The organism is Arthrobacter sorbitolis, assembly GCF_054510995.1.
In genome coordinates, this window is record NZ_JBTNDM010000010.1 from 1 (window position 1) to 54,428 (window position 54,428).

At 70.7% G+C, this 54,428-nt stretch carries 55 protein-coding genes, 1 tRNA gene, 1 pseudogene and 1 riboswitch (1 of these 58 running past the window's edge); of the genes and pseudogenes, 32 read left to right on the forward strand and 25 right to left on the reverse strand.

The window, feature by feature from the left end; translation table 11 throughout:
- The first annotated feature begins 125 nt into the window (after positions 1 to 125).
- From ACX80K_RS14595 to ACX80K_RS14605, 3 genes are all read left to right on the forward strand, one after another.
- Entirely contained in the window at positions 126 to 644 is a 519-nt protein-coding gene (locus ACX80K_RS14595) for an SRPBCC family protein (RefSeq protein WP_459272618.1), read from the forward strand.
- Positions 641 to 2,011, forward strand: coding sequence for an FAD-binding oxidoreductase (locus tag ACX80K_RS14600; protein ID WP_459272619.1), 1,371 nt, complete (start codon positions 641 to 643; stop codon positions 2,009 to 2,011). Before ACX80K_RS14595 ends, ACX80K_RS14600 begins: the two co-directional genes overlap by 4 nt.
- Before the next feature lie 103 nt (positions 2,012 to 2,114).
- Positions 2,115 to 2,651: a DUF4190 domain-containing protein gene (locus tag ACX80K_RS14605; RefSeq protein WP_459272620.1), complete on the forward strand. Its 537-nt coding sequence runs from the start codon at positions 2,115 to 2,117 to the stop codon at positions 2,649 to 2,651.
- A 56-nt stretch (positions 2,652 to 2,707) separates the two neighbouring features.
- Here the strand turns inward: ACX80K_RS14605 and ACX80K_RS14610 are convergent, their stop codons facing one another.
- The 4 genes from ACX80K_RS14610 to ACX80K_RS14625 form a co-directional block, all read right to left on the reverse strand.
- On the reverse strand, positions 2,708 to 4,072 hold the full coding sequence (locus ACX80K_RS14610; protein WP_459272621.1) for a DUF4032 domain-containing protein: 1,365 nt from the start codon (positions 4,070 to 4,072) through the stop codon (positions 2,708 to 2,710).
- A gap of 142 nt (positions 4,073 to 4,214) precedes the next feature.
- Complete coding sequence (locus ACX80K_RS14615; RefSeq protein WP_104181040.1) at positions 4,215 to 5,303, reverse strand: ABC transporter ATP-binding protein; 1,089 nt, start codon at positions 5,301 to 5,303, stop codon at positions 4,215 to 4,217.
- 131 nt (positions 5,304 to 5,434) lie between these two features.
- Positions 5,435 to 6,217 carry a trehalose-phosphatase gene (gene otsB, locus ACX80K_RS14620; RefSeq protein WP_459272622.1) on the reverse strand — a complete coding sequence of 261 codons (783 nt, stop codon included), beginning with the start codon at positions 6,215 to 6,217 and terminating at the stop codon, positions 5,435 to 5,437.
- The gene (locus ACX80K_RS14625) at positions 6,204 to 7,700 is read right to left on the reverse strand and encodes an alpha,alpha-trehalose-phosphate synthase (UDP-forming) (RefSeq protein ID WP_459272623.1); all 1,497 of its coding nucleotides are present in this window, start codon (positions 7,698 to 7,700) and stop codon (positions 6,204 to 6,206) included. The genes otsB and ACX80K_RS14625 overlap by 14 nt, the downstream gene beginning before the upstream one ends.
- Positions 7,701 to 7,919: 219 nt before the next feature.
- Here ACX80K_RS14625 and ACX80K_RS14630 point away from each other — a divergent pair.
- A tRNA-Thr gene (locus ACX80K_RS14630) sits at positions 7,920 to 7,993 on the forward strand.
- 88 nt (positions 7,994 to 8,081) lie between these two features.
- Here the strand turns inward: ACX80K_RS14630 and rsgA are convergent.
- Positions 8,082 to 9,131 carry a ribosome small subunit-dependent GTPase A gene (rsgA, locus tag ACX80K_RS14635; RefSeq protein ID WP_459272624.1) on the reverse strand — a complete coding sequence of 350 codons (1,050 nt, stop codon included), beginning with the start codon at positions 9,129 to 9,131 and terminating at the stop codon, positions 8,082 to 8,084.
- A gap of 217 nt (positions 9,132 to 9,348) precedes the next feature.
- Between rsgA and ACX80K_RS14640 the strand changes: the two genes are divergently transcribed.
- Positions 9,349 to 9,783, forward strand: coding sequence for a tRNA-dihydrouridine synthase (locus tag ACX80K_RS14640; RefSeq protein WP_459272625.1), 435 nt, complete (start codon positions 9,349 to 9,351; stop codon positions 9,781 to 9,783).
- Between the two features lies 1 nt (position 9,784).
- Positions 9,785 to 10,960 carry a glutathionylspermidine synthase family protein gene (locus ACX80K_RS14645; RefSeq protein WP_459272626.1) on the forward strand — a complete coding sequence of 392 codons (1,176 nt, stop codon included), beginning with the start codon at positions 9,785 to 9,787 and terminating at the stop codon, positions 10,958 to 10,960.
- A gap of 12 nt (positions 10,961 to 10,972) precedes the next feature.
- On the opposite strand, the gene ACX80K_RS14650 is transcribed toward ACX80K_RS14645, so the two are convergent.
- Positions 10,973 to 11,761, reverse strand: a complete 789-nt coding sequence (locus tag ACX80K_RS14650; protein ID WP_459272627.1) for a glycoside hydrolase family 16 protein — start codon at positions 11,759 to 11,761, stop codon at positions 10,973 to 10,975.
- 201 nt (positions 11,762 to 11,962) lie between these two features.
- Here ACX80K_RS14650 and ACX80K_RS14655 point away from each other — a divergent pair, with 201 nt between their 5' ends.
- The 3 genes from ACX80K_RS14655 to ACX80K_RS14665 all read left to right on the forward strand — a co-directional run bounded on the left by ACX80K_RS14655 (position 11,963) and on the right by ACX80K_RS14665 (position 14,514).
- Positions 11,963 to 12,232, forward strand: a complete 270-nt coding sequence (locus ACX80K_RS14655) for a hypothetical protein (RefSeq protein WP_459272628.1) — start codon at positions 11,963 to 11,965, stop codon at positions 12,230 to 12,232.
- A 59-nt stretch (positions 12,233 to 12,291) separates the two neighbouring features.
- On the forward strand, positions 12,292 to 12,600 hold the full coding sequence (locus tag ACX80K_RS14660) for a hypothetical protein (RefSeq protein WP_459272629.1): 309 nt from the start codon (positions 12,292 to 12,294) through the stop codon (positions 12,598 to 12,600).
- A gap of 231 nt (positions 12,601 to 12,831) precedes the next feature.
- The gene (locus ACX80K_RS14665; protein ID WP_459272630.1) at positions 12,832 to 14,514 is read left to right on the forward strand and encodes a GAF domain-containing sensor histidine kinase; all 1,683 of its coding nucleotides are present in this window, start codon (positions 12,832 to 12,834) and stop codon (positions 14,512 to 14,514) included.
- Here the strand turns inward: ACX80K_RS14665 and ACX80K_RS14670 are convergent.
- A complete protein-coding gene (locus ACX80K_RS14670) occupies positions 14,480 to 15,151 on the reverse strand; it encodes a response regulator (RefSeq protein WP_459272631.1) in 672 nt (223 codons plus the stop codon). The genes ACX80K_RS14665 and ACX80K_RS14670 overlap by 35 nt on opposite strands.
- A 290-nt stretch (positions 15,152 to 15,441) precedes the next feature.
- Between ACX80K_RS14670 and ACX80K_RS14675 the strand changes: the two genes are divergently transcribed.
- Complete coding sequence (locus ACX80K_RS14675; protein WP_459272632.1) at positions 15,442 to 16,290, forward strand: universal stress protein; 849 nt, start codon at positions 15,442 to 15,444, stop codon at positions 16,288 to 16,290.
- A gap of 31 nt (positions 16,291 to 16,321) precedes the next feature.
- On the opposite strand, the gene ACX80K_RS14680 is transcribed toward ACX80K_RS14675, so the two are convergent.
- Together ACX80K_RS14680 and ACX80K_RS14685 are read right to left on the reverse strand one after the other, a co-directional pair.
- Positions 16,322 to 17,203: an MFS transporter gene (locus tag ACX80K_RS14680; RefSeq protein WP_459272702.1), complete on the reverse strand. Its 882-nt coding sequence runs from the start codon at positions 17,201 to 17,203 to the stop codon at positions 16,322 to 16,324.
- 12 nt (positions 17,204 to 17,215) lie between these two features.
- Positions 17,216 to 17,719 (reverse strand): metallophosphoesterase family protein, encoded by a 504-nt coding sequence (locus ACX80K_RS14685; protein ID WP_459272633.1) that lies wholly within the window; start codon positions 17,717 to 17,719, stop codon positions 17,216 to 17,218.
- 126 nt (positions 17,720 to 17,845) lie between these two features.
- Between ACX80K_RS14685 and ACX80K_RS14690 the strand changes: the two genes are divergently transcribed.
- The 4 genes from ACX80K_RS14690 to ACX80K_RS14705 all read left to right on the forward strand — a co-directional run bounded on the left by ACX80K_RS14690 (position 17,846) and on the right by ACX80K_RS14705 (position 19,887).
- Positions 17,846 to 18,037 carry a hypothetical protein gene (locus tag ACX80K_RS14690; RefSeq protein WP_459272634.1) on the forward strand — a complete coding sequence of 64 codons (192 nt, stop codon included), beginning with the start codon at positions 17,846 to 17,848 and terminating at the stop codon, positions 18,035 to 18,037.
- Positions 18,038 to 18,080: 43 nt separating this feature from the next.
- Positions 18,081 to 18,461 (forward strand): hypothetical protein, encoded by a 381-nt coding sequence (locus ACX80K_RS14695; RefSeq protein WP_459272635.1) that lies wholly within the window; start codon positions 18,081 to 18,083, stop codon positions 18,459 to 18,461.
- Between the two features lie 139 nt (positions 18,462 to 18,600).
- Entirely contained in the window at positions 18,601 to 19,506 is a 906-nt protein-coding gene (locus ACX80K_RS14700) for an SDR family oxidoreductase (RefSeq protein ID WP_459272636.1), read from the forward strand.
- 108 nt (positions 19,507 to 19,614) lie between these two features.
- Positions 19,615 to 19,887 carry a hypothetical protein gene (locus ACX80K_RS14705; protein ID WP_459272637.1) on the forward strand — a complete coding sequence of 91 codons (273 nt, stop codon included), beginning with the start codon at positions 19,615 to 19,617 and terminating at the stop codon, positions 19,885 to 19,887.
- A gap of 64 nt (positions 19,888 to 19,951) precedes the next feature.
- Here the strand turns inward: ACX80K_RS14705 and ACX80K_RS14710 are convergent, their stop codons facing one another.
- Positions 19,952 to 21,754, reverse strand: a complete 1,803-nt coding sequence (locus tag ACX80K_RS14710) for a thiamine pyrophosphate-requiring protein (protein ID WP_459272638.1) — start codon at positions 21,752 to 21,754, stop codon at positions 19,952 to 19,954.
- Positions 21,755 to 21,757: 3 nt separating this feature from the next.
- On the reverse strand, positions 21,758 to 22,912 hold the full coding sequence (locus tag ACX80K_RS14715) for a baeRF2 domain-containing protein (RefSeq protein WP_459272639.1): 1,155 nt from the start codon (positions 22,910 to 22,912) through the stop codon (positions 21,758 to 21,760).
- Positions 22,913 to 23,081: 169 nt separating this feature from the next.
- Between ACX80K_RS14715 and ACX80K_RS14720 the strand changes: the two genes are divergently transcribed.
- On the forward strand, positions 23,082 to 23,291 hold the full coding sequence (locus tag ACX80K_RS14720; protein WP_459272640.1) for a hypothetical protein: 210 nt from the start codon (positions 23,082 to 23,084) through the stop codon (positions 23,289 to 23,291).
- A gap of 101 nt (positions 23,292 to 23,392) precedes the next feature.
- Here the strand turns inward: ACX80K_RS14720 and ACX80K_RS14725 are convergent, their stop codons facing one another.
- Positions 23,393 to 23,539, reverse strand: a complete 147-nt coding sequence (locus ACX80K_RS14725) for a hypothetical protein (protein WP_459272641.1) — start codon at positions 23,537 to 23,539, stop codon at positions 23,393 to 23,395.
- 124 nt (positions 23,540 to 23,663) lie between these two features.
- On the opposite strand from ACX80K_RS14725, the gene ACX80K_RS14730 reads away from it, so the two are divergent.
- Complete coding sequence (locus ACX80K_RS14730; protein ID WP_459272642.1) at positions 23,664 to 24,188, forward strand: hypothetical protein; 525 nt, start codon at positions 23,664 to 23,666, stop codon at positions 24,186 to 24,188.
- A 32-nt stretch (positions 24,189 to 24,220) separates the two neighbouring features.
- Here the strand turns inward: ACX80K_RS14730 and ACX80K_RS14735 are convergent, their stop codons facing one another.
- On the reverse strand, positions 24,221 to 25,312 hold the full coding sequence (locus ACX80K_RS14735; protein WP_459272643.1) for an alkene reductase: 1,092 nt from the start codon (positions 25,310 to 25,312) through the stop codon (positions 24,221 to 24,223).
- Positions 25,313 to 25,613: 301 nt separating this feature from the next.
- Between ACX80K_RS14735 and ACX80K_RS14740 the strand changes: the two genes are divergently transcribed.
- Positions 25,614 to 27,110, forward strand: coding sequence for a DHA2 family efflux MFS transporter permease subunit (locus ACX80K_RS14740; protein ID WP_459272644.1), 1,497 nt, complete (start codon positions 25,614 to 25,616; stop codon positions 27,108 to 27,110).
- Positions 27,111 to 27,162: 52 nt separating this feature from the next.
- Here the strand turns inward: ACX80K_RS14740 and ACX80K_RS14745 are convergent, their stop codons facing one another.
- The 3 genes from ACX80K_RS14745 to ACX80K_RS14755 all read right to left on the reverse strand — a co-directional run bounded on the left by ACX80K_RS14745 (position 27,163) and on the right by ACX80K_RS14755 (position 29,589).
- Positions 27,163 to 27,615, reverse strand: a complete 453-nt coding sequence (locus ACX80K_RS14745; protein WP_459272645.1) for a hypothetical protein — start codon at positions 27,613 to 27,615, stop codon at positions 27,163 to 27,165.
- Between the two features lie 103 nt (positions 27,616 to 27,718).
- Entirely contained in the window at positions 27,719 to 28,564 is an 846-nt protein-coding gene (locus tag ACX80K_RS14750) for an NAD-dependent epimerase/dehydratase family protein (protein WP_459272703.1), read from the reverse strand.
- Between the two features lie 20 nt (positions 28,565 to 28,584).
- Positions 28,585 to 29,589: an aldo/keto reductase family protein gene (locus tag ACX80K_RS14755; protein ID WP_459272646.1), complete on the reverse strand. Its 1,005-nt coding sequence runs from the start codon at positions 29,587 to 29,589 to the stop codon at positions 28,585 to 28,587.
- A gap of 147 nt (positions 29,590 to 29,736) precedes the next feature.
- Here ACX80K_RS14755 and ACX80K_RS14760 point away from each other — a divergent pair, with 147 nt between their 5' ends.
- Positions 29,737 to 30,810, forward strand: a complete 1,074-nt coding sequence (locus ACX80K_RS14760) for a lipid II:glycine glycyltransferase FemX (RefSeq protein ID WP_459272647.1) — start codon at positions 29,737 to 29,739, stop codon at positions 30,808 to 30,810.
- Between the two features lie 118 nt (positions 30,811 to 30,928).
- On the forward strand, positions 30,929 to 32,542 hold the full coding sequence (locus tag ACX80K_RS14765) for a threonine/serine exporter family protein (RefSeq protein ID WP_459272648.1): 1,614 nt from the start codon (positions 30,929 to 30,931) through the stop codon (positions 32,540 to 32,542).
- 115 nt (positions 32,543 to 32,657) lie between these two features.
- Here ACX80K_RS14765 and ACX80K_RS14770 read toward each other — a convergent pair whose 3' ends face one another.
- Positions 32,658 to 33,485, reverse strand: coding sequence for a uracil-DNA glycosylase (locus ACX80K_RS14770; RefSeq protein ID WP_459272649.1), 828 nt, complete (start codon positions 33,483 to 33,485; stop codon positions 32,658 to 32,660).
- Between the two features lie 109 nt (positions 33,486 to 33,594).
- Here ACX80K_RS14770 and ACX80K_RS14775 point away from each other — a divergent pair, with 109 nt between their 5' ends.
- Positions 33,595 to 33,897 (forward strand): DUF3263 domain-containing protein, encoded by a 303-nt coding sequence (locus ACX80K_RS14775; protein ID WP_459272650.1) that lies wholly within the window; start codon positions 33,595 to 33,597, stop codon positions 33,895 to 33,897.
- Between the two features lie 37 nt (positions 33,898 to 33,934).
- Positions 33,935 to 34,564, forward strand: a complete 630-nt coding sequence (locus ACX80K_RS14780) for a LytR C-terminal domain-containing protein (RefSeq protein WP_459272651.1) — start codon at positions 33,935 to 33,937, stop codon at positions 34,562 to 34,564.
- Positions 34,565 to 34,867: 303 nt separating this feature from the next.
- Here ACX80K_RS14780 and ACX80K_RS14785 read toward each other — a convergent pair.
- Positions 34,868 to 34,993 (reverse strand): annotated as a pseudogene (locus tag ACX80K_RS14785) (NINE protein); the annotation flags it as partial.
- A 514-nt stretch (positions 34,994 to 35,507) separates the two neighbouring features.
- Between ACX80K_RS14785 and groL the strand changes: the two are divergent.
- Positions 35,508 to 37,142 carry a chaperonin GroEL gene (gene groL, locus ACX80K_RS14790; RefSeq protein ID WP_104181014.1) on the forward strand — a complete coding sequence of 545 codons (1,635 nt, stop codon included), beginning with the start codon at positions 35,508 to 35,510 and terminating at the stop codon, positions 37,140 to 37,142.
- 170 nt (positions 37,143 to 37,312) lie between these two features.
- Here groL and ACX80K_RS14795 read toward each other — a convergent pair whose 3' ends face one another.
- The 6 genes from ACX80K_RS14795 to ACX80K_RS14820 all read right to left on the reverse strand — a co-directional run bounded on the left by ACX80K_RS14795 (position 37,313) and on the right by ACX80K_RS14820 (position 44,503).
- Positions 37,313 to 37,603: a WXG100 family type VII secretion target gene (locus ACX80K_RS14795; protein ID WP_459272652.1), complete on the reverse strand. Its 291-nt coding sequence runs from the start codon at positions 37,601 to 37,603 to the stop codon at positions 37,313 to 37,315.
- A gap of 64 nt (positions 37,604 to 37,667) precedes the next feature.
- Positions 37,668 to 39,224, reverse strand: a complete 1,557-nt coding sequence (locus ACX80K_RS14800; RefSeq protein ID WP_459272653.1) for a sensor histidine kinase — start codon at positions 39,222 to 39,224, stop codon at positions 37,668 to 37,670.
- Between the two features lie 9 nt (positions 39,225 to 39,233).
- Positions 39,234 to 39,944 carry a response regulator transcription factor gene (locus tag ACX80K_RS14805; protein ID WP_104181012.1) on the reverse strand — a complete coding sequence of 237 codons (711 nt, stop codon included), beginning with the start codon at positions 39,942 to 39,944 and terminating at the stop codon, positions 39,234 to 39,236.
- Positions 39,945 to 40,003: 59 nt separating this feature from the next.
- Entirely contained in the window at positions 40,004 to 41,734 is a 1,731-nt protein-coding gene (locus tag ACX80K_RS14810; RefSeq protein WP_459272654.1) for a DNA repair helicase XPB, read from the reverse strand.
- Entirely contained in the window at positions 41,727 to 44,135 is a 2,409-nt protein-coding gene (locus tag ACX80K_RS14815) for a helicase-associated domain-containing protein (protein ID WP_459272655.1), read from the reverse strand. Before ACX80K_RS14815 ends, ACX80K_RS14810 begins: the two co-directional genes overlap by 8 nt.
- Before the next feature lie 80 nt (positions 44,136 to 44,215).
- The gene (locus tag ACX80K_RS14820) at positions 44,216 to 44,503 is read right to left on the reverse strand and encodes a hypothetical protein (RefSeq protein WP_459272656.1); all 288 of its coding nucleotides are present in this window, start codon (positions 44,501 to 44,503) and stop codon (positions 44,216 to 44,218) included.
- A gap of 181 nt (positions 44,504 to 44,684) precedes the next feature.
- Between ACX80K_RS14820 and ACX80K_RS14825 the strand changes: the two genes are divergently transcribed.
- Genes ACX80K_RS14825 through ACX80K_RS14835 form a run of 3 tightly spaced genes read left to right on the forward strand, consistent with a single transcriptional unit; the run spans position 44,685 to position 47,013 of the window.
- Positions 44,685 to 45,068 (forward strand): cold-shock protein, encoded by a 384-nt coding sequence (locus ACX80K_RS14825; RefSeq protein ID WP_459272657.1) that lies wholly within the window; start codon positions 44,685 to 44,687, stop codon positions 45,066 to 45,068.
- Between the two features lie 9 nt (positions 45,069 to 45,077).
- A complete protein-coding gene (locus tag ACX80K_RS14830; protein WP_459272658.1) occupies positions 45,078 to 45,701 on the forward strand; it encodes a DUF3027 domain-containing protein in 624 nt (207 codons plus the stop codon).
- A 34-nt stretch (positions 45,702 to 45,735) separates the two neighbouring features.
- On the forward strand, positions 45,736 to 47,013 hold the full coding sequence (locus ACX80K_RS14835; protein WP_459272659.1) for an MFS transporter: 1,278 nt from the start codon (positions 45,736 to 45,738) through the stop codon (positions 47,011 to 47,013).
- Positions 47,014 to 47,214: 201 nt separating this feature from the next.
- On the opposite strand, the gene serC is transcribed toward ACX80K_RS14835, so the two are convergent.
- Positions 47,215 to 48,339, reverse strand: a complete 1,125-nt coding sequence (gene serC, locus ACX80K_RS14840; protein ID WP_459272660.1) for a phosphoserine transaminase — start codon at positions 48,337 to 48,339, stop codon at positions 47,215 to 47,217.
- A gap of 253 nt (positions 48,340 to 48,592) precedes the next feature.
- On the opposite strand from serC, the gene ACX80K_RS14845 reads away from it, so the two are divergent.
- From ACX80K_RS14845 to ACX80K_RS14875, 7 genes are all read left to right on the forward strand, one after another.
- Positions 48,593 to 49,291 carry a metal-dependent transcriptional regulator gene (locus ACX80K_RS14845; RefSeq protein ID WP_459272661.1) on the forward strand — a complete coding sequence of 233 codons (699 nt, stop codon included), beginning with the start codon at positions 48,593 to 48,595 and terminating at the stop codon, positions 49,289 to 49,291.
- A 294-nt stretch (positions 49,292 to 49,585) separates the two neighbouring features.
- Positions 49,586 to 49,739, forward strand: a riboswitch (cyclic di-AMP (ydaO/yuaA leader).
- 5 nt (positions 49,740 to 49,744) lie between these two features.
- Entirely contained in the window at positions 49,745 to 50,644 is a 900-nt protein-coding gene (locus tag ACX80K_RS14850; RefSeq protein ID WP_459272662.1) for a hypothetical protein, read from the forward strand.
- A gap of 24 nt (positions 50,645 to 50,668) precedes the next feature.
- Positions 50,669 to 51,598, forward strand: coding sequence for an NlpC/P60 family protein (locus ACX80K_RS14855; RefSeq protein WP_459272663.1), 930 nt, complete (start codon positions 50,669 to 50,671; stop codon positions 51,596 to 51,598).
- 222 nt (positions 51,599 to 51,820) lie between these two features.
- A complete protein-coding gene (locus tag ACX80K_RS14860; RefSeq protein ID WP_459272664.1) occupies positions 51,821 to 52,318 on the forward strand; it encodes an HNH endonuclease in 498 nt (165 codons plus the stop codon).
- Positions 52,315 to 52,926 carry a molybdenum cofactor guanylyltransferase gene (gene mobA, locus ACX80K_RS14865; protein ID WP_459272665.1) on the forward strand — a complete coding sequence of 204 codons (612 nt, stop codon included), beginning with the start codon at positions 52,315 to 52,317 and terminating at the stop codon, positions 52,924 to 52,926. The genes ACX80K_RS14860 and mobA overlap by 4 nt, the downstream gene beginning before the upstream one ends.
- Positions 52,927 to 52,943: 17 nt before the next feature.
- Positions 52,944 to 53,228 (forward strand): DUF6457 domain-containing protein, encoded by a 285-nt coding sequence (locus tag ACX80K_RS14870; protein ID WP_459272666.1) that lies wholly within the window; start codon positions 52,944 to 52,946, stop codon positions 53,226 to 53,228.
- Positions 53,225 to 54,428: the 5' portion of a molybdopterin molybdotransferase MoeA gene (locus ACX80K_RS14875; RefSeq protein WP_459272667.1), read on the forward strand. The gene runs 62 nt beyond the window's last position; the window shows 1,204 of its 1,266 coding nt (coding positions 1-1,204); its start codon is at positions 53,225 to 53,227; its stop codon lies off the right edge, out of view. Before ACX80K_RS14870 ends, ACX80K_RS14875 begins: the two co-directional genes overlap by 4 nt.

A 54,428-nucleotide genomic window follows, 5' to 3' on the forward strand; every position in this document is an offset into this window, starting at 1 on the left:
GTACTGCACCCGAGAGAGTGTGGGAGAGTAGGACACCGCCGGACAACCACTACAGGCAAGAGGCCCCACCACCGGTGGGGCCTCTTCCCCATTAACCACCCACCACCACCCGGTAGGGTCGATGCATGAGTAGCCTGTTCTCCCATCCTTCCGCCGCCGACGTCCCGGAGGTGCGGCCGGAGCTGACCGCCGTCGTGACGGTGCCCGCACCCGTCGACCATGCCTGGGCCGGGCTGACCGAGCACCTGCACCTCTGGTGGCCCGCCGATGAACTGAGCCGCTGGGGTGCTGACAGTTTCTTCGATCTCGAGGACAACGCACTGGTGGAGACATCGGCCGACGAGGACGAGAACGTCTGGGGCGAGGTGATGGACAGCCGGCCCGGACAGTGGCTCGAGCTGCGATGGACACACCTCGGGTCCGCCTCCACGACGGTGGTGCGACTGACGATGACCAGAGGCGGTGTGGCATCCCCGGGATCGGGCGGGGACGATCAGGAGACCGACTCCGGTCGGACCGGCACGACGCTCGCGCTCGTCCATCATGGGTGGTCGACCGTCGATCCGCAGGACCTCTACGAGTTCTACAGGGACTTCTGGCCCGACGCGCTGGCCTGTTACCGACGCTTCATGGGCGGGTCGTGATCGACGGCGCAGCGCTGGAAGAGCTGGTCGCAGCACTTCCAGGGCGCGTCTCGACGACACGTGAGGACCTGACACGATACTCGCGCGACCAGGGGCCGGTGCTGCAGGCAGTCCTGCCTGTCGCCGTCGTCCGTGCACGCTCCGTCGAGGACGTACAGACGCTCCTGCGATGGGCGACACGTCACGTGGTGCCGATCGTGAGTCGGGGTGCGGGATCCGGCGTCTCCGGTGGTGCGCACGCGACGACGGGCAGTGTCATCCTGTCCCTCGAACTGATGGACCGCATTCTCGAGATCAACGCCGATGACGAGACAGCCGTCGTCGAGCCCGGGGTGATCAACGCCGACCTCAACACCGCCGTCGCGCCGCACGGGCTCATGTATGCCCCGGATCCCGCGAGCTACCGGTGGTCCACGCTCGGCGGCAACGTCGCCACCAACGCGGGCGGGCTCCGCTGTGCGAAGTACGGGGTGACGCGCGACTCCGTGCTCGCCCTGGACGTCGTGCTCGCGGACGGCACCCTCATCTCGACCGGCCACAGGACGTTCAAGGGGGTCGCCGGCTACGACCTCACCGCGCTGATGACCGGCTCCGAGGGCACACTCGGCGTGATCGTCGGCATCACGGTGCGCCTTCGCTACCTCCCCCGATCCGTCCATACACTGGCCGCCTTCTTCGACGATTTCCCACGGGCGGCCGCGGGGGTCCTCGCCATCGGAAGGGCACGGGTGCAGCCGGCCATCCTCGAGCTGCTCGACGGACGGACGCTCGAAGCCCTCGATGGCGCCCACGGTTCCGACCTGCGGCGTCGCGGGGGCTCGCTGCTCCTCGTACAGACCGACGGGTACGGGGCCGGGGCGGAGGCGGAGGCGATCCGGAGGGTGCTCGTCGGGGTCGGCGCGACCGTCGACGAGGAGGGGTCGGACGAAGCGGAACGGCTCGTCGACCTGAGGCGTCACAGCAGGGGTGACGAGGTCGACGACCTGTACAGGGTGGGGGAGGACGTCGCGGTCCCGAGATCCCGGCTCGTGTCCTACGTGGCTGCCCTGGAGGACATGGCGCACCGCCACGACGTCAGGCTGAAGGTCGTGGCCCATGCGGGGGACGGCAATCTCCACCCGACCTTCTGGGTCGAGCGGAGCGAGGGGGAGCAAGCGCAGGAACGGCTGGAGAAGGCGCTGGACGAATCGGTGCGGTGCGCCCTCGATCTCGGTGGGACCATCACCGGTGAGCACGGTGTGGGCCAGTACAAGCGCCGGTGGCTCGCCTGGGAGCAGTCGCCGGAGGTCCTCGGGTTGCAGGCCCGGATCAGGGAGGTCTTCGACCCGTTGAACATCCTCAATCCGGGGAAGGCGATCGTCTCCTGATCGTTGCGCTGCCCCTCCCGATACGCGCTGTCGCCCAGTGATACTGTTCAGGAAATTGTCGGAAAATCTCTCCGACACTTCCACGACTTCCTTTGGGGGCACCATGACCGACAACGAGCCGGAATCGCAGGGCAGGACGCCCTACGGCCAACAGAACCAGCCGCAGTACGGCCAGAACCAGCCGCAGTACGGCCAGAACCAGCCGCAGTACGGCCAGAACCAGCCGCAGTCCGGCGAGCAGGGCACCCCCTACGGCCAGGGACAATCGCCCTACGGCCAGCAGGCACAGTACGGCTCCGGACCCGGCTATCCTGGGCAGCAGGGCTACCAGGGCCAGCCCGCGGATAACCCCGGCAGGACGCTCGGAATCGTCGGTTTCATCCTCGCCATCCTGATCGCCCCGGTCGGCCTGGTCATCAGCATCATCGCCTTCGTGCAGTCCCGGAAGGCGAAGATGGGCAACGGTCTCGCCCTCGCCGGCATCATCATCGGTGCACTGTTCACGATCCTCGGTGCGATCCTGATCGCCGTGATCGGCAGTTTCGCGGCGGATCTGACCCAGCAGGTCATCCAGGCGTGCGAAGGACTCCCGACGGGGACGCCCGTCACCGTGCAGGGCAACACGATCGAGTGCCCGTAACCTCACCGACGGAGAGGACCGGCAGCCCGTGGCTGCCGGTCCTTTCTGCTTGACCCCTAGTTGTCGTCGTACTCCGAGTCCTCGTCGATGCCGATCGTCCGGGCATCGGCCGTCAGCATGATCGCGGCCTCGTCGCGTCGGTGCCGCAGCTCGTCGTCGAGGTAGGATTGCACGGCCTCCGCCAGCGGGACGTTCCTGTCCTCGCGCTCCGACATGTACCACCGGTGCTCCAGCACCTCGTGGACCACCTGGGCCGGCTCCAGCTTCCCGCCCAACTCGCGGGGGACGGCCCGTACTATCGGCTCGAACACCTCGTTGACCCAGAGATGGGCGCTGAATTCCTCGTCGAGCTCCGGATCGCTGTCGGCCCTGTAGGCGTCCATGTCGTTCAGGAGACGCCGGGCCTGGTTCTCCTGGGCGTCGAGCCCGGTCAGCCGAAGGAGGCGGCGGCTGTGGTGTCCGGCGTCGACGACCTTGGGCTGCAACTGGATCTGGGTGCCGTTCGCAGCCGACCTGATCGCGTACTCCTCCACGTCGAACCCGAGCTCGTTCAGGCGCCGGATACGCGCACCCACCCGCCACCGCTCGCCGAGCTCGAAGGACTCCTGTTCCGTCAGTTCCGTCCAGAGGCGGCGGTAGCTGTCCATGATCAGCTCGCTCGTGGCGAGGGGATCCACCTTCTCCTCGATGAGTCCGCCCTCGGCGAGGTCCATCAGTTCGCCCGCGATGTTGACCCGGGCGATCTCGAGGTCGTACTCCCGCTGGCCGGTGGAGAGCTCCGGGTACAGTTCCCCCGTCTCGGCGTCGACCAGGTAGGCGGCGAACGACCCGGCGTCGCGCCGGAACAGCGTGTTCGAGAGCGAGACGTCGCCCCAGTAGAACCCGATGAGGTGCAGGCGGACGAGGAGCAGCGCCTGGGCGTCGATGAGCCGTGTCAGCGTGTCCCGCCGAAGGGTCTGCGAGAACAGGGCGCGATAGGGCAGCGAGAACTTGAGGTGACGCGTCACGAGGACGGGATCGAGGGCCTCGCCCTCCGGGGTGGTGCGGCCGGAGATGACGGCGACGGGTTCGACGCAGGGCACGTCGAGGCGCTGCAGCTTCCGCAGCATGTGGTACTCGTGGCGGGCGATGTGCTCGCTGGTCTCCTTCACGGCGATCACGGAGCCGCCGAGGTGGGCGAAGCGCACGATGTGCCGGGAGATACCGCGGGGGAGGGCCGCGAGGGCGCTGGCCGGCCACTGCTCCAGGGCGATGTGCCAGGGGAGGTCGAGGAGTTCAGGGTCCGTGGCCGCTGCGGTGATGTTCAGCGACCCCAGCGAGTCCGGACCGGCGGACGATGCGGGCTTCAGCCGCGGCAGCTTGCCGGTCTGGGCGTAGTCCGTCGGCTCGTCATGCCACTGGGCGTTCGAAGTCTCTGTCATGGTGCTGCCTTCGCGGTCGGGCGGGAAAGGGGATCCGGATCAAGCGTAGTTGCCGTTAAACGAAGCGGTGGCGTCCCCCGGGCTCCCGAGGGAGCCCGGCGGAGCCACCGCCGTCGTACGTGGTGCGCAGTACGCGCAGAAGCTAGACCGTCTCGGCCAGGCGGAGTCCGTTCGTGGTGTCGAACAGGTGCACGTGGCCCTGCTCGGGGCGCACGTAGACGCTGTCGCCCTTCATCGGCGGGCGGCGCCCGTCGACGCGGACGACCATGTCGTGGTCCTTGCCGTCCAGCGTGGTGTGGCCGTAGATGTAGGCGTCGGCACCCAGTTCCTCGACGACGTCGACCTCGACCTGCAGGCCTTCACCGGGATTGCTGAGGACGAGGTCCTCGGGGCGGACGCCGAGCGTGACGGTGTTGCCGGCCGCGGCGTTCAGGATGTCGCTGCGGACGGGGTAGGTGATGCCGCCGAAGACGACGCCCCCGTCGGTCACGGGCAGTTCCAGGAGGTTCATCGCGGGGGAGCCGATGAAGCCCGCCACGAAGACGTTCTTCGGGCGCTCGTAGAGGTTGCGCGGCGTGTCGACCTGCTGGAGGATGCCGTCCTTGAGCACTGCGACACGATCGCCCATCGTCATGGCCTCGACCTGGTCGTGCGTGACGTAGACCGTGGTGACGCCGAGGCGGCGCGTGAGCGAGGCGATCTGGGTGCGGGTCTGCACGCGCAGCTTCGCATCCAGGTTGGAGAGCGGCTCATCCATCAGGAACACCTGCGGGTTCCGCACGATCGCGCGGCCCATGGCGACACGCTGACGCTGGCCGCCGGAGAGGGCCTTCGGCTTGCGGTCCAGGTAGTCCTCGAGGTCGAGGAGCTTCGCGGCCTCACGGACGCGCTCGGCACGCTCCTCCTTGGAGACGCCGGCGATCTTGAGCGCGAAGCCCATGTTGTCGGCGACCGACATGTGCGGGTAAAGAGCATAGTTCTGGAAGACCATCGCGATGTCGCGATCCTTCGGGGGGACGTCCGTGACGTCGCGGTCGCCGATGAGGATGCGTCCGGAGTTGACGTCCTCGAGGCCGGCGAGCATGCGCAGGGAGGTGGACTTTCCGCAACCGGAGGGTCCGACGAGGACGAGGAATTCGCCGTCGGCGATGTCGATGTTGAGCTTGTCGACAGCGGGCTTCTCGGTGCCCGGGTACAGGCGCGTGGCCTGGTCAAACGTTACCGTTGCCATGGTTCTGATTCCTTTTCACGGGCAGGTACGTGCCCGACGATCCGTAGTGAATGGAAATATTCAGTTGTGGTGCGTGGTCGGCCAGCAGTACCGGTGGCTCGAGCCCACGTTTTCGTAGTATGACACGTTCCCTAGCCGCGTGCACCCGGTTCCCGCAGGGCGACCAGCGCCTGCAGCACGTCCGCGAAGTCCTCGGGCGTCGCGACGGTGAACCGCGCGGCGGTCTCGCCGGGGCCGATCCTGATACCGACGTCGTCCGGTCCCAGCGTGCGCTGCGCGTGCTCATCGGTGACGTCGTCGCCCGCGAAGAGGACTCCCGTCGCGCTCGTCGTCTCCCGGAGCAGGGCCAGCCCCTGACCCTTGTCCGCCTTGACGACCGCGATCTCCAGCACGCGCTTGCCGTCGGTGATGCTGAGGTCCCCCAGCCGCTGCAGTTCCGTCCGTGCCGCGGTGACGGCCGCCGTGGCGACGTCGTCAGCGGCGGTCCTGGTGTGGAGGACGACGCCGGCCGGCTTGAACTCGATGCGTGTCCCCTCGTGGGCGGCGACGGTCCGTTCCACGACGTCGACGGCGCGTGCAAGCAGCTCCTCCTGGTCGGCCGTCAGGGCGAGGGGGGCGCGGTCCGGCCCCGTCCAGGTCTCGGCCCCGTGGCTGCCGATCAGCATGGTCCGTGCGGGAGGGTCGGCGACGGCCCGCAGGCTGTCGAGGGCGCGCCCGGAGATCAGCGCCGTCGTCGTCCCGGGGAGGCCGGCCAGTGCGCGGAGGGCCGATGCCGCCGCGGGCAGCGCCCTGGCGTCCTCCGCCCGCTCGACGAGCGGGGCGAGCGTTCCGTCGAAGTCCACCGCCACGAGCAGATGCGGCGTCGACGCCAGGCGGCGGAGGGCGGCGTCGAGCTCCGCGTCACTCACTGTCATGGCTCCCCGACTGAAGGGCGCTGAGGAAGGCCTGCGACCAGCGTTCGACGTCGTTCTGGACCACCTGCCGCCGCATGAGCCGCATGCGGCGCATGGCCTCCGCCTTCGGCATGGTGATGGCCGACACGATGGCGGCCTTGAGGCCGTCGATGTCGTGCGGGTTCACGAGGATGGCCTGCCGGAGCGTGTCGGCGGCGCCTGCGAACTCGCTCAGGACGAGCATGCCCGTGTTGCCGGTGCGGGCCGCGACGTATTCCTTGGCCACGAGGTTCATGCCGTCACGCAGCGCCGTCACGAGCATCACGTCGGCAGCAAGGTAGAGCGCCACCATCTCCTCGACCGGGTAGCTGTGGTGGAGGTAGCGGATGGCGGTGTTCTTCATGGTGTCGTGGGTGCCGTTGATGCGGCCCACGGCTCCCTCGATGTCCTCGCGGAGGAGGCGGTACTGCTCCACGCGCTCGCGGCTCGGGCTGGCCACCTGGATGAGGGCGGCGTCCTCGACCGTGATGGCACCGTCCTCGAGCAGTTCGCCGTAGGCCTTCAGGCGGTGACCGATGCCCTTGGTGTAGTCGAGGCGGTCGACGCCGAGCAGGATGTGCTGCGGATCGCCCAGTTCCCGGCGGATCTCCTTCGAGCGTTCGATGACGTCCGGGCGGTGCGCCAGCTCCGTGATGGACGCGGTGTCGATCGAGATCGGGAACGCCTCGGCCCGCGAGACGTAGGCGGGGATCCCGTCGTCGCCGGCCGGTACGTGCACCTGCTGCGACTTGATGGTGTAGCCCTTGAACCGGCGCACGCAGCGGAGGAAGTTGCTGGCGTCGCTCGGGCGCTGGAAGCCGATGAGGTCGGCGCCGAGGAGTCCTTCGATGACCTGGCGGCGCCAGGGGAGCTGCGCGTAGATCTCGAGCGGCGGGAAGGGGATGTGGTTGAAGAAGCCGATCTTCAGGTCGGGGCGGGCCTGCCGCAGCATCTTGGGGACGAGCTGCAGCTGGTAGTCCTGCACCCAGACCGTCGCGCCCTCGGCCGCGACGGTCGCCGTGGCCGCCGCGAACCGCTCGTTGACCTTCCGGTAGGAATCCCACCAGGTGCGGTGGAACTCCGGGGACGCGATGACGTCGTGGTAGAGGGGCCAGAGGGTGGCGTTCGAGAAGCCCTCGTAGTAGAGCTCCACCTCCTCCGCGCTGAGCGGCACGGGCACGAGGCGCATGGTCGCTTCGTCGAAGGGCTCGAGGGTCTCGTCAGGAGCGCCGGGCCAACCGACCCAGGCGCCGTCGGCCTTCGCCATCACGGGCGCCAGCGCGGTCACGAGGCCCCCCGGGGAGCGCCGCCACGAACTCTCGCCGTGCTCGTCGACGACGCGGTCGACGGCGAGCCGGTTGGACACCACGATGAAGTCGTAGTCGCCGAACAGCCCCTCGGCTGCGGTGGGCGGTGTGACGCCGGGTGTGGTCGAAGGTTGTGGTGCGCTCAAAACTGGCTCCATCGCAGTAGTTTGGTCTCGTCATCGACTCTATCGGTTCGCACCGCCCACGGTCCGGCGTCTTGTGCCGGCGGAGATCCCGGACTGCCCCTCCCGCTGTTGCAGGGCGGTCCGCGGCTGATTTCCCGCGGTGCTGGTGCTGGGCTACCCTTAACGAGCGCTCGGCGTCCCCACCCACCACCGGTCGGGGGAACGACGGCGCCTGTCGGCTCCGGCCGGCTCGCCTCCTTAGCTCAGTTGGCCAGAGCACCGCTCTTGTAAAGCGGGGGTCGTCGGTTCGAATCCGACAGGAGGCTCCGAGAAGTCGGCGCACTCCGCCACCCTCCCCGGGGTCGCCCCGACGCCGGCGGTCGCCACGGTGACCCCGACGACGTGGCGCCGCCCTCACGATCCTGCCCTGAAGCGGTTCCTGTGGTCCTTCGCCAGGACCGCCTCCCGCGCCAGGCGCTGGAACGATCGTGCGTGGCGCCGCTGCTCGGCGGCGTCCTGCCTCCGGTGCAGGCTCGCGAGCTCGCGCTCCATCTTCCGGTAGCTCAGCCAGCGCCGCTCCTCCAGCGTGCCGGCCGCGAGAGCCGCCTGTACGGCGCAGCCCGGCTCGCGGTCGTGGGCGCAGTCGCGGAACCGGCAGTCGTCGAACAGCTCCTCGATGTCGCCGAAGACCTCGGACAGGCCGGTCTCGGCGTCCCACAGGGCGAAGCCGCGCAGCCCCGGGGTGTCCATCACCACGGAACCGTCACCGAGCGGCACCAGTTCGCGCGCCGTCGTCGTGTGCCGGCCCCTGCCGTCCCCGGCCCGCACCTCGCCGGTGTCCTGCCGGTGATCGCCCACCAGGGCGTTGATCAGGCTCGATTTGCCCGCGCCGGAGGGGCCGAGCAGGGCGAGGGTCTGCCCGATGCCGATCCGTGCCCGGAGGTCCTCGAGGCCGTCCAGGTCCTCGGCCGACGTCGTGAGCACCTCCACGCCGCGGGCACGCTCGACGGTCTCGGCGACGACGTCGTCAAACCGGGTACTGAGATCGGCCTTCGTCAGGATGACGAGAGGCATGGATCCCGAATCCCAGGCCGCGACGAGGGTCCGTTCGAGCCGGTTGGCCGACAGCGGCCGGTCGAGGGGGACGACGACGCCCAGCAAATCGATGTTCGCGCCGAGGGCCTGCGCCTCGGACAGCGGATCGTACGCGCGCTTGCGCTGGAGCAGGGATGACCGGGGCAGGCAGCCGAGCACGCTGCCACCGGGCCCGAGCGCTGCCCAGTCACCGGTGACGAGCGGTATCCCGTCGTCGAGGTGGACGATGCCGTGCCGCGACGCGACGAGCACGCGGCCACGATCCGCACGGATGACGCGGGCCGGTTCCGCGGGTGGCGGGTCGGGGAAGTGGAAGGAGAAGAGACCGCCGATGCGATCGGTGAAGCCGTACTGCTCGAGAGTGTTCAACGTGGGTCCTCCGGGGAGGCCTCCCGCGGCGCGCTAGGGCGCGGAAGCAGGGGAGGCGGGGTTCATGGGGGCGGCGCACAGCACAACGACACTGACCTTCATGACTCCACCTCCTTAGGCATCACCCCGGTTCGGGCAGCCGGAGGACACACATACTAGTCGCGTGCGGGACGGCGCGACTAGACCCGGAACGCCGGCAGCATGCGAAAATCGGGACATGGATCCGAACCCCACCGCAGCCGGCCCCGGGACGCCCGCGCCCAGGGCGGAGCACACCCGCCGCGCCCGCCGCAGCTCCGGCGTCGCCCTCGGCGTCACCGCGCTGCTGGCGAGCGCCCTGCTCACCGGATGCTCGCCCGACGGCGAGGTGATCGACGCCGACTACGCCAAGGTATGCCAGGACCGGAGCACCGAGGAGCGGGCCGAGGACGACCGGTGCAGCGAGAAGGGGGTGTCCTCCGGACTGTACGGCTGGTACTTCCTCGCGATGGGATCGGGCAGGAGGAGCATCCCGGCCGTCGGTGCGGGCCTCTCGGGCGGTACGACGTCCGTCCCGTCCGGTGCCACCTCGCGGTCGGGGGTGCGCCCCGACGGGGCGTCGTCGGTGTCGCGGGGCGGCTTCGGCAGCAGCAACGGCACCACGGGCGGCTGACATGAAGCGACGACCATCTCCCCGCCGGCCGGACTGGAGGGAGAAGATCGAGAGCGTGGGCCTCATCTACTCCACGACCATCAAGCCCGACGGCGACGCCATCGAGTACTGGAACGAGGACGCCTACTACGAGCTCGAGATGGACGAGGTGGAGGCCCTCGAGGCGGTCACCGAGGAACTGCACCGGATGTCCATCGAGGCCGCCCGCTATCTGGCCACAGGAGCGATGGGCACCCTCGGCATCGGCGCCGCGGCCATCAAGCTCGCCGCCGGGTCCCTGGCCCGCAGCGAGCCCGCCGTCTACGGCCGCTTCGACTTCGCCTACGACGGCGTCAACCCGCCGAAGATGCTCGAGTACAACGCCGACACCCCGACCGGCCTCGTCGAAGCGTCCATCGCCCAGTGGTACTGGCTGCAGGACGTCAAGCCCGAGAACGACCAGTGGAACGGCATCCATGAGGCCCTGGTCGCGGCATGGGACAAGCAGCGCGGCGGGATCGACGGTCCCCGGCTGCATGTCGCCCACACCGAGGTCGAGACGTCCGGCGAGGACTGGATGACAGCCGCCTACATGCGCGACGTCGCCTCGCAGGCCGGCTGGGAGACCGTCGGCATCAACATGGGCGACATCGGCTGGGATGCCCGTCAGCACCGCTTCGTGGACCTCGACGACAAGGCTGTCAGCACCATCTTCAAGCTGTACCCGTGGGAGCTGATGATGAAGGAGGAGTTCGGGCAGAAGATCCTCGACTGGCCCGTGATGACCCGGTGGTTCGAGCCCGCCTGGAAGATGTTCCTGTCGAACAAGGCGCTCCTGGCCGCCCTCTGGCACCTCTACCCGGACCACCCGAACCTGCTGCCCGCCTATCTCCACGGGCCGAACGGCATGGAGGAGTGGGTCGCGAAGCCGCTGCATGGCCGCGAAGGTGACAACATCCGCATCCACGCCAAGGGCGTCGAGATCGAGCAGCCCGGTGACTACGGCGCCGAGGGCTGGTGCTACCAGGCGTGGAGCCCGCTGCCCGACTTCGACGGCAACCGGCCCGTCCTCGGGTGCTGGGTGGTCGACGGCGAGAGTGTGGGCGTGGGCATCCGGGAGTCCGACGGCTACATCACCGACTACTTCTGCCGCTTCGTCCCCAACATCATCAACGCCCCCGCGCCCGCCGGCGGATAGCGGACCCCGTACTCAGGGGACGACGTCGGAGCCGACGACCTCGCGCACCTGCAGCCTCGGGGTAGCCGCGGAGGCATGGGCCGGAGCAGGCTTGCCGGGGAAGTCGAAGACCCCGAGGATGAGCTGCATCGGGTAGGCGATGCTCTGCCGTACCGTCCGGGTCGGAGTCCCGTCCACCGAGAAGCGGATCGTGTCCTGGTGCCAGTCGACGGCGTAGGTGTGCTTCCGCGCCACGTCGATCGGGGTCGGTGGGGCCGAGAAGTCCTGCCTGAGCCGCGGGTCGTCGAGGGCCTTCACCCCCTGCCCCACGGCCGCCGACCGGGAGCCGTCCGGCAGGGTCTCGACAGTGTCCCCGAAGACCTCCACGATGCAGATCTCACCGCAGTCCTCCGGCTCGCCCTCGAGCCCCACCAGCCACGCCGAGAACATCGCCCGCCGGGTCAGGTCCGCGCGGCACGTGACCTCGATGCGCCCGTAACGGGGGAGGTACCCCCAGAGGGGCTCCTGTTCCTCGCGGACCACGAGGCCGCTCCGGAAGGCCTGCTGACCGTACGCGCTGCCGACGGGGCCGGACCAGTTGGCGCTCTGCACGGCCGAGACGCGCAACGGCTCCCGATGCAGGTCGGGGCACCACAGGGCCTGGTGCGGAGGGATCGACAGGACCAGTCCCTCGTCGAGCTCGAAGGTCGCCGCCGACTCCGCCCGGGAGCTCCAGGCAGGCAGGTAGGCCGGCAGCCAGACGTCCTCGTCCAGGGTCCCACCGTCGAAACGTTCGCGGAAGTCGCTGTCCCGGTGTGCCATCCACCCCTCCTGGTGCGCTCTGCGGCATCCTACTGATCCGGGCCCGTCCCCGGCAGGGCGGTCCGTCGGGACGGGACTTTCGGCCCTAGCCGCCCCGCACTCCCTGACGTGGGATGGGGGGCAACGACGTCGCACCGCACGTAGCGCGCGGAGAGCGGGACCAACCGGCGGCGTCCCTGAGGTTCGAGGAGGATCCCCATCATGACCATGAGCACACTCTGGACCAGTATCGACCCCACCGTGCAGCAGTGGCTCCTGGACAACCCCGGCTGCGTCGTCCTGCCCCGGACGCTCGTCAACCGGGTGGAAGCCGCGACCGGTACGTCCATGACGGCCGACCGCCATGGGGAATACCTCCTGACCGAGGAGGATCTCCGGTTCCTGAAGGATCGGCGACGCGCCGCCACGGACCACACCTTCACGCCGGCCGGCGTCCGCAGGGACGAGCATGCCGACGCCCTCGACCGATGAGACAGGGCTTCAGGACGTCCCGGCTGGTGCGGCGGGCGGGCTCGCCGAGGGAGCGGGCGATGGATGCGCACCCGTCGGCCGGACGCCAGAAGCTCAAGGTCCTCGTCACCGCCGACCCCGACCTCGACAGCGTGCGGATCATCGTCCACGGATGCGTGTCACCGGTCAACATCCACGGCCTCGACCTGGTCGTCCGGCGGGCTGCGAGCCTGGCACCCAGGACGGATGTCACCCTCGATCTCGGCCACGCCCAGGCATGGGACTCGGTGAACGGTGATCTCGAGGCCGCCTCCTTCACCACGCGACTGGCCGCGGCGATGCCGGCAGGGACCGGCATCAGGCTGCAGGTGATCCCGCCCGGCGACTGAGCCGATCCGGACGCTGCGTCGGCGTCGCACCGAACTCCCGGCCCGCAGGGGGCCGGGAGCATACCCGTGGGTGTAGTCTCGGCTTCCACAGCGCGGGACGACGAAGCGCTGCGTTCCTGCAGGAGGTCCACGGGCCCCGCTGCAGCGATCAGGATGACCGGTCCTAGCGGCCACGGATGGCCGGACCCCTATCAGTCGGGGCGCGCCCCGGGCGACAGGACGGAATGTTCTGTGAACACACAGCCGCAGTACCTGCCACCGGGGACGCCGGCGCACTCCCCGACCGCCACCGGCATCGAGGACCTCCTCTCCGCCTTCGCCGCCATCGCGGACGACCTCGACCTCGACACCGTCCTCGAACGGGTCGTCTCGGCCGCCTGCCAGCTGGTCGACGCCCGGTTCGGGGCGCTGGGCGTCATCGGCCCGGACCGGATGCTGGGCCACTTCATCACCGTGGGCCTCGACGACGACGAGATCGGCAGGATCGGACTCCTCCCGCGAGGCCACGGCGTGCTGGGGCTGCTCATCACCGAGCCGCGGCCGGTCCGCCTCGCCGATCTCCGCCGGCACCCCCTCGCCTACGGCTTCCCGGCCGACCATCCCCAGATGACCTCCTTCCTCGGTGTCCCGATCCGCATCCACGACAGGGTCTTCGGGAATCTCTACCTGACGGAGAAGCGCGGGGGAGCGGACTTCTCCGACGCGGATGAGCAGCTCGTCGTCGCCCTCGCGTCCGCAGCCGGCGTCGCCATCGAGAACTCGCGGCTCTTCGACGAGTCGCACCGCAGGACCCGGTGGCTCGAAGGCGGGATCGATGCCGCCCGTGAACTCCTCGGGCGACACAGCGAAGCGGACAGTGACCACGAGCTGGTCGCCCGGCATGCACTCCACGCCTCCCAGAGCACCCTCGTGGTCGTCCTCCGGGACCTCGGCCACCACCGCGGCCTCATCTGCGAGGCCGCGGACGGCGTCGGAGCCGCGGCCCACCTCGGACGGCGCGCCAGGGGAGGCCCCGTCCTGCACGACCTCACGGCCTCCTCGCCTCCTGCCCTGATCACCGGACCGGACGTCGCGCTGGTGCTCCCCGGAACAGCGGCGGGGACGATCGACGCGGCCCTGTGCAGCAGGCTCCCCGGCGAACGCGAACGGCACTACCTCGTCATCGGGCGCGCCCCGGGCGCCACTGCGTTCTCCGACGTCGACCACGAGATGATGCGGTCCTTCACCTCCCACGTGTCGCTGGCCCTCGAACTGCTCCGGGCACACCGCCGGCGGGAGCAGGAGGCCGTGTTCGGTGACCGGGACCGCATCGCGCGGGATCTCCACGACGTGGTCATCCAGCGCCTGTTCGCGGCGGGCCTCAGCATTCAGACCCTCCGGAAATACACGGCCGACGCCCACGCGCTCGACCGCATCTCAGCGGTCACGACCGAACTCGACGCGACCATCCGGGAGCTGCGCGACACGATCTACTCCCTGCGGTCCGTCCCCCAGTCGGCCCCGAGCTTCACCTCGACCGTGTTCTCCCTCGTCGCCGACGCCTTCGACGGGCACGACCTCGAGCCGGTCCTCCACCTTTCCGGTCCGCTGGACTCCCTCGTGGAGGGGGAGCGGGCGGATCACCTGAGGGCCGTCCTCCGCGAGGGGCTCTCGAACGCGCTCCGGCATGCGGACGCGCAGGCCATCACCATCGCGCTCGGGGTCGCGGGCGGGCAGCTCGACCTGTCGATCGACGACGACGGCCGGGGCTTCTCGGAGCCCACCCGCGCCAGCGGACTCGCCAACATGAGGCGGCGCGCGGAACTCTGCGGAGGAACCATCTCCATCACCAGCACCCCCGGCTGCGGCACGCGCATCCACCTCGTGATGCCCGTCGACGTCAGGAGGACGGAGAGCGCGCAGGGCGGGAGATGAAGACGGCCGCCTGGGTACGGCGCTGGAACCCGAGTTTCGACAGCAGCGAGGACACGTAGTTCTTCACGGTCTTCTCGGCGAGGAAGAGCTCCGTGCCGATCTCCCTGTTCGTCAGTCCGGCTCCGACCAGCGCCAGCACCCGCTTCTCCTGGCTCGTGAGACCGGCCAGGCGCGGGTCCTCGCCGGACGCGTCCGACAGCCCGGCGACGATCCGTTCCCGGACCCCTGCCGCGAAGAGGGATCCGCCCCCGGCGGCCAGGCGTACCTTCTCGACGAGGTCGGATCCGAGGATCTCCTTCAGGATGTATCCCGCCGCCCCGGCCATGATCGCGCCGCGGAGCGCCTGATCGTCGTCATAGCTGGTCAGGATCACGCAGGCCAGCGACGGATCCACCGAACGGACGTCACGGCACACCTCGATCCCCGTGCCGTCCGGCAGCCTCGCATCGAGGATGGACACGTCCGGGCACAGGGCGGGGATCCGCCGCGCGGCTTCCTCCGCGGACCCGGACTCCCCGACGATCACGAAGCCCTCGTCCTCCAGCAGTTCGCGGAGCCCGCGGCGTACCAACTCGTGATCGTCGAGGAGGAACACCGAGACCTGCCGCTGTGCCGTGCTCTTTCCGATGCCGGGCATCTCCACACCTCCACGTCAGCAGGTCCGCGCCTGCGCTAGCAGGCTCCTGCGAACCATCATCACCCCGTCGGCGGTGCCCGGGGAGGGCCGAACGACCCTTCCCACTCCTCTGGGCGGGGTCCGGCCCCCGCGCTCGCGGCCCTGCACTCCGGGCCGTTCGGCCCTACCCCGGAACGGCCGGCGCTGCCACCATGGAGGAAGGAGAATGCTCGAGATTCAGGAGCAACCGTCATGCATTCTGGCCAGCGGGGCCTCGGGACCCCGACCGTCGAGCGGGTGGGCGCTGCGACATGACCGAGGGGATCGCCGGGACCACCCCCCGCAGGCCGGTCCTCGTCGGCTATGACGGGTCCGACGGGGCGAAGCGCGCCGTCCTCTGGGCCTCCCGGTACGCCGTCGCCGCACAGCTGCCCCTCGTGGTCGTGCACTGCTGGGCGTGGCCGTTCTTCACGCGTGATCTCGGTCCGGTGGCAGGCGTCGAGGACAGCGGCCTGCGCAGGGAAGCCGAGAGGGTCGTGGCCGAGGGGGAGGGCCTCGCCACCCGGGCCGAGCCCGACCTCCCGGTCAGCGCACGCCTCGTCGTCGGGTTCGCCCCCGAGACGCTGACGAGGCTCTCCGCGGGAGCATCGCTCCTGGTCACCGGGACGAGGGGATTCGGTGGTTTCGCCGAACTGCTGATCGGGTCGGTCAGCCTGCGCCTCGCCTCGAGTGCCTCCTGCCCCATCGTGGTCGTCCGGGAAGCCAGACCGACCTACGACACCGTCGTCGCCGCGGTGGACGGGTCACCGGCGAGCGACAGGGCGACGGCGATGGCCGCCGATCTCGCGCGGACGCTGCACAAGCGCCTGGTGCTGTTCCACGTGCGCGTGCACCGGCGGCGCAAGGCGGCCGGCCCGGCCGAGGGACGGGATCCTCTCCTCGAGCGGGCCGCCACCCTGCTGGGTGCGGCGGACGACCTGTCCGTGACGGAGGAGTCCGTGGCGGGCACCTCCGCCGCAGGACTCATCGTCCAGCGGTCCGCGACCGCCTGCTGCGTGATCCTCGGGGCCAGGGGCGGCAGCGTCCCGAAGGCGCGCCTCGGTTCCACCGTCCACGCTGTCCTCCACCACGCCAGGGAGAACATCGGGATCGTCCCGTGACGCCCCTTCGAGCGAGGATCCACCGGTGTGCTCACGCGCGCTGGTCGGGCCCCTGCGCCTCCACCTGCTCGGCCTCGGGTTCCTCCGTCTCCCCGGCCGACGCCGTCGGCCTCGGATCCGGGCGGTCCCGCTCGGGCCGGCCGCCCTTCCGGTAGGCGGGTGTGCCGACCGCCAGGACCACCGGCGTGAGTGCGGCCACGGCGAGCATCACGCACGCCATCGCGAGCGGGTCCCCGCCGAGGAGGCCGACGAACGGGCTGACCAGGCCGGCCACCCCGGACTGCAGGGCGCCGATGACGGCGGCGGCGGTGCCGGCCATGTGCCCGTCATCGTGCAGTGCGAGCACGGAGGCGTTCGCGGGGATCGGTCCTTGTGTCCCGAGGACCGGCCACAGGCCCGTGACGAGGCCGACGATGCCCCCGATACCGGTGAGGACGAGGGTGAGGAGGATCAAGGCGCACCCCAGCTGCACGATCACGGCCACCCGGAGCACCCGGATGGGGGCGGCGTGCCGGACCAGGGCCGCGTTGAGCTGCGCCGACCCGACGATCGCCGCACCGTTGAGCGCGAACACGGCGGCGAACGGACCCTGGCCGAGGCAGTACTCGTCCTGGAAGAACGGGGAGCCGACGACGCAGCTCATGATCACGGCGCGGCCGAGACCGGGGATCACCGCGAGGGCCAGGAAGTGCCGGTCGCGGAGCAGTGCGAGGTGACCAGCGGCGACCTGGCGCGGATCGCCCGAGCGCCGCTTCTCGCGGGGCGGGGACTCCGGCATGAAGCGCCACACGATCAGGACGAGCGCGAGCCCGATGAGCGCGAGCGCACAGAACACCGCACGCCACTGCCGGGCGCCCGCGATGGCCTGCCCGGGAGTCGGCGCGAAGGGGTGCCTCCTGGACCCACGACGGATCCTGGTCCCCGGTCAGCGCGGGGGCAGCCGGTGCGTCGTCACGTCGAGGCGGCCCGCGGCGAGGACGGCCGTCATGTAGGTGCAGTACGGCTGGCGGCGGCGGTCGGTGGGGGAGCCGGGATTGAGGAGCCGCAGCCCCGAGTCGGCGCGCGTGTCCCAGGGGATGTGGCTGTGCCCGAACACGAGGACGTCGACGTCGGGATGGAGCGCGGCCATGCGGGCCTCACGGCCCTGCTTCTGGCCGGTCTCGTGCACGACGGCGAGACGCACGCCCTCGAGCTCCGCCCTCGCGACGAGCGGCAGCCGGCGCCGGAGATCCGGGCCGTCGTTGTTCCCGTGACAGGCGAGCAGCCGGTGCGAGCGGGACTCCAGTTCGTCCAGCAGCGCCGGCTCCGTCCAGTCCCCGGCGTGCACGACGACGTCCGCCGACTCGATCGCGGCCCATACCTCCGCCGGGAGCCCCTTCGCGCGCCTCGGTAGGTGGGTGTCGGCGAGGAGCGTCAGGGTGAGGTCCATGGAGCCATTGTCCTGTGGCTGCGCGCCACCCCCTACGGATAGGTACTCGTGACAAGTCGAGGACCCTGTGCCATGCTTTCGTAAGCCCGCTTAGTAACAGGCGTGCGGGACGACGAGGAGGCCGTCATGCAGATCGACACGTCGCAGATCATCGACCTGCTGAAGAGCCAGGGCAGGCCCGATCAGGCCGATCAGGCGCGGTCCGAGCTCCCGGACCGGGTGGACCCGGAGCAGCATTCGGACCTCCTTGCGAAATTCGGTATCAACCCGAAGGACCTGCTGGGGAACATCCCCGGCCTCGGTGGTTTCGGCGGCTAACCGGTCCGGCGCCACGCGCCGTCGACGAGTGGAGGAGTCAGCAATGGATACAGGTCAAGTGGTGTGGATCATCGTCGGGATCGTGGTCCTCCTGGCGGTCATCGCCGTGGTGGCGCTCCTGGCGCGCAGGCGCGGCACTGCCCAGCGGCAGCGGCAGCAGGAGAAGGACCGGGAGCGCGCCGCGGAGATGCGGGAGCAAGCGAGGGCGACGGAGCTCGAGGCCCGCGAGCGCGAGGCCAAGGCCTCCATGGCGGAGGCCGAGGCGCAGCGGGCAGAGGTCGAGGCCGAGCGGCTTCGGCGGCAGGCCCAGGAGCGCCAGAACGATGCCCAGGGGCTGCGGGACAAGGTGACGCACCATGTCCAGGCGGCGGACGAGGTGGACCCGGACGTCACTCCGGACGGGGATCAGCACCGGGGCCACTGACCGCCGTCATGCCTGGCTGAAGGGAGTGCTCCGCGACGGAGCACTCCCTTCGTGCGTGACGGACCGGAACCGGTCGCGAAGACTCGGAGGGAAGCCCGCACGGGACCGTGCGGGATCGTGGTGGACAGGAGGCGGACGGATGGGTGAGGCGACGATCGTGGTCATCACGGGGGCATCGAGCGGTATCGGGCGGGCGACGGCGCGCCGCTTCGCGGAGGACGGCGCCCGGCTCGTCCTCGCCGGACGGGACGCGGACACGCTCGAGGCCGTCGCGGCGGAATGCCGGAGCCGGGGAGCGATGGCCATCGCCGTCCCGACCGACGTCTCCTCCGAGGCCGACGTCGACCGCCTCGCCGAGGCCGCCGTGGAGCGGTTCGGCGGTATCGACGTATGGGTCGGCAACGCCTCGCTGTACAGCTTCGGGACGTTCGAGCAGACGCCGTCGGAGGTCTTCGACCGGCTCATCGAGGTGAACCTGCTCGGCCAGGTGTACGGGGCCCGTGCGGCGCTACGGGTCTTCCGGCGCCAGGGCCGGGGTGTCCTCGTGTCCGTGGCGTCCGTCTACTCGAGGATCACCTCGCCCCTCGTGAGCCCCTACGTGACGAGCAAGTTCGGGCTCCTCGGGTTCCTCGAGGTGCTGCGCATGGAGTTGCGGGGCGCGCCCGGCATCCACGTCTGCGCCGTCCTGCCGGCCACGATCGACACCCCGATCCACCAGCACGCCGCGAACTACACGGGCCGCCCCGTGCGGCCGCTCCCGCCGGTCTCGGACCCGGTGCGCGTGGCACGGGCGATCGTCCGCGTCTCCCACAGGCCCCGGCGTCTCACCCAGGTGGGCCGCGTCCAGTCGCTGTTCGTCCATGCCCGTGCCCTGGCACCCGCCGTCTACGAACCGGTGGTCGCCCGTGCCTATGTCGCCCTGGCGCTCAGGAGCGGTTCGACACCCGCGGCTCCAGGCAACGTGTTCCGCGCCGATCGGGACGTCACCGGGGTGACGGGGGGATGGCGGCTGCTGCCATGGCTGCGGCGCACGCCCGGGAGCTGAAGCGGACAGGGGCCGGTCGGCGCAGCACGGGTCCGGATCACTGTCAATGTGAGCGACACGATAGCCGCGGCACGCAGCCCTGTTCCGCGGCACAGTGATAGTTGAGCTATGAACCAATGGCAGGGCCTCCTGGCGCAGTGCGCCCGGAGCATGGGCTTCGACCGCGGGCAGGGACGTGCGGCCTATGCGCTGCTCGGCGTCGGGATCTTCTGGGCCGTGGGGCTGTTCGGCGGACTGCGGATCCTCCATACCGCCTCCTCGCCGATGACCACCCTCGTCCTGCTGTACGTGATGCTGGCCGTCGTCGCACTCTCGCTCGTCATCGCGGCGGCCGCGGTGGCGGAACTCGGCCGGCATGCCGCGCAGAGGCGACGCCGCTAGGCGTCTTCGTCGCTGCCCCTGCGCGCCCGGTCGGTGACCGCGGCGGTGCGCCGGCGCAGCCGGCTCACGAGGCGCGGCCGCCCGTGTTCTCCTCGATCTCCGCATAGCGCCGTAGGAGGCCGGCGGCGCTGCCCGCGGGCTCCTGGTCGATGGCGCCCCGCATGGCGGCGAGCTTCACCGCACCGGCGGGGAGGGGCGGCAGCAGCGGGACGTCGGGGTCGGTCACCACGTCGAGGACGAACGGGCGGTCGGCGGCGAAGGCCCGCCGCCAGGCATCGGCGAGATCCTCCGGGTCCTCGACCCTCACGCCGTCGAGGCCGAGGAGCCGGGCATGGGCCGCGACGTCGACGGCGGGCAGTGCCTGACTGGCCTCGAACCGGGGTTCGCCCTCCATCTCGCGCTGTTCCCAGGTCACCTCGGCGAGATCGCCGTTCGAGAAGACGCACACGACGAACCGGGGATCGGCCCAGCCGCGCCACAACCCGGACACGGTCACGAGCTCGGCGAGACCTGCCATCTGCATGGCGCCGTCCCCGGCGAGCACGACGACGGGTCGGCCCGGGTGCGCCAGCTTCGCGGCGATGCCGTAGGGGACGCCGGCGCCCATGCAGCCCAGCGTGCTGGAGAGGTGGGCCGGGACCCCCCGTGGCAGCCGGAGCTGGCGCGCGTACCAGTAGACGCAGCTCCCGACGTCGACGGCGACCTGCGCGTCATTCGGCAGTGCGGCGTTGAGCTCGTACACGACACGCTCGGGATTCACGGGCACCGCGGGTGTCCTCGCGCGCTCCGTCGCGACCCGGTGCCATCGCCGCACCTGCTCCTCGACGTCCGCACGCCAGGAGCGGTCCTGCTGTCGGTGCAGGAGGGGAGACAGCGCGGTGAGGGTGGCCGCGGCGTCGCCGTTCACCGCGACCTCGACGGGGTACCGGTTCCCGATGGCCTTCGGGTCGATGTCGATCTGGACGGCACGCGCCTGTCCGGGCGCGGGGTAGTACTCGGTCCAGGGATCGTTGGAGCCGACGACGAGCAGCGTGTCGCAGTTGTCCATGAGGTACGCGCTCGCCGTCGTGCCGAGGTGGCCCATGGTGCCCGCGACGTGGGGGAGGGACTCGTCGACGAACGGCTTGCCCAGCAGGCTCGTCGTGATCCCCGCACCCAGCCGGTCCGCGATGGTGGCGACCTCCCGCTGTGCGTGCGCCGCGCCCTGTCCGACGAGCAGCGCGACCTTCCGCCCCGCGTTGAGCACCGCGGCGGCGTCGTGCAGGTCCGACTCCCTCGGTACCACGCATCCCGTGGACCACACGGGCGACGACGGCACCACGCCGTGCTCGTGCGGTGTCCCGGGTGCCGGCGCCTGCTGGACGTCGTGCGGGAGGATGACGACGGTGGGCGACCGGGTGGCGAGCGCCGACTTGAACGCCCGGTCGAGGACCATGGGCAGCTGCTCGGGGTTCGCGACCTGCTGGCAGAACGCGGACGCGACGTCCTTGAACAGGCCGAGGAGGTCGATCTCCTGCTGATAGGCGGATCCGAGCACGGTCTGGTGCTGCTGCCCGACGAGCGCCACGACCGGCACGCTGTCCATGCGTGCGTCGTACAGGCCGTTGAGGAGATGGACGGCACCCGGTCCCTGGGTCGCCGTCACCACGCCGATGCCGCCGGTGTACTTCGCGTGGGCCACGGCCATGAAGGCCGCGGCCTCCTCGTGCCGTGCCTGGACGAACGACGGCGCCCCTGCCCGGCGCAGCGCGCCGAGCAGGGGGTTGATACCGTCCCCGCTGTACCCGAAGATGCGGTCCACCCGCCATGCGGCGAGGCGGCGGACGACGAAGTCCGCCACGGTACCGGCTGTCGCGTCCCCTGCCATGTGCTAGGCCGTGCCCGGCAGGTCGGGGCTCGTGGGCCAGCGCAGGAGCGCTGCGACGGGCTTCGATCCGAGGGCGCCCGTCGGATAGAGGGTGACCTGCGCGTCGGTGAGGGCCGCCGCGCGGAGCAGGGCCGCCACGGCAGGGACCTCGCCCAGTACTCCTGCCCCCAGCGTCTCCGCTTCCGACGTCGCGATCCACGGTGCCGCATCGAGTGCCAGGAGCGTCTCGCCGTCCCAGGCCGGGGTCTCGAGGAGCAGGGACTCGACCTGGGCCTGCTGGAGGGCGGCGATCACCGGAGCGCGGCCCACGGCGGCCGTGCCCGTTCCCTGGCCCGCCTTCTCGGACAGGCGTTCCAGGAGCGCGTGCTGGTGGTCGGCCATCGTGCGTGCCACGAGCAGTTGGACCTCGCGGCGGAAGCTCTCCTCGTCGGCGCCGGCCGCGCGCGTGTTCGCCTCGATGACGGCGAGCCTGGCGCGGGACTCGTGCGACACCTGGTCGGCCACGAGCTGCCGGGCGCGGATGTCCCCGGCCAGGACGATGAGCTGCGCGCGGTGTCGGGTGGAGATGCGGTCGATCTCCGCGGCGACCTCACCGGCGTTCATCTTCCACACCTTCTCGGCGTGTCCCTGCAGGCGCCTGTGGCCCCACCCGCCACCGGGCAGCTTGCGGGTGTTGTCGGTGTCGCCCTCGATCACGGCGCCGGGGTCCCCGGTCCTGAGGTGCGCGCCGTCGCCGTCCGCAGAGCGGAGGTAGATCTCCCCGCCATGGTGGCCCACCTCCGCCACGACGTAGGCGAAGTCGTCGGGAGTGTGCCGCATCAGGGGGGTGAGGTCGGGAACGGGGCCGACGGCCGTCACGGCGGGCCCGACGAGGGTGCCGGGGAGGAACTCGTCGACGACCGCCCGCCCGTCGTTCACGAGGACGTAGCGCGCCACCGGGTCCGGCAGTCCCCTGGCGCTGGTGCCGAGTGCGGCGGCCGCGGCCTCGACGTCCCGCGCGGGGGCGCCCGCGCCCTCCAGCTCCTTCGAGACGCTCCGGGGGAGGGCGTCGTTCCGCACCAGGCCGTCGACGGTGCCGGTGCTGCCGTCCACGTAGATGGTGGTCCATGGGCCGGACAGCTCGAACAGGTGCGCGTGGTCTTTGAGCAGGTGCGTCACGAGGATCCCCTGTCGTGTCAGTGGTGCTGTTCCCGGGGCGGAGGTCCGTGCCCGGAGGAGGATCCTTATGGTCTACCACCGGGGAAGGGGGTCGAGGAGATCCGATCCGTCCGCTGCGGGGCTTGAAAAACACTCGGCAGCCATGGGTGGGGGCGGGTAGCGTGAGGTCATGCTCACCGTTCCCGAGAACCTCCCTCCCGCCTACATCACCTTTCTCGAGGCCCAGGACGAGGGCTTCGCAGAGACCGTCCTGATGGTCATGAAGCAGTCCGTCGCCGAGGGCAAGTACGGCATCCTGGTCAGCAGCCACGCCGTGGACCGGCAGGCCGAACTGTCGCAGGAGGTCCCGTTCGGCGAGGTCGTCGAAGGTACGCGCTGAACCCCGGCCCCTGAACCCGGTCGTCGGCCCCGGCCCCTGGACGCACGGGCGCGTGGCCCGGAGGCCGGCGCCCGTGGATGCCTGGCGGGTGGGAGTGGCTCCTAGGACCCGCCGTCCTGGTCGTCGGAGTCCGCGCCCTCGGCAGGATCTTCGGCATGTACCCGGATGGTCTCCGGCGCGGCGTCCGTATCGCCTTCCGCGGGAGCCTCGGTGTGGGTGCGGTCGTGGTCGCCGGGATTCTCTGACATGCGCTCGTCCTTTCGGTTGCGGGGAAGGTAAGCCCCCTTACGGTCAGTCTACGGACCGGCCGTCGCGAGCATAACCCGCACCTTCGGCGTGACGCAGGCTCTTCAGCATGCTTACGATCAGTCCATGGAAGCCCCAGGGGACACCGCCTCCCGACCCGTCGATCGTGCCCTCCCGATCGTGGCATCGGCAGGCGTCGGGCTGCTGTCGCTCGGCCTCGGAGCAGCCGTGCATGCGCTCTCCGGCGGCGTGCTGCCGAGCGCCCCCGTCCTCGGCGGCCTCGCGGCGCTCGCCGTCCTGGCGGCCACCCTCGTGGCGCGGGCCCGGCTACCCGGCTGGGCCGTGCTGCTGCTGCTCGGTGCAGCGCAGCAGATGCTCCACTGGCTATTCGGCGGCCTCGGGGCGGCGCCGTCGTCGACGGTCCCCGCCACCGGGGTGCACCACGGCGGGGAGGTGCCGGTCGGGTCGGGCGCCGGCCAGGGCCACTCGCCCGAGGTCATGCTGATGCTCCACACCCACCTCGCGGCGGCGCTCCTGATCGCCTGGGTGGTCGCACAGTGTCCACGCCTGCGCGACCGGCTGGTCCGCCGTGGCCCCGGTGCGCCTGCCCCGCACAGGGACGGGACACACGAAGGCGCCCCCGTCGCCTGACGGGAGCGCCTTCCGGGCGGTCGAGCGGTGGACTAGCTGGCGTCGACCGAGCCGTCGTAGAACGGGTAGTCGGTATAGCCCTCGGCCCCGGTCGAGTAGAACGTCGCCGGGTTCGGCTCGTTCTCCGGCAGGTTCTCGCGCCAGCGACGCGCCAGGTCCGGGTTGGCGATGGCGGGACGGCCGACGACGACCGCGTCTCCGACGCCGTCCTCGAGGATGGCGATGGCTTCCTCACGGTTGGTGATCACACCGAAGCCGCTGTTGATCAGCACGGGTCCGCCGAAACGCTTCCGCAGGTCCTGGATCAGCTCGCCGGTGGGGTCGGCGTGCAGCACGCTGAGGTAGGCGAGGCCCAGGGGCGACAGGGCGTCCACGAGTGTCCCGTACGTGGCCGCGACCTCGGAAGCCTCCGTCTCGAGGGCGTCCTGGATGTTGTGGGCGGGCGAGATGCGCAACCCGACCTTCTCTGCGCCCACCTCGGCCACGACGGCTGTGACGAGGTCGACGACGAACCGGGCCCGCTTCTCCGGGGTGCCGCCGAAGGCATCCGTCCGCTGGTTCGATTCCGGGGACAGGAACTCGTGCAGCAGGTAGCCGTTGGCGCCATGGAGTTCCACTCCGTCGAAGCCCGCGTCGTCGATCGCCCGGCGTGATGCCGTGACGAACTCCTCGATGATGACGGGGAGCTCCTCGGTGGTGAGGGCGTGCGGGACGGGGTAGGGCTGCTTGCCCGTGCTGGTGCGCGTGGTGCCGTCGATCGCGATGGCGCTCGGGGCCACGACCTCGTAGCCGCCGTTGGTGTCCGGGTGGGTGACGCGGCCGGCGTGCATCACCTGTGCCACGATGCGCCCGCCGTCGGCGTGCACCGCATCCGTGACCCGCTTCCAGCCGGCGAGCTGCTCGTCCTCGACGAGGCCCGGCTGGCCCGGGAAGCCCTGGCCGGCGTGGCTGGGGTAGGTCCCCTCGCTGACGATCAGGCCGAGGGATGCGCGCTGGCGGTAGTGCTCGACGACGATGTCGCCGGGGATGCCGGCATCGCCCGAGCGCACCCGGGTGAGCGGCGCCATGACGACGCGGTTGGGGAGTTCGAGCGTGCCGAGGGTCAGGGGGGAGAACAGCTTCACGAGGCCTACTTTCCGTGGGAGTTTACTACTGGGCGGTAACCGGGCCGGAGCGACGGCTATTCCGGGTGTGGGCCGAGTCACGCCCCGTAGGCCGGCCGGCAGGATCGCCGCGCGGTGTTCCAGGAGGGGATGTCGCCCGGGCGACGGTGGTGCCACACTGTGCGTTATTGCGGTGCACGGACGGGACCCGGCGTCGGTGGTCCCGCGGGCGCGGGACGAGGAGGCGGCGCGTCCGGTACCTGGGCCGTATGCGTCGCCGGAGGGCGCGGGAAGGCCGCCCACGGGGGACGAGGGGAGAGCGATGAGCGAGATCCGCATGGGTACGGCGTCCGGGAGGTGGATCCTGCTGGCGACGGTGCTGGGCTCCGGCATGGCCGGTATCGATGCCACGGTGGTGAACGTCGCGCTGCCGACCATCGGAGCCGATCTCGGTGCCGACTTCGCCGCCCTGCAGTGGATGGTGACCGGCTACACCCTGACGCTCGCCTCCTTCATCCTGCTGGGCGGGTCCCTGGGGGACAGGTTCGGGCGGAAGCGCATCTTCGTCACCGGCGTCGTCTGGTTCGCCGTCGCCTCCCTGCTGTGCGGGCTGGCACCCGACGCCGGCCTGCTCGTCGCGGCGCGCGCCCTCCAGGGCGTGGGAGGAGCGCTGCTCACACCGGGCAGCCTTGCGATCCTCCAGGCCGGGTTCTCCGGCGAGGACCGTGCGCGGGCCATCGGTGCCTGGTCGGGCCTCGGCGGAGTGGCCACGGCCATCGGTCCCTTCCTCGGCGGCTGGCTCGTCGAGAGCGTCTCCTGGCGCTGGGTGTTCCTCCTCAACGTCCCGATCGCCGCCGTCGTCGTCTGGATCGCCGGGCGGCACGTCCCGGAGACCCGCGACGCCGATGCGACGGGGAGGCTCGACGTCGCGGGCGCGGTGCTCGGCGCCCTCGCCCTCGCCGGCACCACCTATGCGCTGATCGAGGCCCCGGCCCGGGGCTCCGGCGCTCCGGCAGTCCTGGCGGCCGCGATCCTGGGCCTCGTCGCCGCCGTGGCGTTCCTCGTCGTGGAGTGGCGTATCGCGCACCCGATGCTTCCCCTGAGGATCTTCGCGAACCGCCAGTTCAGTGCGGCGAACGCCGTCACGTTCCTCATCTACGCCGTCTTCGGCGGCATCTTCTTCCTGCTCGTCCTCCACCTCCAGGTCGTGGCGGGCTTCAGCCCGGTCGGGGCCGGGACCGCGATGCTGCCGATCACCGCCCTGATGCTCGTCCTGTCGCCCCGCGCCGGGGCGCTCGGTGCGCGGATCGGGCCGAGGATCCCCATGACGGTCGGGCCGCTGCTGTGTGCCGTGGCGCTGGTCCTCATGCCGCGGATCGGGCCGGGGGCGTCCTACCTCGCCGACGTCCTGCCGGCCGTGATCGTCCTCGGGCTGGGCCTGTCGCTCCTCGTGGCGCCCCTCACCTCGACGGCGCTGTCCGCCGTGCCGGAACGCCAGGCGGGCCTGGCCTCGGGCGTGAACAACGCCGTGGCGCGGGCGGCGGGCCTCGTCGCGATCGCCGTCCTGCCGGCTGCCGTGGGGCTGACCGGCGACGCCTACAGCGATCCGGTCGTGTTCAAGGCCGGGTTCGACGCGGCCTGCGCGATCGGGGCCGGAGTACTGGTCCTGGGCGGCGTCCTGGCCGCCGTCACCATCCGGAACCCCGCCGTGCCGGAGAGCGAGCACCCGGCGCACTGTGCGGTCGAAGGGACACCGGCCGCTCCCGGTGCCCTCCACGAGGTTCGGAGCGGAGCGCATCGGGGACGCCCGGGGACATGACGGAGCCCCGGGAGGGTGCCCGGGGCTCCGGTGGTTCAGGGCAGGCAGCGGCCTACTTGACGTCCTGCTCGTCCATGGCGCTCAGCGGGGAGCCGCCGCGGTTCGCGGGATCGTCGCTCGCGTCGACCTCGTCGTCCTCCATCATGCCGAAATCGACGTCGGCGGCGGCCACACCCAGCATGGGCTCGCCCGGGGGGATCTGCTCGTCCCCGTGCTCGAAGCGCACCTCGGACGTCTCCTCGCGGAGCGTCTGGTCGCTGAGGTAGCCTTCCTCGTCGATCGCCGCGACGCCGTTCTCGTCGCTGCCGGTCCCGGTCACGCCCGGCTCGTCCTGCAGGAGGGGATCCTCCTGCCAACGGTCCGGGTTGTTCTCCGCCGCACCCTCGTACTCGTCCGGCCGGCCGTCGAGCACGGGGTCGAAGGCCTCGGGCGCGAGCGAATCGTTGGGCGTCTCGGGCTCTTCGCCCACGATGGTCAGTTCCTCGTCGGGAAGGTTCTCGGTCATCTTCTCTGCCTTTCGTCGGTGCTGCGCATCGTTCGATCATCAGCCTACTGATGTTCCCGGTGGGGCGACAGTCGACGCCGCCGCCCCGCCGGGACCGCCGGTGCTACAGCGAATCGCGCCAGCTGTGCCGCGGCTCGTAGCCCAGGACGCGGCGCGCCCTGTCGATCGACAGGAGCGTCTCGGTGCCGGTCACCTCCCGCGTGACCTCGACGCCCGGGAACACCTCCGCCGCCAGATCGGCGCTCGCACGCGACATGACGGTGTCCGCCGCGGCGATGATGAAGCGGTCGAAGCCCGGTGCCGCGTTCTCCAGTGCCTTCGTGACGGCCTGGGCGCCGTCGCGTCCGTCGATGTACCCCCACAGGTTCCACTTGCGGGTGGTGGCATCGGCGTCGAAGGACGGGAACTCCGCGTAGTCCTCCGGGTCCATGACGTTCGAGAACCTCAGCGCCGTGATGCTCAGCCGGGGGTCCCACCGGGTCAGCTCGATGGCCAGCTGCTCCTCGAGGTGCTTGACCAGGGAGTAGGTGCTCTCGGGCCGTGCCGGGTAGTCCTCGTCCACGGGGAGGTACGGGGGCGGGGTGTCGAACGGCAGCCCGAGGACGGTCTCGCTGGACGCATAGACGATCCGCTTGATCCCGGCACGCCGGCAGGCCTGGAACACGTTGTAGGTGGCCGCCATGTTGTTGTGGAAGGTGGCCACGTCGGCCTGCAGCCCGGGAGCCGGGATGGCTCCGAGGTGCACGACGGCGTCGAACCCGCTGTGCCGGTCGTCCACGCCGAGGAGGGCGTCGACCACCTGGCCGTAGTCCCGCAGGTCGATCCGCAGGAACTCGGGGCTGCGCTCGCCGTACTGGTCGAGTTCGAGGACAGTGTGCCCTGCCCCGCGCAGGCCGCGCACCACGCTGCGGCCGAGCTTGCCGTTCGATCCGGTGACCGCGACGTTCAGCGGTGTCGCCTGGCCGGCCATCAGGCGGGCCGCTTCTCGGGGGAGACCGTCTTCGCGACGTCCGTCTCGGCCAGGTCGCCGATCGCGTCGTCGATCGCCTTCAGGACGTCGTCCTCGAGCTTGACGCCGGCGGCGGCCGCGTTGGACTCCACCTGCTCGGGGCGCGACGCCCCGATGATCGCCGAGGCGACATTGGGGTTCTGGAGCACCCAGGCGATCGCGAGCTGCGCCATGGTGAGGCCCACGCCGTCGGCGATCGGTGCGAGCTTCTGGACGCCCGTGAGGACCTCGTCGTCCATCCAGCGCTTGATCATGTCGGCCCCGCCCTTGTCGTCCGAGGCCCGCGTGCCCTGGTCGGGTTGCTGCCCCGGCTTGTACTTGCCGGTCAGCACGCCCTGTGCGACGGGCGACCAGACGATCTGGGACACCCCGAGCTCCTCCGAGGTCGGGACGACCTCGCCCTCGATGACGCGCCACAGCATGGAGTACTGCGGCTGGTTGGAGATGAGCTGGAAACCGAGGTCCCTCGCGAGCGCATGTCCGTCACGGATCTGCTGCGCCGTCCACTCGCTGACGCCGATGTAGAGGGCCTTGCCCTGGCGCACGATGTCGGCGAACGCCTGCATCGTCTCCTCGAGGGGTGTCGCATAGTCGTACCGGTGGGCCTGGTACAGGTCCACGTAGTCGGTCTGCAGGCGCTGCAGCGAGCCGTCGATCGACTCCATGATGTGCTTTCGGGACAGCCCGACGTCGTTGTGGCCCTTGGGCCCCGTAGGGCCCCACACCTTCGTGAAGATCTCGAGCGACTGGCGGCGCTCGCCCTTCAGTGCCTCGCCGAGGACGGTCTCCGCCGCCGTGTTCGCATACACGTCCGCCGTGTCGAAGGTGGTGATACCGACGTCGAGCGCCGCGCGCACACACTGTGTCGCCACGTCGTTCTCGACCTGCGAGCCGTGGGTGAGCCAGTTGCCGTAGGTGATCTCCGAGATCTTGAAGCCGCTGTTTCCGAGGTGTCTGAAGTCCATAGCGCCGATGCTAGCCATCCGGGCCGGGCGAGTACAGCAATCTCCGTTCCCCCAGGCAACCAGTGCGTCATGCAACGCGGAGGGGTAGTGCGCAGCCGCTAGACTTGAGGCCGTCCTTCGGTAGCCGCCACCAGTGAATGAGGAATATTGGTCGACTTCAGCGCTCGTTTCGCCACCGGGACGGAGCAGCAGGATTGGGATTCCCTCGTGACGGCGAACCCCGGAGGAGGCAACATGCTCTCCTCCGCCGCGTTCGCGGAGGTGAAGTCCCGCCACGGCTGGAGGCCCCGCTTCGTCGTCCTCGAAGGACCCGGCTATACGACCCACAACCTCGTCCTGGAGAAGAAGGTGCCCCTGATCGGGGCGCTGTGGTACCTGATCAAGGGCCCCGCGGTCACCGAGGCCGCCCACGTGCCCGCGGCGGCGCGCGCGGTCGCCGACCTCGCCCGCAGGGAGGGGCACCGCGTCTTCGCGATCAAGGTCGAACCGGATCTCGTGGACGGCCCGGAGGTGCGGGAGGCCCTGCGGTCGGCGGGACTCGTCAAGACCTTCAACCTGCAGCCCAACGACAGCACGGCCATCCTGGACACGACGCCGGAGGCGAACCAGTTGCTGCGCAACCTGCACTCGCGCGGGCGCAATGCGGTGCGCAGGGCCATCCGTGAGGGCGTCGAGGTCCGGCGCATGGAACCGACGGAGGAGACCTTCCGGGCCATGTATTCGCTCATGGCGCACATCGAGGACCGGTCCGCAGCCCGCATGCGCTCGTTCGAGTACTACAGCCGCTTCTGGCGGAACTTCGTGGACGCCGGACAGGGCCGCTTCTACTTCGTGTACGAGGACGGGCAGCCCTCGGTCGGCGCGTTCGTGATCAATTACGGGACGAAGGGCACGTACAAGGACGGCGGCTCCCGTCCCGGGCGGACCCAGTACGGCGATTCGCACCTCGTGCAGTGGCAGGCCATCACCGATCTCAAGGACGAGTTCGGGATCGTCGAGTACGACTTCTGCGGCACACCGCCCAGCGACCAGCTCAAGGACAAGGACCACCCGCACCACGGACTGGGACTGTTCAAGACGAGCTTCACCAAGACGGTGACGGACTTCGCCGGCTGCTACGACCTCGTGGTCAGCGGCTGGAAGTACCGTGTGTGGAACACGATCGCCGAACGTGTGGCGCGCCAGGTGTACTGGCGGCGCACGCACCAACCGTTCTACTGAGGGAGATCCTGCGGACCGCCGCGGGATCGACCCATGAAAGGCCGCTGTGAAAGACGGTTCGACCCCGGCGAAGGGCCCCTGGCCACCCGATCCATCGCCTGTGGCGGAGGCGCTGCCGGTGATCAAGCGCCCGTTCGATCCGTCGGACGACGAGAAGTCGAAGCTGGCGGCCGGCAGGGGCGGCGCCGGGAAGGGTGAGCGGCCGGAAGTGCTCCCGAAACGCCCCGCGTCGCAGCCGAGGGCCCCGCGCCAGGGCCGGCAGCGGCAGCGTCCGCCCCGGCCCACCGACGCCCTGCCGACCACCCCCCTGAGCGCCCCGTCGTCGAGCCGTCCCAACGCGGCGGCCCGCACCGTGCTCAGGCGCCTCGTGCAGGGGGAGGCGCCGCCCACCCAGGCCATGAGCATCGTCGAGCGGCTCGCCGGCAGCCCCTACGCGAACCCGATGATCCACGTCGGCGGGCCCGACGCCAGCGCCCGCAAGGCCCTCGATTTCGCCCTCAACCTGGCCGAGACCATGTTCCGCTACGGTGCGGGAGCCCTCGAGGTCGAGACCAGCATCATCGCGGTCACGGCGGCCTTCGGGCTGGACCACATCGAGGTGGACATCACCAACCAGTCGGTGGTGATCAACTACTCCGCCAAGGACCAGACGCCGACGACGGTCCTGCGCGTGGTGCGCTCGTGGACGAACAACTACGCCGGCCTCACGGCCATCCATCGGCTCGTCTCGGACATCGCCGATGGCGGGGTCTCCCGGACGGAGGCCGCCCAGCGGCTCGACGAGATCACCCACCGGCCCAAGCCCTTCCCGCGCTGGATGGTGACGGCGGCGTTCGGGATCTTCTCGGCAGCCATCGTCGCGTTCGTCGGTGGGGGCGCGCTGGGGTCGCTCGTCGGGTTCGTCAGCTGCATCCTCGTGGACCTGGTCAGCCGCAAGCTCGGTGAGTGGCGCGTGCCGGAGTTCTTCTCCGTCGCCACGTCGTCGGCGCTCGTCACCCTGATCGCGATGCTGTTCTGGTGGCTGGAGGTGCCGATCGCCCCGGCACTCGTGGTGGTGGGAGGGATCCTCCTGCTCCTGCCCACCGGCCGCCTCGTCTCGGCGACCCAGGACGCCATCAACGGTTTCCCGGTCACGGCCGCCGGACGGTTCCTGTCGGCGATCCTCGTCTTCGCGGCGCTGGTGGCGGGTATCGCCGTCGCGCTCGTCGCCGGGGCAGCTCTCGGGATCCCGGAACTCGAGGTCCTGGAATCGCCGGGGAGCCAGTACCCGTGGCCCGTGGTCGCCGTGCTCATCTTCGTCGCGGTGGCCATGATCTGCATCGCCGAGCAGACGGACGTGAGGCTCGTCATCCCCACCTCGCTCGTCGCCGTGGCCGGTTACCTCCTGCTGATCGGCGTCATGGCCGCGGGCGTCGGGTACCGGCTCGCCCCGGCCCTCGCCGCCATCCTGATCGGCGCGCTCTCGCGCGTCGTCGCCCTCCGACTCGGGGCTCCGCAGCTGGTCGTCGCCGTACCGGCGGTGCTGTTCCTGTACCCCGGGCTGACCATCTTCCGGTCGATGTACATGCTCACCATCGACTCCGGTGTGGCGAACGACGGCGCGTTCGGCCTGTTCAACGCCCTGACCATCGTCCTGGCGATCGCCGCAGGGGTCGTGCTCGGCGACAACCTGGCCCGGCCCTTCACGAGGAAGCTCAGCTCCGACGAGCGGCAGCGGAACCGTCGGCGGTAGGCTTCCCGGCGGGGTCGGCTGCCGGACCGAGCGGGCTGCGCTGACCGGGTTCGGTTGCTCGGGCCGACACTGATCGACCGACACCGATCGACCGACACTGATCGACCGGCGACTGTCAGACGCCGGTGCGGGCTGCCGAGGTGTGCGACCAGTCGATCGGGTCGGCGCCCTGCTGCGCCAGGAGCTCGTTCACGCGGCTGAACGGTCGTGAGCCGAAGAACCCGCGGGAGGCGGAGAGCGGGCTCGGGTGTACCGACTCCACGGTCGGCGTCGTGCCCAGGAGCGGCTTGAGGCGCAGGGCGTCCTTGCCCCACAGGATGGCCACGAGGGGACCGCCCCTGGCCACGAGTGCCCGGATGGCAGCGTCGGTCACCGCCTCCCACCCGAGCCCGCGGTGCGAGGCCGTCTCCCCGGCGCGGACCGTCAGGACCCGGTTGAGCAGGAGGACGCCCTGCTCCGCCCAGCCGGACAGGTCGCCCGTCGCGGGCGGCGCAGAACCCGTGTCCGAGGCGAGTTCCCGGTAGATGTTCGCCAGGCTGCGCGGGATGGGACGTGTGGCGGGGTCGACGGCGAAGCTCAGCCCGACGGCGTGCCCGACCGTCGGATACGGGTCCTGCCCCACGATGACGACCCGGACGCGGTCCAGCGGCGTGGTGAAGGCCCGCAGGATGAAGCGTGGATCGGGCAGCACCTGGCGACCCCGGTCCAGGTCGGCGCCGAGGGAGTCGGCGAGCTGGTGCAGGACCGGTTCGACGGGCTTCAGGACAGCCGCCCAATCCGGGGGCAGGAGGTCTCCGACATCGGCCGGCGCCGCGAACGGGAAGGCGGAGGCACTGGGTGAGGGGGCGGCGCCGGCCGTCGCCCGGACCCCGCGCCCGCTCGCCCGACTGCTTCGGGGGAGAGTGTCGGGAAGATCGAAGAGGGCGCCGTCGTCGTGGGTCATGGCCCCATTCTCGCGCGTCCCTCCCGGGGCCACCGGCGGAATGACACGCGTGTAATTCCCCTCTACCATGGGATGACAGTTGTGCCGGTAGAGGGAAGGCGGTGGCGCGATGGCCGAGCCGGACGGGCACGCGGACGCCCTGCCACGGCAGGATGCGAAGCCGGCCCTGGGTGACCGCGAACAGCGCATGCTCGCCCTCGAGCGCGAATGGTGGAAGTACTCCGGTGCGAAGGAGCAGGCGATCCGCGACCTGTTCAACATGTCCGCCACGCACTACTACCAGGTGCTCAACGCGCTGATCGACACCGAGGCAGCCCTCGCCCACGACCCCATGCTGGTGAAACGGCTGAGGCGCCTGAGGTCCACCCGCCAGAAGGCCCGGTCGGCCCGCCGTCTCGGCGCGGACATCTGATCCGGTCGGCCGAAGGTCATGAGCGAAGGACAACTCCATGACCGATCACCCACGGGACGAGTTCGACAGGGTCCCGGAGGCTTCCGTGCGCCAGGGGGTCCACCGCGAACGGCTCATCCCGGCAGGGTCGGGAGGCCTGGGGCTCAGGATCACGGTGGGGGTGCTCGCCCTCGTGATCGGCCTGGGCGCGTATTTCCTCCTTCCGCGGCTCGGTTTCACCGGTGGGAGCGACGGCGCTACCGCCAGCCTCTCCACCAGCACACCCGGTGCGGCCACCACGCAGGACGACGAGCCATCCGGCGACCCCTCCGAGCAGACCGGGCCCGGCGCCGCTGGACAGGGGACCGGTGAACCGGGCGTGGACGCGACGTCGACAGCAGACGCCGGTGATCCCGACCGGAACCAGACGATCAATGTCCTCAACGGCACGGGCTCTCCCGGACTCGCGTCCGTGGCGGCGGCCCGGCTGTCATCCGAGGGCTGGGTGTCGGTGCTGCCCGGTAACTGGGCGGGGGTGCAGCTGGAGACCTCGGCAGTCTTCTACGACGGCGAGGAGCAGCGTCCGGCTGCGGAAGCAGTGGCGGCCGATCTCGGCATCAGCACCCTGACGGACAGCCCAGGGATCTCGCCCTACATCTCGGTGGTGCTCGGTCCGGAGTTCCAGTAGGCGACCCGGTTCCGTAGGGGCCCGGATGCCTGCTCGTCCGCCTTCGGGCCGGGTAGCGCGAATCCCTGTGGAGTCGGCGCCGGAGTTCATGGCCCCGTCGTACGCGGGGCGGGCCGCGCTGGAGCGAGCCGGGCCGTCAGTCCTCGAGGGGACGCCGTGCGCATCGGTCCGGAACCGGCCGGACCCGACCAGGATCAGGATGCCCTCCACGAGGCCCCGGATGCCCGCCGCGATCGCGCTGAGCCCGAAGGTGAAGGACACGCGTGCGGTGGACAGGAGGACCAGGATGACGCCGATCGTCGTGTAGCCGGGGTAGAACCCGTGGATGCCGAGGGATCCGAGCAGGAGCCCCAGGACTCCGGCGATCACCCGGGACTTCTGGGGCACGTACGGCCCACCGTACTGTCCCGCGTTGTAGCCGCCCTGCATGTAGCCGGCTTGCGTCGGCGGGGACTGCGCGTAGGGTGCCTGCCCGTGGACAGCCTGACCCCTGGCCGCGCCGCCCGTGGAGTGCTGTCCAGGACGGAGGGGTTCCCGTCCCGGGCATCGGCTGCTGGTTCCTGCCTGTCGGACTGCCCTCGGGACCGGTTGCTGACGACGACACGGTGCACCCCTCTGCTCGTCGGAGGCCCGACCTATGCCGTCGACGCCCGGTGCGCCACGTCCCCCGGAGCGGTTGTTCCCGGCACTGCTGCGAGGGTCCCGGGGAGGGCCGGGCGGCTTGCACTCGCGGGGTGAGAGTGCTAATTATTGAGTTGGCACTCACGCGCGCAGACTGCTAGATCTGCGGGCGATGAGTGAAGCAGGCAAACCTCTGTGGTGGGGGTGGCGCTCGGGACGTGAAAGAGATCGTCCAGGCGCCGTCCGGCCGTCGCGGGCACCGCACACAGGCAGAGCATTCAAGTGCTTCAGATGCAACCGTCCCGAAAGGACCTAAGCCGTTATGGCCAAGATCATTTCTTTTGATGAAGAGGCCCGTCGCGGCCTCGAGCGAGGCCTCAACATCCTCGCCGATGCCGTCAAGGTAACGCTCGGCCCCCGTGGCCGTAACGTCGTGCTCGAGAAGAAGTGGGGTGCCCCCACCATCACGAACGACGGCGTGTCCATCGCCAAGGAGATCGAACTCGACGATCCGTTCGAGAAGATCGGTGCCGAGCTCGTCAAGGAGGTCGCCAAGAAGACGGACGACGTCGCAGGCGACGGCACCACCACTGCCACCGTGCTCGCCCAGGCCCTCGTCAAGGAAGGCCTGCGCAACGTCGCGGCCGGAGCCGACCCGCTGAGCCTGAAGCGCGGCATCGAGAAGGCCGTCAAGGCCGTCACCGACGAGCTGATCGCCTCCGCCAAGGAGATCGAGACGAAGGAGCAGATCGCTGCCACCGCGTCCATCTCCGCCGGTGACACGCAGATCGGTGAGCTCATCGCCGAAGCCCTCGACAAGGTGGGCAAGGAAGGCGTCATCACCGTCGAGGAGTCGAACACCTTCGGCCTCGAGCTGGAACTCACCGAAGGCATGCGCTTCGACAAGGGCTACATCTCGGGCTACTTCGTCACCGACGCCGAGCGCCAGGAGACGGTGCTCGAGGATCCCTACATCCTGATCGTCAACTCGAAGATCAGCAACGTCAAGGATCTCGTCGCCGTCCTCGAGAAGGTCATGCAGTCCGGCAAGCCGCTGCTGATCATCGCCGAGGACGTCGAAGGCGAAGCCCTCGCGACCCTCGTGGTCAACAAGATCCGTGGCACCTTCAAGTCCGTCGCCGTGAAGGCCCCGGGCTTCGGTGACCGCCGTAAGGCGCAGCTCGCCGACATCGCCATCCTCACCGGTGGCCAGGTCATCGCCGAGGAAGTGGGCCTCAAGCTCGAGACCGCCACCCTCGACCTGCTCGGCACCGCCCGCAAGGTCGTCGTGACCAAGGACGAGACCACCATCGTCGAAGGAGCCGGCGACGCCGACGCCATCGCCGGTCGCGTGGCCCAGATCCGTGCGGAGATCGAGAACTCCGATTCCGACTACGACCGCGAGAAGCTGCAGGAGCGCCTGGCCAAGCTGGCCGGCGGTGTCGCGGTCATCAAGGCCGGCGCGGCCACGGAGGTCGAGCTCAAGGAGCGCAAGCACCGTATCGAGGACGCCGTCCGCAACGCGAAGGCGGCTGTCGAGGAAGGCATCGTCGCCGGTGGCGGCGTAGCCCTCATCCAGGCCGGCGCCAAGGCGTTCGCCAACCTCGAGCTCACGGGTGACGAGGCCACGGGCGCGAACATCGTCCGCGTCGCCATCGATGCACCGCTGAAGCAGATCGCCTTCAACGCCGGCCTCGAGCCAGGCGTCGTCGTCGACAAGGTCCGCGGCCTGCCCTCGGGTCACGGCCTCAACGCGGCGACCGGCGTGTACGAGGACCTCCTCGCCGCCGGCATCAACGATCCCGTGAAGGTCACCCGTTCGGCGCTGCAGAACGCGGCGTCGATCGCGGGCCTGTTCCTCACCACCGAGGCCGTCGTGGCCGACAAGCCGGAGAAGGCAGCTCCTGCCGGCGGCGGCGACGACATGGGCGGCATGGGCGGCATGGGCGGCTTCTAGCCCCCACCGGCGCCACCCGCCGATCCAGGACGAGAAGGGCGGCACCCCCAATGGGGGTGCCCCCCTTCCGGCGTCTGCGGCCGGGACGTGGACCACAGGCGTCCTGGACTGCAGTTCCTCCCAGCAGGCGCCGCCTGCCGGTCGCCCGTGGACCAGCCGACCTCCAGGCATCAGCCCAGGAACATGCGGGCGTTGCTCAGTTCCGCGTCGGCGTACTGCTGGGTGGCGACATCGAGGGCTTCGTTGATGCCGGTGAGGGACTCCTCGACCTGCTGCTGGGTGGCACGCCACTGCAGGATCAGCTGCTGGAAATTGGTGGCGGCCTGACCCGTCCAGAGGCCCTCGAGCTCGCGCAAGCCGGCCTGCATGGAATCGACCTCCGCACGCAGCCTCGTGATGGTGCCCCGGACCTGGCTGCTCCTGGCCGCCAGGCTGTCGGTGTCGACGTTGAAGAATGCCATTGCTGTGCTCCCGTGTGCTCGCGTTTCCCTGACGCGTCCGACGCTAGGGCACGTCGAGGGGCTGTCAGCGGCCGTCCCGGTCCTTGTGGACAACGGGCTTGGCCGAGGGTGCCTGCGGAGGAGTGATGCCGTTCGAGTAGGCGTGCTCCTGGTCGATGCCCTCATCGGCGGGACGGCCGTCGTCGGCGTGGTCCTCGCCCGGCACGTACGGCAGCCGGATGGACAGCGTCGCCCCGCCGCCCGGGGTCTCCTCGAGCCGCACGGAGCCGTCGTGCTGGGCGACCAGTGCCGCGACGATGGCGAGCCCGAGTCCCGTGCCGCCCGTCTCCCGGTGACGGGACGTGTCGGCGCGGTAGAAGCGTTCGAAGACCTTGGCGGCGTCGTCCTCGGAGATCCCCGGGCCGTGGTCACGTACTTCCAGGACGGCGTCGCTGTGACCGTGCAGGACGGGTGCGACGCCGATCGCGATCTCGATCGGCGTCCCCTCGGGCGTGTAGCGGATGGCGTTGGTCAGGAGGTTGGCGACGACCTGGCGCAGGCGTGCCTCGTCGCCCCTGGTGGGCGCCGAGCGCGGGTGGCCGCCGTCGAGCCCGATGACGGTGATCGGCCTGTCCGGGGCCGTGGCCCGCGCGTCGAAGGCGGCGTCGTGGCCGAGCACCATGAGATCCACGGGCCTGACCTCGAGGGGACGCTGCTCGTCGATCCTCGCGAGGGTCAGGAGGTCCTCGACCAGCTGGCCCATGCGTACCGCTTCGCTCTCGATCCTGCCCATGGCCGCGGCGACGTCCTCCTCCTTCTGCAGGGCGCCGTGCCGGTAGAGCTCCGAATAGCCGCGGATGGTGACGAGCGGTGTCCTCAGTTCGTGCGAGGCGTCCGCCACGAAGCGCCGCATCTTCGTCTCCGATGTCGTGCGAGCGGCGAACGCGCGTTCGATGTGCGCGAGCATCGCGTTGAGCGACCGCGACAGCCGCCCGATCTCCGTGGAAGGCCGCTCGACGGCGACCCGGCGGGAGAGGTCGCCCGCAGCGATGGCGGCCGCCGTCCGTTCCACGCGGGCGAGGGGTGCGAACTGCCGGGTCACCGCGACGAAGGCGATGAGCGAGGCGAGCGCCGTGGTGATCAGGCCGGAGGTGAAGATGGTCTCGCCGGCTTCCTGCAGCGACTCGTTGACGGTGTTGAGCCGGGAGCCGATGGCGAGGTAGCCCTCCGTGTTGGCGAAACGGAAGATCCGCACGCGCCAGCCCTGGCTGTCCGCGTCCGTGCTGGCCACATCGAAGCCGTCGCCGTCGAGGTCGATGATGCGTTGCTGCGTGATGCCGTCGAGGTCGGGGATGTCCTCGGCGTCCTCGGACTGGTTCGCCACGAGCTTGGTGCCGTTCCGGTCCAGTACGGCCGCGTAGTACCGCAGGACGGCGCCGTCGGCCTGCGGCTCGGCGGAGTAGATCTCCGCAGCGACGGCCCGTGCGTTGTTCTGGAGGTCGGCGTCCACCCTGTCGATCAGGCCGTCCCGCAGGAGGGAGACCGTCGCGAGACCCGTGATGCCCACCGTGACGATCATGAGGAGCATGATGATCGCGACGAGCTGCGAGCGGAGGGACGCCGCGTTCCAGCGCTTGATCAAGGTGCTGCGCTACCGCTTGTCGGCGGTGCGGAGCAGGTATCCCACGCCGCGCTTGGTCTGGATCAGGGCTACGGCGTCGGGGTTCCGGTCGATCTTCCGGCGCAGGTAGGAGATGTAGGACTCGACGATCGAGGCGTCACCGTTGAAGTCGTATTCCCAGACGTGGTCCAGGATCTGCGCCTTGGAGAGCACGCGATTGGGATTCATCATGAGGTAGCGCAGGAGCTTGAACTCGGTGGGGGAGAGATCGATGACCTCCCCGCCGCGCCGCACCTCGTGCGCGTCGTCGTCGAGTTCCAGGTCGTCGACGCGGATCACCGCGTCGTCGTCCTCGAGCGGGTGCGTGCGGCGGAGGACGGCGCGGATGCGGGCCACCACCTCGTCGAGGCTGAAGGGCTTGGTGACGTAGTCGTCGCCGCCGACAGTGAGCCCGGTGACCTTGTCGTCGGTGTCGTCCCGGGCGGTCAGGAAGACGACAGGGAAGTGCCGGCCCGCAGCTCTCAGGCGCCGGGTGACGGTGAATCCGTCCATGTCGGGCAGCATCACGTCCAGCACGGCGAGATCGGGATTGTGCGTCTCGGCGGCGGCAAGGGCGTCACGTCCGTTGGCGGCGGCGACGACGTCGAAGCCGGCGAACCTGAGCGACGTCGACAGGAGCTCGCGGATGTTCGGTTCGTCGTCGACGACCAGGAGTTTCGCTTCGGGGGCTGTTTTCTTCACCCCACCAGTATCCGCACGTTGTCTGTGAATTGGCTGGACCGCCCCTGTGGGCTTGCTGTCTAGTCCCTGGGCTCCTTGTCGCCGGTCGGTGCGTCGCCGGCCGACGGGCCCCGGGCGGGCGCGTCCCCGGCCGACGTGCTGTCCAGGGGCTCGTCCCCGATGGACCCGGCGTCGAGGATGCGGTACGCGTAGCCCTGTTCGGCCAGGAACCGCTGCCGCTTCGCCGCGAAGTCCTGGTCGAGCGTGTCCCGGGCGACGACGGAGTAGAAGCGGGCGGCCCGTCCGTCGGCCTTCGGCCGCAGCAGGCGGCCGAGCCGCTGGGCCTCCTCCTGCCGTGACCCGAACGAGCCCGACACCTGGATGGCCACCGCCGCCTCGGGCAGGTCGATCGAGAAGTTCGCGACCTTGGAGACCACGAGGACGTGGACCTCGCCCGCCCGGAAGGCGTCGAAGAGCCGCTGCCGTTCCTTCACGGTCGTCTCGCCCTTGATGACCGGAGCGTCGAGGCGTGCCGCGAGGTCGTCCAGCTGGTCGATGTACTGGCCGATCACGAGGAGCTGCTCGTCCCTGTGCACCGCGACGAGCTTCTCCACGACGTCCGACTTCGTGTCCGACGTCGAGCAGAGTCGGTACTTGTCGGCGTCCTCGGCCATGGCGTAGGCCACCCGTTCGTCGCGCGGCAGGTCGACGCGCACCTCGACGCAGTCGGCCGGGGCGATGTAGCCCTGCGCCTCGATGTCCTTCCACGGCGCGTCGTAGCGCTTGGGGCCGATCAGCGAGAACACCTCGCCCTCACGGCCGTCCTCACGGACGAGGGTCGCCGTCAGGCCCAGCCGGCGGCGTGCCTGGAGGTCCGCGGTCATCTTGAAGATCGGGGCGGGGAGGAGATGGACCTCGTCGTACACGATGAGGCCCCAGTCGTTCGCGTCGAGCAGTTCGAGGTGCGGGTACAGTCCGCCGCGCTTCGTGGTGAGGACCTGGTACGTCGCGATGGTCACGGGCCGCACCTGCTTCACGGCGCCGGAGTACTCCCCGATCTCCTCCTCGGTGAGCGAGGTGCGCTTGAGCAGCTCGTCCTTCCACTGCCGGGCCGACACGGTGTTGGTGACGAGGATCAGGGTGGTGGTCTGGCTCGTGGCCATCGCGGCCGCACCCACGAGGGTCTTCCCTGCGCCACAGGGCAGGACGACGACGCCCGAGCCGCCCGCCCAGAAGTTCTCCACGGCGAGCTGCTGGTAGGGCCGGAGCGTCCAGCCGTCCTCGTCGAGCACGATCGGGTGCGGCGTGCCGTCCACATAGCCCGCGAGGTCCTCGGCGGGCCAGCCGAGCTTGAGCAGCAGCTGCTTGAGCTGGCCGCGCTGGGAGGAGTGGACGACGACGGTCTCGCCGTCGATCCTCGGCCCGAGCAGCGGCTGGATCTTCTTGGCGTGGAGGACCTCCTCGAGGACGGGGTAGTCCATGGTGCGCAGGACCAGGCCGTGCTGGGGGTCCTTCTCGAGGCGGAGCCGACCGTAGCGGGACATGGTGTCCTCGATGTCGATCAGCAGGGCGTGCGGCACCGGGAAGCGCGAATAGGTCAGGAGCGTGTCGAGGACACGTTCGGCGTCGAGCCCTGCCGCACGCGCGTTCCAGAGCCCCAGCGGTGTGAGCCGGTAGCTGTGCACGTGCTCGGGGGCGCGTTCGAGTTCGGCGAAGGCGGCGATCGCGTGCCGTGCCTCGGTGGCCCGGGGGTGGTCCACCTCGAGCAGGATGGTCTTGTCGCTCTGGACGATCAGCGGCCCGTCAGCCATCTGCGGTGCTCCCTTCGAGGATCTCCACGTCCATCACACGATGCACGGACACTACTTTCTCCACCTGCGTCTCGGGGTCGACCACGCGCAGGCGGCCTCCCGACACCGAGAGGGGAACGAGGACCTGGCGCACATGATTCCCCTCACTGTCCGCGGTGCCGAGGCGGATGCGGCTGCGGGACCGGATGGCCGTACGGAGGGTCTCCAGCCCGAGGAGCGTGTCGCTGTCGGAACCGCCGGCAGGGTCGGGCGGGAGCGGCTTCGCGGAGCGCAGGGCGACGAGTTGCGCAGCGATCTCCTCCTCAGCCACCGACCACGGGTTGAGCCGGGACCGGAGCTGGTCGGGGGGCACGCGGGCAGGCACCGCGGGCTCCCCGGCAGGGGAGGGGGCGACGACGGCGACGGCGTCCGAAGCCGGCGAGAACCCGAGGTCCCGCAGCAGGGAGGTCAGCTCCGGCGCGGAGGCCGGCGAGACCAGGACGGTCGGCGCGATCTGGACGACGCCGAGCACAGCGGCCCGCGGGTCGGCCAGTACTGCGGCGGCGACGGCGTCGTCCTCGGTGCGGAGGTAGCTCCCGGCGCGGCCCACGCGGAGGGTGCCGTAACGGGACGCGGTGTCCTCCACGAGGTAGGCGAGGGCCTGCGGGATCTCCGTGACGGAGGAGGAACGCAGGAAGGCGAGGATCGACGGGGCGTCCTCGCCGGCGTCGAGCGCGGTGCGGATCGAGTCGGCGGAGAACCGGTAGGTGGTGGCCGGGCCCTGCCCCTCGGGCGTGGCCATGCGCAGCAGCCCGCGGGCGATCTCCGGCTGCAGGTACCCGGGTGCCACGGCGGTGAGGTCCGCCTGCAGCACCACCTGGGAGACCGCGTCCGGCAGCACCTCGCGGACGGCGTGTGCGGCGTCCTCGAAGCGACCGTCGGCGACCAGCCGTCCGGCCCCGGTGAGTGCCCCGCCGCCGGTCAGTCCGAGGGACGCTGCCTCGGTCAGCATGCCGGGCAGCAGGCGGGCGAACCGGCGCTGCAGGCGAGGCTGGTGCCAGGACGCGAGGCCGACCACGGACTCCTCGTCGAGGACGGGTGATGCCGTCGAGCCGGAGGCCGGCCGGGCGGGGCTTTCAACGGCGTCGGACAGTTCCACGGCGACGGCGAGGAGGCGCTGGCGGACCATCGGGGCATCGGGTCGGGACGCCTCGGCGGCGAGGGCGTTGATCGCGGTCCCGTCCGGCAACCGTGACCCGACCAGCGCCGGTGCGCGGTCCACGGCCAGCCAGCCCTCGACGAGGAGGAGCCACTGTGCGTCCCGGTCCAGGGCGTCCCAGGCGTCGAGGCGGGAGGTCTTCCAGCGCGAGTCGTCCGGGTCGAGGGTGATGAGTCCGACGGCGGCCGCGAGTTCCAGCAGCCATGCCGTCGAGCCGTCGTCGCTGCGCAGTGCCTCGCGGACCCGCCGGAGCTCGCGCACCCCGACACCACCGGACCGCAGCGTGGTGACAGGCGTGGCTGCGACGGAACCGAGGAGGACGGTCACGAGCCGGAGCGTCTCCGCGATGGCGCCGAAGGCCGCGTTGTCCCGCAGGCTCGTCCGGGTCGTGCTCCCCGTCGCGGTGGGCGGCGTCACCTCGAGGGCCGCGAAGACGGCATGTCCGCGCAGCGCCATCCCGACGCCGCGGGGCAGTTCCACGTGCAGGGCGTCCAGCGGAGCGAGCAGGCACCGGTCCTGCAGCCAGCGCACGGCCGGCGGGGTGCCACCGTCGCCTCCGGCCGCCGTCGAGCCCACCGGGGCGTCCCGGAGTCGGGCCAGGAGGGCCACCGCGGCCTCGGGGGCGCCGGCCAGGACGCGGTCCCATCCCGCCGGATCAGCCGTCAGATCGGTGAGGTACTGGGCGGCGGAGGCGCTCGTCAGCGAGTCGTCGCCGGCCGCGGGATCGAGGAGCGGGACGGCCTGGATCAGCGCGGGCCCGAAACGCGGGATGGACCGGGCGAGGGCGCGGAAGGGCCTGCCGAGGCCTGCGGGGTAGGGGCCGACGGCGTCGGCCAGGGCGCCGACGGGCAGGTAACCCTCCGTCGCGGACCCGACGATCAGCGCCCGCGCCGCCAGATCCATGAGGACGGCGTCGAGGGCCTCCGCATCGGGGTGCGTGAACGCCGTGGTGAGACGCGAGAGCGGGACGGGACCGCCGCCGTCGTCGGTGAGGACGACGATCGCCTCGAGCACCTGGAGGTGGGGACGGGGGACGTTCTCGAGGGCACGCTGCAGGCTGACGCGGGTGGAGGCACGTGCCGCGAGCGCAGCGAAGTCGGGCACCGGGGGGAGGATGAGGTCGGGCCGGACGGCGAGCAGGCCGCGCAGGTCGTCGTCGCTCCTGCGGGCCAGGTGTTCGGCCAGTGCTCGGATGGCGGACATTCCTCCAAGGGTACCCGCCACCGCCGACACGGGAGGGGGCGTCCGGGCGTCGCATGTCCGCCTCGACGGGTGGCGCGGAGTCAGGATCTCCGGCGCGAGACCGCGGACCAGACGACGAGGAACGCCATCAGGAGGAAGGCGATCGGCAGGCAGAAGTAGGTGGCCAGCACGAAGCCGGGCCACACGGTGCCCTGGAGGAACGCGGTGGCCAGAATGGCCGCGAGCGACAGCAGTCCGAGTGCTGCGAAGACGACCGCGAGGACCAGGACCACCGACCGCCCGCGCGACGTGCCGTCCGGTGCTTCGTCTCCGGTGTTTCGCTGGAGGTGGTCGGGGGAGGGCGCGGGTGCCGGTTCGTCGGGGGTCATAGCCGTCCCAGACTACAAGAACCACGGCACCGGTGGCCGCGGGGGACGCTATATCCTAGGGGGTACAGACTTCCCCGGTCAGTTCGAGCGGCGGTGAGCCCGGACACCGGGCGGTGGCCGCGGAGCGGGGCCCGGACCGCAGGCGCTCGCCGCCCGGTACAGCTAAGAAGAGGTAGACGACGTGCCCATCGGCAAAGTGAAGTGGTTCGACGCGGACAAGGGCTTCGGTTTCCTGTCCACCGACGAGGGCCAGGAGGTGTTCCTGCACGCCTCGGCGCTCCCCGCCGGCGTGAGCGAGGTGAAGGTCGGCACGAAGCTGGAATTCGGTGTGGCCGACGGGCGGCGCGGGCCCCAGGCGCTGTCCGCCCGCATCCTCGAGCAGGCACCCTCGGTGGTCAAGGCCACGCGGAAGAGTGCGGATGACATGGCAGTCATCACCGAGGACCTCATCAAGCTCCTCGACGGGGTGTCCAACAATCTCCGCAAGGGCCGCTACCCCGAGAAGGCGCATGCCTCCAAGGTCGCCGCCGTCCTGCGGGCCGTGGCCGACGACCTCGACGCGTAGGCTTCGATCATGACCTCGAGCAACCTGGAGACCGCCGACGCCGCTGCTCCGACCGATGCAGCGACGACGCCCGCAGGGGCCGATGCCGCGCAGGCCGGGACACCGCGGAAGCCGCGGGCGTCGCGCCGCATCCCCAAATCCGACGTCGTGCTCGAAGCAGCGGTGGACCGTGCCCGGCTCGGGATCCTCGAAGTCGCTCCGGAGGCTCAGGTGGGAAGCCACGTCTCCGCCGTCGTCGAGGGTGAACGCCTCGTCACGCACCGCTTCGAGGCGTTCGTGCCCGGGTACGGGGGATGGCACTGGTACGCGAGCGTCGCCCGCGTGGCGCGCAGCAAGGAGGTGACGGTCTGCGAGGTCGGATTGCTGCCCTCGGCGACGTCGCTCCTCGCACCCGAGTGGCTGCCGTGGTCCGAGCGGGTGCGCCCCGAGGACTCGCCGGCCGACGAGCCGGCTCCCGCGGCCTCCCCGGCGGCTGCACGTGACGACGAGGCAGCACCTGCGGCCTTCCCCGTGGACGAGCCGTCGACCGCCGCCGCCACGGTCGATGTACGTGACGACCAGGCGCCATCTGCTGCTGACTCCGACGAGCAGGAATCCACCGACGACACCGTGGAAGCCACCGACGCCGGGTGATCGCACTGGGGCGCCGGAGCGGGACGGAACAGGCATGAGCACCTTCCGATCGCTCGGCATCCACAACTACAGGCTCTGGTTCATCGGTGCCCTGATCTCCAACATCGGCACCTGGATGCAGCGGACCGCCCAGGACTGGCTGGTCTACGACATCCTCACCCCGCAGAGCGCATCGGCCCTCGGCGTCGTCATGGCCCTCCAGCTCGGGCCACAGCTCGTCATCGCGCCGTGGGCGGGCCTGATCGCGGACACGGTCGACCGGCGGCGCCTGCTCGCCGTCACCCAGGTGGCCATGGCGCTCCTCGGTGTCGGCCTCGGTCTGCTGGTTCTCCTCGATGTCGCCGTTCTGTGGCACGTCTATGCGTTCGCCCTGGCGCTCGGCATCGTCTCGGCCTTCGACGCCCCCGCACGGCAGGCCTTCGTGTCCGAGCTCGTGCGCGACGACTACCTGCCCAATGCCGTGGCCCTGAACAGCGCGTCCTTCAACGGCGCACGCCTGATCGGCCCGGCCGTCGCCGGTCTCCTGACGGCGGGGGTCGGTCCGGGCTGGGTCTTCATGATCAATGCCCTGACGTTCGGTGCGATGGTCTACGTGCTGCTCGTGATGCGCAGCTCCGAGCTGAACAAGCAACCCCGCCAGGCCCCGGGCAAGGGACGGATCCGCGCCGGATTCCGTTACGTCCGCCTGCGGCCGGACCTCATGGTGGTGATGCTCGCGATCTTCATCGTCGGCACCTTCGGCCTGAACTTCGCCGTCTTCATCGCTGCCATGGCGCGTACGGAGTTCGGGCAGAACGCCGGTGTCTTCGGTGTCCTGTCATCCGTCATGGCCGTGGGATCGGTCGCGGGGGCGTTGCTGTCCGCACGGCGGGACCGGCCGCGCCTGCGGTTCGTCTTCGGGGCGTCGGCGGCGTTCGGTCTGGCCTGCATCCTCGCGGCTCTCGCCCCGAATCTGTGGCTGTTCGGGCTGTCCCTCGTCCCGGTGGGCCTCTTCGCCCTGACACTGATGACGAGTGCCAACGCCTATGTCCAGACGACGACGGATCCCGCGATGCGTGGCCGTGTCATGGCCCTGTACTTCGCCATCTTCCTGGGCGGGACGCCGCTGGGCGCGCCGGTGGTGGGCTGGGTCTCCGATGCCTTCGGTCCGCGGTGGAGCCTCGGGGTTGCTGCGGCGTCCGGACTCGTCGCGGCCGCGGTCGGCATCTTCTGGGCATGGCGCTACCACGAGGTGCGCCTGCGCTACGACAGGTCGGCGCCCCGTCGCCTGCGTCTCGACCACGAGGCAGGGGCGGGCGACAGCCCGGCCTGATACCTCCTGCGAGCGGGATCGCACCGAGGGCCCGCTGAGTTGCCGGGCGCCGAGCCCCGGTGGGGCCGACCCGTTCCGCACCCGGGAGGTTCCACCTGTGCTTCCTGCTGCCACCGACCGCAGCGGCCTGCCCCTCAGCCGGGCACCAGCCCGTCGGACCGGCACACCCGCCGGCCGTTCGAGCCGCCCCTCGCGACGGACCTAGAGGAGGTTCTCGACGACGTGGTCGATGCAGGCGATCAGCGCCGAGACGTCGTCGGGCTCGATCGCCACGAACGTGGCGATGCGGAGCTGGTTGCGGCCGAGCTTTCGGTACGGCTCGACGTCGACGACCCCGTTGGCGCGGAGGATCGCTGCGATGCGCGCCGCGTCGACGGCGTCGTCGAAGTCCACCGTCACGATCACGTTCGAGCGGTCCTCGGGGCGTACGACGTACGGGTCGGCGACGTCGGACCCCTCGGCCCAGCGGTACAGGCGCCCTGCGGAGTCCGCGGTGCGGGCAGCAGCGAACGGCAGGCCGCCCTGCTCGTTGAGCCAGGACACCTGCGCATCGAGCGTGACGAGCGTGGCCAGCGCCGGCGTGTTGTAGGTCTGGTTCAGGCGCGAGTTGTCGATGGCGGTCTGCAGGTTGAGGAAATCCGGGATCCAGCGGTCCCCGGCGTCGATGCGTGCTGCACGCTCCAGCGCGGCGGGGGAGAAGAGCCCGAGCCACAGGCCTCCGTCGGACGCGAAGTTCTTCTGCGGCGCGAAGTAGTAGACGTCGGCCTCCGCCACGTCGACGTCGAGGCCTCCCGCTGCGGACGTGGCATCGACGATCACGAGCGAACCGTCGTCCGTGCCGTCGACCCTCCGGACCGGAGCGGCGACACCGGTGGACGTCTCGTTCTGGGGCCAGGCGTAGGTGTCCACGCCGGCCTCCGCGACAGGCTCGGGGCGCGTCCCGGGTGCTGAGGTGATGACGGTGGACGTCTCGAGGAACGGCGCCTTGCTGGTCGCCGAGGCGAACTTCGACCCGAACTCGCCGAAGGAGAGGTGCTGGGCCTTGTGCTCGACCAGGCCGAAGGTCGCGACGTCCCAGAACGCGGTGGAACCGCCGACGCCGAGGACGACCTCGTACCCGTCGGGAGCACCGAAGAACGTGCTGAGGCCCGCCCGCACGCGGCCCACCAGGTCCCGGACCGGTGCCTGGCGGTGGGAGGTGCCGAGCAGCGACCGGCCCGCGGCCGCGAGTGCGTCGAGCTGCCCCTCCCGTACCTTCGACGGCCCGGCGCCGAAGCGACCGTCCGTCGGCAGGAGGTGTTCGGGGATGCGGGGCGAGTCGCTCATGAGGTGCTCCAGCTGTCGGCGGCGGGTACGGCCCTCATTCTGCCCCAGCGCTCCGGCGGCCTCCATTTGTGAACGCCCCGGACGGTGCCTGCAGGTGACCGTCCCGGACCCTTCCGTCCGATTGCCGAGCCTGTCGCGCCATGGGTTAACCTTGGGGGGCGTGGGGCGGAGCCTGCCGTGGCGGCTGTGGCTCGTCTCACCGGCGTGAGGCACTCCAGCCGCGCACCCGCACCGCACCAAGGAGTAGAACCGCATGACGGACCTCATCGACACCACCGAGATGTACCTGCGGACCATCCTTGAACTCGAGGAAGAGAACATCGTCGCCCTCCGCGCGCGCATCGCCGAGCGCCTCCGCCACTCGGGGCCGACCGTCTCCCAGACCATCGGTCGCATGGAGCGTGACGGGCTCGTCGTCGTCTCCGGGGACCGGCACCTCGAACTCACGGAGCTCGGCCGCCGCAGGGCCACGGGTGTCATGCGCAAGCACCGTCTCGCGGAACGCCTGCTCAGCGACGTCATCGGCCTCGACTGGGCCTACGTCCACGACGAGGCCTGCCGCTGGGAACACGTGATGAGCGAGCGCGTCGAACGGCGGCTCTACGAACTCCTCGGCAGGCCGTCCGAATCGCCGTACGGCAACCCGATCCCCGGCCTCGCCGCCATCGGAGGGGTCGAGTCGGAGCGGTTCACCGACGGCGTCGTGACCCTGCTGTCCGCCATGGGCACCTACTCGCCCGACCGTCAGGTCACGCTGGTGCGCCTCGCCGAGCCGATCCAGGTGGACCCCGAACTGCTCACGCAGCTCGACGAGGGCGGCCTCCGCCCCGGCGCGCAGCTCAACCTGGAGTCCGTGGGCGGCTACGTGTCGGTCCGCGTCCCGGGGGTCGAGGGCGCTCTCGAGCTGCCGCCCGAGGTCGCCTCGCACGTGTTCGTCTCCGTCGCGGCCTGACGAAGGCGCAGACCGATCCAGCCGTCACCCGACGACGTCGCCGCCTGACGGCCCCTTCCAGGCGTCCGCAGCCCGTGCCGGCCCGACCGGAACGGAGATGCCGGCTCCGTTCCGGTCCACCGGCTCTGCGCGCAGCCCGGGGATCATCCTCCGAATCGCCGTCGTCATCAAGAACACACCGTTCCGTGACCGTAATGTGACAAAAGGGCGTTTTTGTTGTAGCTTTCATCTCGTGCCAAAGTCGCTCTAGATCCGGCACCCTCCTGCAAATCGCCTAGCTCTGCCATTGCTCGAGGTCCGTCCGCACCATCGCATGGCAGAGGCGGGGGAACCAATTTCTGGGTTTCGTTCTCGAAATCCTTGGGGTTAAGTCGCTGTGTCACAGCAGCGGCCGGGTGACTCCCATCCGAATCCGACAGCTCACCTCGCAGGCGTTGGGAGAGGCAATCCAACGTGTCCAATAGCTCTTCACTGGGCCGCCACCGTGCGGCCCGGAACGTCAGTGCGCTGACGAACCTGTCCACTGCAGTCACCTCCAACGCCGGATCCGTCGGCCGCCAGGCAGCCGTCATCGTCGCCGCGTCGGGCCTGGTCCTGACCGCCGGCCTGCCGGCCCACGGCGCCACCCCCGCTGAGCGCGAAGTCCAGTCCTCCGCAGCGTTGACCGTCAGCCGGGTCGTCTCGGCCGAGGTCACCGTCCCCGCCACCGCTACGGTCTCCTTCGACCGCGTGGCCGTCGAGGTCACCGCCGCCCCCGAGCCCGTCGTCGAGGCCCCGGCCCCCGAGCCCGTCGTCGAGGCCCCGGCACCCGCCGAGCCCGTCGCAGCACCGGCCGCCGCCATCGCGGCCCCCGCCGCTGTCGCAGCTCCCGCCCCCGTCGCGGCTCCCGCCCCGGTTGCAGCCCCCGCCGCGGTCCCGGCCCCGGTTGCAGCCCCCGCACCGGCCCCCGCCCCGGCCCCGGCTGCCGCGCCCGCCGCAGTCGCGCCGGCAGCAGCGCCTGCCGCACCGGTCCCCGCACCGCAGCCCGCTCCCGCCGCCCCGTCCTCCGGCGTCGCCGCCGGCCTCGTCGGTTCCGCGTACGCCCAGATCGGCGTCGCCCAGGACTGCACCGCCATGGTCGAGACCGCACTGCGCTCGGTCGGCAAGTCCGTCGGCGATCTCGCCCCCGGCCAGTTCTTCCAGTTCGGCGACGTCGTCGGCAGCCCTGCCGCAGGCGACCTCGTCATCACCGGCGGCCACGTCGCGATCTACGTCGGCAACGGCCAGGTCATCAGCGGTGGCCTGAACGGCATGAACACCGGCCTCCACAGCCTGTCCGACCTCCCCGGCGCCAGCTTCGTCCGCGTCCGCTAAACACCACCACCGGAGTATCCCCCCATGTCTTCACGCGCCATTTCCGCACGCCATCGAGAAGCAGTGCGGACCACCGCCGGCTTCTCGAACCTCGCCAAAGCCGTCACCACGAACGCCACCGGGGTAGGCCGCCAGGCCGCCGTCATCGTCGCGGCCTCGGGCCTCGTCCTGACCAGCGGTGTCGCCGCCAACGCGGCCGACCTGCAGCCGCAGCGCGACGTCGCCGCCTCCAACGTCTCCGTGTCGTCGGCGCGGCCCGCGGTCGTCGCACCCGCCGACTCCGTCGTCTCCTTCAACCGGACGCCCGTCAAGGTGCAGGCGAAGGTCGTCGTCGCACCCAAGGCACCTGTCAAGGCACCCGTCGCCGAGGCTCCCGTCGTGGCGGCCCCCGTCGTCGAACCTGTAGCGCCCGCAGCGCCCGCAGCCCCTGCACCCGCCGCGGCGGTCCAGGCGCCGGTCGCCCGGGCGGCCGCTCCCGTGGCAGTGAAGGCGGCCGCACCCGTGGCTGCTCCGGCGGCAGCCGTCGCACCGGCCGCCCCCGTTGCTCCCGTCGTCCCGGCAGCACCCGCCGCTCCTGCGGCACCCGCCGCTCCTGCGGCACCCGCGGCACCCGCAGCGTCGTCGGGCGTCGCCGCCACGATCGCCGCAGCGGCCAAGGGCCAGCTCGGGGTCACGCAGGACTGCACCCGCCTCGCCAGCAACTCGCTCGCCGCCGCGGGCATCAACTTCCACGGCTGGCCGGCAGGCTACCTGTCCCTGGGCCGCACCGTGGGCGCGGGCGAGGCCATTCCGGGCGATCTCATCTACTACGCCGACGGCGGCATGGGCATGGCCCACATCGCGGTGTACATCGGTGGCGGCCAGGCCGTCCACGGTGGATTCAACGGCAACTCCACCGTGATCGCACCCGCGGAGCTCGGCTCCGGCGGCGTGTACATCCGCGTGGGCGGCTGATCCGCGGCCAGCCCGCAGGACGGAAGGACCGGCACGGTGTGCCGGTCCTTCCGTCGTTCCACGGGTAGCAGATTGAGCACCACAGCACACGTGACACCCCATTCTGCCGATTGGTCGCCCGCATGTGTTTTGCTTACCCTTGCAGTGTCAATCCGAAGCACTTCTCCCGAACCCCGGGATGGCAACCGGTTGCGGGAACAGGTCAGCATCGAGGCTTTGTTCATGCGCACTCTTGTTCTGAACGCAGGGTATGAACCACTGGCGGTGGTCACCTTCCGCCGGGCACTGGTGCTCGTCCTCACGGGGAAGGCCAGCGTCGTCGCGGAGGACGAGGAGCCCGTCGTCGGCCCGACGGAGGTCCTGGGCCGCCCGTCGGTGATCCTCCTCCATCGGTACGTGAAGATCCCGTACCGGCACGACGTGACGGCCACCCGGCGCGGGGTGCTCCGCCGCGACAACCACCTGTGCGCCTACTGCGGGAAGACCGCCTCGACCATCGACCACGTCCAGCCGCGCTCGCGCGGCGGGGCCGACACCTGGGAGAACCTCGTGGCATGCTGCCTCAAGTGCAACAACGCCAAGGGGGACAAGACGCTCAGCAGCCTGGGCTGGAAGCTGCGGATCGTGCCACTCCCGCCGCGCGGCCCGCAGTGGCAGATCCGCGAGCTCGAGAAGCCCGCACCGCAGTGGAGCGAGTTCCTTGCCGAGAACGCCGCATGAGCGGGAGCATCCCGCCGTTCGATGCGATCATCCTCTCCGGGGGGCGGTCCTCCCGGCTCGGTGGCGTCCCCAAGGCCGGACTGGTCCTCGACGGCGAGACCCTGCTCGAGCGCACGTGCGCCGCCCTCTCCGGGGCACGGCGACTCACCGTGGTGGGCCCCGCACCCGACGACGGCGCACGCCACGCGCTGCCGGGCGCACCGTCGTTCGTCCGGGAGGAACCCGCGTTCGCCGGACCCGCCGCCGGCGTCGTCGCCGGGTTCCGGGCCTCGCCGCGACCGAGGGCGCCCTGGTACGCCGTCGTCGCCTGCGACATGCCCCGCGTCGGCGAGCTCCTCGAGATCCTCCTGGCCGAGGCGGCGGGAGGTGCCGACGCGTCCCTCGTGGCGGTGGACGACGGCCGCCACCAGCCGCTCGCGGCGCTCTACCGGACCGAGGACCTCGCCGCCGCCGTCGATGCGGTGCTGGGCCGCGGATCCGCGGACAACCTGTCGATGCACAGCCTCCTTGCTACTGTGAGGAGCAGACCCGTCCCGGTTCCACCGGGCACGACGCACGACGTCGACACCTGGCAAGACGCACGAGAGCTGGGCGTCGACGTCCCCTGACACCACCCGGAGGGCCCATGGACGATCGCCAGAAGCTGCTGCACGACTGGACCGAGAAGCTGCTCGCCGCCTTCGAGATCGACGGGACCGACGTCGACATCGACGCGGTCCTCGGGCTCGCCGGCCGGGCCGCCCACGGCGTCGTCCGACCGGCGGCACCCCTGACCACCTTCGTCGTCGGCTACGCCGCGGGGCTCGCCGTGGGCAGCGGACAGGCCGAGGAGCAGGTCGCCATGCGCTCCGCGACGGCGGTGGCCGACGCGCTCTGCGCGGAGGCCGCGGCGGAAGGAGCCACGGAATGAGCGAGGCCGCTGCAGCACGCGACGTCGACTGGGCCACCGCGCGCACGCTCGCGCACACCGCCGGGCGTCCCCTGCCGTTCCAGACCGTCACGCTGAGCGATGCCCTCGGCCAGACGCTCGCCGAACCGGTGCACGCACTGCAGGCCATCCCGCACTACGCGTCATCGGCGATGGACGGCTGGGCGGTCAACGGCGAGCCACCCTGGAGGCTCGTGAGCCACACGCCGGAGGAACACCTGCGGGGCAGGCCCTCGCCCCACTCCGATTCCGGGGAGGTGTCGCTCGCACCCGGCGAGGCGACGTTCATCCTCACGGGAGGAGTGGTGCCCCAGAACGCCGTCGGCATCCTCCGGACCGAGCACGGATCGGTCCGTGGTGACATGCTCGAACGCAACGGCTCGGCACGGCCCGACGAGCCGTCGCTCCACGAGCACGTGCGACCGGCGGGGGAGGAGGCCGAGGAGGGCTCCGAGGCGATCCCCGCCGGCGTCGTCCTGAACCCCGCGCAGATCGCCCTCGCGGCAGTGTGCGGACACGACACCCTCGCCGTCCTCCGGGCCCCGCGCGTGTCCCTGCTCATGACGGGCGACGAGGTGATCGATCACGGACTGCCGTACCCCGGCCAGGTGCGCGACACCTTCGGGCCCCAGCTGCCCGGATTCGTGGCGATGCTCGGCGGCCACGTCGACGTCGCCGGACGCGCCAAGGACGACCTCGACGACGTCGTGGCGGCCATCAGTGCGGAACCGACCGACGAGTTCTCCCTGGCGCGCGCGTCCGGCGACGTGCTGATCACCACCGGCGGGACGGGCAGCTCCTCCGCGGACCACATCCGGCGGGCGCTCACCGAACTGGGCGCCGAGATGATCATCGACGGCATCGCGATGCGTCCCGGTCATCCGACGCTGCTGGCCCGGCTGCCGGACGGCCGTTTCCTCGTGGGGCTCCCCGGCAACCCGCTGGCGGCCATGATGGCCATGCTCACCGTGGCCGCCCCGCTGCTCGCGGGGCTGCGCGGATCGCCGCTGGAGGCGCCCCGCACCATGACGAGTGCGGACGCCTTCGAGCCGCTGCCCCGCAGGAGCCGGCTCGTGCCCTACCGGGTCGAGACCGGCCATGCCGTCCCCAGCACCCACCAGCGGTCCGGGATGCTGCGCGGCCTCGCCGCCGCCGACGGCGTCCTCGTGATCCCGCCCGAGG

Excerpts from the sequence above, each read along its gene's own strand:
- ACX80K_RS14700 (WP_459272636.1), top strand. The coding sequence starts at position 18,601 with ATGGGTGAGGCGACGATCGTGGTCATCACGGGGGCATCGAGCGGTATC.
- ACX80K_RS14845 (WP_459272661.1), top strand. The coding sequence starts at position 48,593 with ATGACGGACCTCATCGACACCACCGAGATGTACCTGCGGACCATCCTT.
- ACX80K_RS14640 (WP_459272625.1), top strand. The coding sequence starts at position 9,349 with ATGGATCCGAACCCCACCGCAGCCGGCCCCGGGACGCCCGCGCCCAGG.
- ACX80K_RS14695 (WP_459272635.1), top strand. The coding sequence starts at position 18,081 with ATGGATACAGGTCAAGTGGTGTGGATCATCGTCGGGATCGTGGTCCTC.
- ACX80K_RS14710 (WP_459272638.1), bottom strand. The coding sequence starts at position 21,754 with ATGGCAGGGGACGCGACAGCCGGTACCGTGGCGGACTTCGTCGTCCGC.
- ACX80K_RS14820 (WP_459272656.1), bottom strand. The coding sequence starts at position 44,503 with ATGACCCCCGACGAACCGGCACCCGCGCCCTCCCCCGACCACCTCCAG.
- ACX80K_RS14705 (WP_459272637.1), top strand. The coding sequence starts at position 19,615 with ATGAACCAATGGCAGGGCCTCCTGGCGCAGTGCGCCCGGAGCATGGGC.
- ACX80K_RS14775 (WP_459272650.1), top strand. The coding sequence starts at position 33,595 with ATGGCCGAGCCGGACGGGCACGCGGACGCCCTGCCACGGCAGGATGCG.
- ACX80K_RS14770 (WP_459272649.1), bottom strand. The coding sequence starts at position 33,485 with ATGACCCACGACGACGGCGCCCTCTTCGATCTTCCCGACACTCTCCCC.
- ACX80K_RS14830 (WP_459272658.1), top strand. The coding sequence starts at position 45,078 with ATGACCTCGAGCAACCTGGAGACCGCCGACGCCGCTGCTCCGACCGAT.
- ACX80K_RS14860 (WP_459272664.1), top strand. The coding sequence starts at position 51,821 with ATGCGCACTCTTGTTCTGAACGCAGGGTATGAACCACTGGCGGTGGTC.
- ACX80K_RS14670 (WP_459272631.1), bottom strand. The coding sequence starts at position 15,151 with ATGCCCGGCATCGGAAAGAGCACGGCACAGCGGCAGGTCTCGGTGTTC.
- ACX80K_RS14755 (WP_459272646.1), bottom strand. The coding sequence starts at position 29,589 with ATGGACTTCAGACACCTCGGAAACAGCGGCTTCAAGATCTCGGAGATC.
- ACX80K_RS14745 (WP_459272645.1), bottom strand. The coding sequence starts at position 27,615 with ATGACCGAGAACCTTCCCGACGAGGAACTGACCATCGTGGGCGAAGAG.
- ACX80K_RS14675 (WP_459272632.1), top strand. The coding sequence starts at position 15,442 with ATGACCGAGGGGATCGCCGGGACCACCCCCCGCAGGCCGGTCCTCGTC.
- ACX80K_RS14780 (WP_459272651.1), top strand. The coding sequence starts at position 33,935 with ATGACCGATCACCCACGGGACGAGTTCGACAGGGTCCCGGAGGCTTCC.
- otsB (WP_459272622.1), bottom strand. The coding sequence starts at position 6,217 with ATGACAGTGAGTGACGCGGAGCTCGACGCCGCCCTCCGCCGCCTGGCG.
- ACX80K_RS14655 (WP_459272628.1), top strand. The coding sequence starts at position 11,963 with ATGACCATGAGCACACTCTGGACCAGTATCGACCCCACCGTGCAGCAG.
- ACX80K_RS14795 (WP_459272652.1), bottom strand. The coding sequence starts at position 37,603 with ATGGCATTCTTCAACGTCGACACCGACAGCCTGGCGGCCAGGAGCAGC.
- groL (WP_104181014.1), top strand. The coding sequence starts at position 35,508 with ATGGCCAAGATCATTTCTTTTGATGAAGAGGCCCGTCGCGGCCTCGAG.
- ACX80K_RS14650 (WP_459272627.1), bottom strand. The coding sequence starts at position 11,761 with ATGGCACACCGGGACAGCGACTTCCGCGAACGTTTCGACGGTGGGACC.
- ACX80K_RS14730 (WP_459272642.1), top strand. The coding sequence starts at position 23,664 with ATGGAAGCCCCAGGGGACACCGCCTCCCGACCCGTCGATCGTGCCCTC.
- serC (WP_459272660.1), bottom strand. The coding sequence starts at position 48,339 with ATGAGCGACTCGCCCCGCATCCCCGAACACCTCCTGCCGACGGACGGT.
- ACX80K_RS14610 (WP_459272621.1), bottom strand. The coding sequence starts at position 4,072 with ATGACAGAGACTTCGAACGCCCAGTGGCATGACGAGCCGACGGACTAC.
- ACX80K_RS14740 (WP_459272644.1), top strand. The coding sequence starts at position 25,614 with ATGAGCGAGATCCGCATGGGTACGGCGTCCGGGAGGTGGATCCTGCTG.
- mobA (WP_459272665.1), top strand. The coding sequence starts at position 52,315 with ATGAGCGGGAGCATCCCGCCGTTCGATGCGATCATCCTCTCCGGGGGG.
- ACX80K_RS14810 (WP_459272654.1), bottom strand. The coding sequence starts at position 41,734 with ATGGCTGACGGGCCGCTGATCGTCCAGAGCGACAAGACCATCCTGCTC.
- ACX80K_RS14625 (WP_459272623.1), bottom strand. The coding sequence starts at position 7,700 with ATGGAGCCAGTTTTGAGCGCACCACAACCTTCGACCACACCCGGCGTC.
- ACX80K_RS14595 (WP_459272618.1), top strand. The coding sequence starts at position 126 with ATGAGTAGCCTGTTCTCCCATCCTTCCGCCGCCGACGTCCCGGAGGTG.
- ACX80K_RS14645 (WP_459272626.1), top strand. The coding sequence starts at position 9,785 with ATGAAGCGACGACCATCTCCCCGCCGGCCGGACTGGAGGGAGAAGATC.
- ACX80K_RS14605 (WP_459272620.1), top strand. The coding sequence starts at position 2,115 with ATGACCGACAACGAGCCGGAATCGCAGGGCAGGACGCCCTACGGCCAA.
- ACX80K_RS14660 (WP_459272629.1), top strand. The coding sequence starts at position 12,292 with ATGGATGCGCACCCGTCGGCCGGACGCCAGAAGCTCAAGGTCCTCGTC.
- ACX80K_RS14725 (WP_459272641.1), bottom strand. The coding sequence starts at position 23,539 with ATGTCAGAGAATCCCGGCGACCACGACCGCACCCACACCGAGGCTCCC.
- ACX80K_RS14835 (WP_459272659.1), top strand. The coding sequence starts at position 45,736 with ATGAGCACCTTCCGATCGCTCGGCATCCACAACTACAGGCTCTGGTTC.
- ACX80K_RS14870 (WP_459272666.1), top strand. The coding sequence starts at position 52,944 with ATGGACGATCGCCAGAAGCTGCTGCACGACTGGACCGAGAAGCTGCTC.
- ACX80K_RS14815 (WP_459272655.1), bottom strand. The coding sequence starts at position 44,135 with ATGTCCGCCATCCGAGCACTGGCCGAACACCTGGCCCGCAGGAGCGAC.
- ACX80K_RS14690 (WP_459272634.1), top strand. The coding sequence starts at position 17,846 with ATGCAGATCGACACGTCGCAGATCATCGACCTGCTGAAGAGCCAGGGC.
- ACX80K_RS14615 (WP_104181040.1), bottom strand. The coding sequence starts at position 5,303 with ATGGCAACGGTAACGTTTGACCAGGCCACGCGCCTGTACCCGGGCACC.
- ACX80K_RS14720 (WP_459272640.1), top strand. The coding sequence starts at position 23,082 with ATGCTCACCGTTCCCGAGAACCTCCCTCCCGCCTACATCACCTTTCTC.
- ACX80K_RS14855 (WP_459272663.1), top strand. The coding sequence starts at position 50,669 with ATGTCTTCACGCGCCATTTCCGCACGCCATCGAGAAGCAGTGCGGACC.
- ACX80K_RS14685 (WP_459272633.1), bottom strand. The coding sequence starts at position 17,719 with ATGGACCTCACCCTGACGCTCCTCGCCGACACCCACCTACCGAGGCGC.